Genomic DNA, 57,671 nt, shown 5'->3' on the forward strand with positions numbered 1-57,671 from the left:
GGCGACACGGTAGAGGTCGGCGAAGGTGCCACCGATCTTCACTCTCTGCCCGCGATAATCGCGAATGAGCTTGCCGAACCAGGCCTCCATGTCGCCTTCGCGGCTACGCCCCTGAGCCAACATCTGCTGGCGCTGGTCGAGCAGGGCAGGGTCGAGGCCCAGGTTCATCACCTCACCCTTGTCTTCCGCCGCTTGCAGGCGGCCGGAAAGGGCCATGAGATCGGCTGGAATATGCGTGTCGTAGAGCGTGTGGTAGTGCTCCTCGCCGCCTGCCATCTCGACATTGAACAGGCTCATCATCTTGAGCATCGTCTGATAGCCGCCGCGATAGCCGGGGAAGAACGTCGGCAGCTTGGTCGTCCAGGGGTCCACCCCGCTCGACGCGCGATTGACGCTAAAGAAGTGGTACTTCCATGGGCCGAGTTCATCGTAGGAACGGGGCACGAAAGACAGCTTGCCGGTCGTCCCGCTGGAATAAGTGACGAGCATGCCATAAGCTTCGAGCCTGCGCAGCCACTGCTCGATCGTGGTGACACCCGTGAGGTCCACACGAGTGAGGTCATGCGCGGTCAGCTTGTCGAGCCAACTGGTCAGCTTGGCGAAATCGCGGTTCTCGATGATCTGGATCGGATAGTTCTTGAGGACGCGGTGGTCGAAGCAGACCGGCAAGACGTCTTCCAGCTTATCGATCGCCTCCACGCCCTGGCGGTCGGCCAGCTTCTTGAGGGCCGGGATGCGGTTGCGCAGCTTTGCGAAATTGATCCGGACGGCCTCGAGTTGCAACGTCTCGCGCTCTTCGCGCGGGATCGCGTAAAGATCCTCGAAACGGCGATAAGTCCAGGCTCCCGGATTGTCCGGCAGGAGACTGATAGTCATGACTGCATCCTCTCATCGATCTGTTGTCGGCAAGATAAATGCAGTCATTTCCGCATAGAAGGCGTCATTCCTGTATCGCGGCCATAGGAAAGTCCTATCGCTCGGCTCCTTTCGATATCCGCGACCGTCGCGATTGATCGAAGCTGAAGAAGGAACGATGACGATAGGCCAAGCGGAGAGGAAATCTGCTCTCGTCAAGCTGGCCGGACAGAAACTCTTGCACGGGCGCCAGACCGCTCGATGAGAGTGGAATGATTCGCGTTGGCCGCTCGTTCATGCTCAACAGACGACGACGCGCGTGAACCTTACGATTTCGTCGCCCGCGTTCGTGTAGGAAAACGGCTGCGCGCTGCTGTAGATGGCGAAGTCCTGCGCATCGATGGTGACTGCCCCGTCAGCCTTGTCGATGCGAAGTCGTCCTGCAGATACGAAGATCATCTCGTGCCAGCCTGCCGGATCCGGTTCGGCAACATATCTGTCGCCAATCCCAAGTGACCAGGACCAAAGCTGAGCCGATGCTGCAGCAGGGACGCTGCCGAGGAGCACCGCCCTGCTGGCATCGTCACTTCCCCTCCAGGTCAGTGCTTCAATTCGCTCGGCACTGACCTGCGGATCGGCAACCATCGCCACGAAGTCGACGCCGAGCGCCCAGGCCAGCCTGTCCAGGCTGGACAGGCTGACATTGGTATCGCCTCCCTCCAGATTGACGATCATCCGGCGGCTTACGCCTGACGCCTCCGCGAGCGCCGCCTGGCTAAGGCCTGCCAATCGGCGGAGCCGCTTGAGATTATCCGAGACGTGGGAAAGCACATCCGAACGATCGGATTGACTGCGCAATATATTGCTCATAGATGCGCAGTATGTTGCACAAATCCACCGCGTACAAACCCTTTTTCAGCCGCGAGGAGGCTGCACTTATCGGGATCACCCTGATGTGGGGGGCGACGTTTCTGATCGTGCATCTGGCTGTTGGACACTCCGGCCCGTTGTTCTTCGTCGGTCTCCGCTTTGTCGTGGCAGGCTTGCTTACAATGGTCGCGTTCCGCCGCGCGCTCCGCGGCATCACGAAGAAGGAGCTGGTGGCCGGGTCGGCCGTCGGCGTAACCATCTTCCTGGGCTACGGATTGCAGACATATGGTTTGCAATCGATCAGCAGCAGCACATCGGCTTTCCTGACGGCGCTCTATGTGCCGACGGTGCCACTCATCCAATGGCTGGTGGTGCGTCGACCGCCGCGCGCGCTGACATGGGCCGGTATCGCACTTGCATTCTTCGGTCTGGTCTTTCTGGCAGGCCCGGATGCATGGCAGCTCGGCCTCGGACGCGGCGAAATCGCCACGCTCCTCAGCGCCGCAGCGATCGCGGCTGAGATACTCCTGATTGGGCGGTTCGCGTCGGAAGTGGTCAGTTCCAGGATCACCGTCGTGCAGCTGTTCGTGGGCGGACTGCTCTCCTTCGCGACGATGCCCATTGCGGGCGAGGGCGTTCCGGCGTTCTCCTGGGTCTGGCTGGTTGCCGGTATCGGCTTGGGCATCGCAAGTGCTCTGATCCAGCTGACGATGAATTGAGCACAGAAGTCCGTATCGCCCACGCGCGCCACGATCATCTACGCCAGCGAGCCTGTCTGGGCCGGCGTCATCGGCCGGATCGGGGGCGACAGGCTCGTCCCGCTGGCGATCCTCGGCGCCGCCTTCATCATTGCCGGTGTGATCGTCAGCGAACTCAAGCCGCGCCGAAGGAGCAATGGCGAACTGTCGGTCGAGTAAGAAGGGCGGAGAGTACTCAGCCGATCATGTTCAGCAAAGGCGGGACTCGCAGGTACGGCCATGGACATCAGCGCCGATAAACATAGCAACCAAGGCATAGTCGACGACATCTGCCCGGTTAGGTAGCCCATACGGCACGGGGGAGAAGCTGTTCCATTCCGCATCGCCCCAATTGGCGTCGCAGTGCATTTCCGCATATTCCTAACTGAAGGTGTTTGCGCTGATTAAGCCGCGCTGCGATGAATTTATGAGCGGAGTTTCGGTCGAAAATCGATACGCGGCCACACGCCCGGATCCGACCTGCTATCTTGCAAGATTTTAACCTATAGGCACTCGACGGCAGATGTTCGCGAAAAAGCCGTGTATTCCGGTAATCTTATTTTGCTGGCGCGACTATCCATTTGGACTCAGCTTGCCATCAATGCTCCGTTTCTCCACTCTAAATCATCATATTCGATGGTGAGGTGATGTGGCTGTGTTCGTACTTGCTTTGGCCGCTGCAATCCAGGCTGAGACGTCTGATCCGTCTGGGTCGGCGCTTCAGTATGCGTCGGGAAGTTTGCAAGGCAAGGAGCAATGCGTAGACTTTAGCTGGGTGTCCGACGACATAAGCACGCCGAAAGCCGCAATCAGTATACCTGTAATGGTCAACGGCAAAAGCGTTCCGCTTCAACTTGACACTGCTTCCGATGCTACGATCATATACGGGCATGAAGCTGTTAGCGCAGGTTGGGCAATTTCCGGGGAGAAATATTTTCGCGCTACGTCATTTTCTATCGGATCGACTGCCGTGGATCGACCAGCTGTTTATCTCGACGAGAATATGGAGCCGGACGTAAGGCTTATTGGAACGCTCGGTTTGCCTGAGCTGATGGGACGCATCGCCGTTATCGACTATCACCAGCAGCGTTTCTGCCTGTTTTCCGAGGCGGATCTCCCCGCCCAGCTAGAGAGCGCCATTTTTGTCCGAGCAGAGTTACGCAACTCAAAGTTCTTTGTACCGATCTCGGTTGATGCGTTTCACAGCGACGCTGTGATTTTTGACACTGGGTCTAGTCTGATGCCGCTAAGCGTTGATCTGTCTACCTGGAAAAAGCTAACGGGTCTGACGGCTGTTGCGCAAGCACCAACTGCCATCAATGGGACTGCGTGGGGTAAGTCAGTGACGCTATCTGGCGCTCCGGCCGCAGAATCGATGATGTTGGGGAAACTGGATCTAGGACGGCCGATAGTATTCACAGACGGTAGCCAGCCTTCACCGTATGCCAGTTGGGGCTTCCGAGCAGACGGGACGCTGGGTAACGCGTCGCTTTGGGATGGTATGGTCATTCTCGACCTGACGGCAAAGGTCCGCTTTGGTTTTGTCCGCTGAGTTTTTTCTCCCACCGTATGTAAGGATTTACTCTGAAAGCCGTCCAGCGGGAAATACCCGCATTGCGGACATCACGGCAAATGGCCCGCTTTGCCGAGAACGGCCGCCTTCAGCCGAACCGACCCGAGACTAGAAAAGTTAGATCCCAGAAAATTGTGCCCTTGGCAGTCCGGCGCTCGTCATCAATTCGCTGTGCGAGTGAATCCAGATCAAACTCGTCTTCGCTGGTTAGGCCTTGTTCGATCATGCGTGGCAGCATGACCCGCGCTAGTGTCGGTAGAAAGGACTCCTCCCACGGCTGGATTAGCACGCCCTCGCTCCGCGCATGATCGATCGCGAATCCGGAGGCGCGCATCAGGTCGGCCAAACGATACCCGAGAGTAGTGTCGCCGCCCTCGGCCGTGACTGTATCCCACACCATACGGTAGCACTGCCGGTGTACTGGGAGATCGTTTGCGCCTGCCGGCAGATCAGCGCGCGAATGTTCTTGGAACGCCAGGATCGTGCCAGCTTTTGCCAGTCGTGCAAGCTGCGTCAGCGTTGCAGCGGCATCGGGGAGGTACATCAGCACCCGCCGGCCAACGATGGCGTCGAATTGGCCTAGATCGGGTAACTCGCTGCTTAGATCGGCAGTCTGATAGCGGACCTGAGCGCTTTTCGAAGTGGGCTGAACGGCGCGCGCCATGGCTAGGGCTTCTTCGCTGCTATCGATGCCAATGACTTCGCCTTCCAAGCCTACAAGCGAGGCCATTACACGGCTGAGGTCACCGTTGCCGCAACCCACATCCAGCACGCGCATCCCTGCTTCGATACCGATGTGGGGGAAAAACGACCGCTGGGGGCATTGGCGGGATTAGCTGGGGCAAGTTTTTGATGAGACATTATCACATCATATGGCGCAACATGCTGGAGAACAAGACATCAGTCGGTACTGGACTTCTTCTCGATCGGTTCGGATAAATGCCTTGATGAGAGCTAAGGTCAATGCAAATTGTCGCTATTGCGATCTCCTCTCCCAGAATTGGACGGGCAGGTTTTTTGCGCGTTCAGAACATTGATCGTCGTAAGGCCGGACGCCAGCAGTAAAACGACCATATTTCAAAGATTTAACTTTAAATAGGTGTTGATATTTAACCATGCAAATTGAAATACCGATTTAATACTAATATTAAAATAATAAGAAATGCAATTAATTCATAAATAGTTCAGTATATCAATGTGAGATTTTGGAGGAGGATACTGGGTGCGTTCGATGACGATACTGGCTTTGGTTTTATGCGGCGCACCTGCCGTCGGCGCGGCCAGCGAGAAGGCGTTGGGAACGGGTCGGTCGAGTAGCGCCGAGATGACCGTTGTTTTTGAGGCGGACCAAACGTCGCGAAAAGACCCTAAAATCGATTGGGTTAAAGTCCATGAGGACGACCAAAAAAGGCGGCTTCAAACCCAAGCTTTGCTAGATGATGGCAAATTGAGCAGCGGTGATGATTTCTATCATGCCGCATTCGTCTTTCAGCATGGCGATCTACCAGAAGATTGTTTGAAAGCTCACGCACTTGCAGTCATAGCGGCAGCGCGCGGCAAATCCGAGGCCGCATGGATCGCGGCTGCGACACTTGGCCGCTACCTTGTGCGTATCGGGCAACCCCAAATTTACGGCACACAGTATCAACGGCACGATGGGAATAAGTGGACTCAGGAACCCTATCGCAGCGATTTGCTTTCTGATGCGCTTCGTGAGGCCAGTGGAGTACCGTCGATCCACCAACAACAGGCGAAGCTTAAAGAGATGGCAAGTAAATCGCGATGAACGTTGGAGCGAACCGGCGCTACTGGCGATGTTTCGTCTATAGCGAGGAAGGCCCCTGACTAGACGCTGCGCGCCATCTGCACCGCACTCCCAATCATCCAGCCATCGAAGGGCGACCAACGACGAGCGCGGTTTCATTCCGGAGCGGGATGACGCTTCTCGATCAGGCCGAGCACGTCGCCTATGATCGTACGCATGGCGATACGCGCCGCGTGGGAGTCTCGTGCAATGATGGCGTCCAGCACTTTTGCGTGCTCGTCGACATCGGCGGTGCGGCCTTTGATCCGGTTGGTGAAACGGATTGAAGTGCGCAAAGCCGTGCTGACGATGTCTCGAAGCTGGATATAAAACGGGTTCTTCGAGGCACGCAGGATCGCCACATGGAACGCGATGTCGGCTTCCAGAGGGTCGTCCAGCCCGTTCTCCGCAGCGCGCATCCGCAGAAGACCCGCCCTGATCCGCGCAATGTCTTCCTCTCCCGCGACTTGCGCCGCCAGAGCGGCACCCTCAGGCTCGACCGCGACACGCAACTCATTGAACTGGCGAAGCAATTCGACCGAAAGCTGGCGTTCAAGCATCCAGCGCAGGACATCGGTATCGAACAGGTTCCAGGACGACGTCGGCTGCACGATGGTACCCTGGCGCGGGCGGGCACTGACCAGCCCCTTGGCGGTCAGCATCTTGACCGCCTCGCGCGTTACCGAGCGACTGACGCCGTGCTGCTTGGCAAGCTCGGCTTCGGTGGGAAAAACCTTGTTATCGAATTGCCCGGTAACGATGGCACGGCCCATGCTGTCGAGCAGGCCATATGTCAGATTGCGGCCGAGCTGAGCGACGGGCTCATCGACGATGAGGGGGGAGGAGCCTGTCACTAAGCCGTCCTTGTGTTGTCATCCCGCTCGCACGGGTCGATCCTGTCACCCGCCCAACCTACTGGACATCGCGGGCGACGCAAGAACCTTTAATATGATAAGTCCGTTCATATGATAGCCGTGAAGTGGATGTGATAGCGCCTATTGCCAGTCGCGATTTACTTGTCGTTGGGGAAAGCCTTCACAAGCCTATCATACTGTATCTTGGTGATTTCTATCATTGAACCATGGCGCAAGCCGGCGGGCATCTCGTAACGGTTCCATTCAGGAACGCCTGAGTTGCCTGAAACCTGGAACCACGGGCCCGTAAGACGCGGTGCCTTGGACAGGCCGTAGCTGGTTCCCGCGTACTGCTCATAATACATCAGCCAGTCCTCGCCGCCCGGCGCGCGGATGACCGTGGGCGCTTCGCGGAAGTTGGGACTGATAGAGGGGCCGGGCAGCGGGTAGGGGCCCAACAGGTCCTTGGCGCAGGAGACACGCACGGTCTTGCCGGTCGTCCAGTTATAGCTGGGGTATCGTTCGTCCTTGATCACCGCGCAGTAGCCGCTGCCATCGGCTTCGGGCTGGATGAAGGTGTCGATAGTCGCCATGTCCCAGTCGAACAGGCGTTTGGGCGCCTTGTCGAAGGATTTGATGTCGCTCGAAAGCGCGTAGAGGGTCCGCTGGCTCGCCCAATAGCGCTCCGGATCCTCGGGCACGCCGGGAACGGTGGCGGTGTGCCAGGTCAGCAGGAATTTGCCCGAGGGCTTGTCGAAGAAGAGCTTGGGCGCGCCGATCCGCTGCAGGGCATGCGGCAGGCCGGGAACGTGCAGCACATCCGGCTTGTAGGTGCCATATGGCTTCCAGGCGACGAGATCGTCGGACACCCAGAAGCGGATGTAGGGATCCTCGTCACTCTTGTTGCCGACGAGGTAATAGCGCCCGTCCGCCCCGCGCGCGATCGAGGGATGGCCGTGATAGTCTTCGGATACCGGCCTGCCGCTGTTGATCTGGGTCCAGTGAAGTCCGTCCCTGCTGACGGTGTAGTACAGTACGCCGTAGCGCTCCTTGGTCATGTGGGCGAAGAGGTAGGCCTTGTCGGGATCGACATAAGGCGTCTCTGGCGCCCCCGGAACGACCTCCGTTCGCGCCGGCCTGGCGGGCGATTGGGCTGTGGCGGTCGTTTGTGCTGCCATGCCCATGATCGCTGCGATGGCCATGCCTGCGGCTTTGCGCGAATTGCCCCGTGCCAATTTTCGTCTCCCGAAGTGTTCTGTGCTTGAGCGTCAAAAAGCCGTGCCAGCGCGCCATTGTCAAGATTCATCTTATAAATACGGTTTTAGACGTTATTCAGGGCCGGGACGGGTCGGCGGCCTGATTCGAGAGGTTTCGGATCGGCAGCCGGACAGGCCCGGAAAAATGGCCCGGAACGGCAGGGAGACGAGATGGAGCAGGCAGCCGCCAATAGCGGGGATGAGGCAAACGCGCCTTTCATTGCCGTGACTGGGGCACGACCAATCGCCGGGCCTCCTTCGTTGCCGGCATCAGGCGCATCAGGAACCATATGTCATGATTGATTTCGCTTCCGCTCTGGCCGGCCTGCCGCTGGTCGCCATCCTGCGCGGTATCGCCCCCGATGAGGTGGAGGCTGCCGGAGACGTTCTTGTCGAGGCAGGGTTCACATTGATCGAGGTGCCTTTGAATTCGCCCGAACCGCTCGTTAGTATCGAGCGCCTCGTCAAACGGGTCGGTGACCGCGCGGTCGTGGGGGCGGGTACGGTCCTGACGGCCGCACAAGTGGCACAAGTCGAGGACGCGGGCGGCGCCATGATCGTCTCTCCCAACACCGACCTTGCCGTGATTTCGGAAACCGCCCGGCGCGGCATGGTCTCGCTCCCGGGCTATTTCACGCCCACCGAGGCTTTCGCCGCCCTGGCGGCAGGCGCCACCGGCCTCAAGCTGTTCCCTGCAGAGGCCGCGACGCCCTCGGTCGTCAAGGCTCAGCGGGCCGTGCTGCCCAAGGATGTTCCGCTCTTCGCGGTCGGCGGCATTACGCCCGATAACATGGAGCCTTGGCGCGAGGCCGGAGCCGACGGTTTCGGCCTAGGCTCGTCGCTCTATAGGGCTGGCGCCACCACCCAGGAAATAGCTGCCAATGCCCGCGCCTTCGCGGCGGCCTGGGCCAAGATGGAGACCCCCGCATGATCCGATCCCTCGCCCCCGCCGCGCTCGCAGTGCTGGCCCTTGGTGCTTGCGCATCCACCGGCACCACGCCGGCGGCCATCAGCGCGACCCTCACCAATCCATTGCTCGCGAGCGGTCCCGACCCCTGGATCGTTCACCAGGGTTCGACCTTTTATTTCATGGGCACCAAGGGAGACCGTCTGGCCATCCGCCAGACCGACGACCTTTCGAAACTGGCCGAAGCGCCCGAGCATGTCATATGGACGCCGCCCGCCAGCGGCCCGAACGCGATCTCGATCTGGGCGCCGGAACTGCACCGCATCGACGGCAAGTGGTACGTCTATTACACCGCTGCCGCCGCAGGGCATGACGACGATGCACATCGCGGCATCTTCGTGTTGGAAAATGCCAGCGCCGATCCGCTCAAGGGCGAATGGGTAGACCGGGGCCGCATCGTCACCGGCATGACCGGTATCGACGGCACCGTTTTCGAGACCGGCGGCAAGCGCTATTTCATCTACTCCGCCTACGATGGTCCCGACAGCGTCCTTGCCATCGCACCGATGACGAACCCCTGGACGCTTGGTCCGGGTGAGACGGTCATCGCGAAGCCCGACCTCGACTTCGAACGCCAGGGCGGGCGCCAGATCCTGGAGGGGCCGGAGTTTCTGGCCGGCCCCAAGGGCGATCTCTTCCTGGCCTATTCGGCCAGCGCCTGCTGGTCGGACGATTATGCTCTCGGTCTGCTCCACGCCGCGGCAGGCAGCGATCCGCTGAAGGCCGAGAGCTGGGTCAAGTCGCCGAAGCCGGTGCTTGCCAAGGCGCCGCAGAACAACGTCTACGCCACGGGGCACAATGGCTTCTTCACCACCGATGGCGGGAAGCAGACCTGGATCGTCTACCACGCCAATACCGGCCCGGACCAGAAATGCACCGCTGCCCGCTCGCCGCGCGTGCAGCGCATGGAATGGACCAAGGACGGCATGCCGATCTTCCCGGTGCCGTCCCGCGCTGGTGACAAGGTCCCCGCGCCGCAGCCTTGAACGGAACGAACTGCCCCCTCTTCCCGCAAGGGAGGGGGCAGGCAGCGTTACCTGGCCGAAGTCAGCATTCGCAGATCGACGGCATCGCCCATCGCGCGCAAGCCAGCGTCGTTGGGATGGAGATGGTCACCGGGATCGAATTCCGGCCGCAGATCCGAAGGCATGGCCGGATTTCGAACGGCGGCGTCGAAATCGACGATGCCGTCAAAAATATTGCCGCTGCGGATCGCCGAATTTACGGCAAGGCGGGTCTTTTCCTTCATGGGTGACATGTAGCCGGCGTGCAGGGCCGGCGTCATGGTGCCGCCGATCACTTTGATGCCCAGCGCATGGGCGCGGGCGACGAACTGGCGATAGCCATGGATCAGCTCTTCCGGTTTGACGGCGTCGGCACCTTCGTTGCCGCCCGCGCCGATGTCATTGATGCCTTCGAGGAAGATGACATGCGTGACGTTCGGCACGCTCGCCACGTCGCGCCAGAAGCGGTCCAGCGCGGATACGCCTCGGCCTTCGCGCAGGACGCGGTTGCCGCTGATGCCCATGTTGACCACGCTGCAGCGGCGGCTTGACGGGAGCGCGGCCATGCGTTCGGCAAGGCGTCCCGGCCAGCCGCGCGTCTCGGCGGAGAGGCTGTCGAATCCGTCGGTGATGGAATCACCGAAAGCGACCACCGTGCAAGGCGCCTGCACCGTGCGGACCGACAGCAGCGAAAGCCAGGAGCGGGCCTGTATCGGCTGGAACACGGAAGCAGAAGAGGCCGGAGAGAACGCCATCTCGATACCGAGATTGGTCCGCGGCGCGCGCGTTGGCGTGGAGAACGTGACGCTTACGATCACGTCCTGGCCATTTGCTAGCGGGATCGTCAGCGGATCGCTCATCAGCGCCTGGCCCTTCGGTAGAGCAGCGCCGGGCTTGCCGGAGAAGGTGAGGGGATGAATGCTCTGCGGCGCGATTTCGGTGCCGTGGTTTGCAAGCGGGCTGGCGATGGTGGCCGCAGTCAGGGCCAGCGGGGCATCGCCCTCGGCATTGCTGAAAGTCGCCTGGACCGCGCTGCCCCCCTGCGTCAGGCGGACACGGTAGCGATAGGTCCCCGGGGGCAGCAATGCCTCGGTGGGACCGGCATCGGCCGAGGCATAGCCCCAGGCTCCCACCCAGGTCGGAGCGCCGGAAGCGGCATGGACCGGCCCGCTCGCAAGAGCGAGACCGAAGGCGGCGGCAAGCACTGAGGTGATACGCATGCCGCTTCCTTCCGGGCCGGTCCTGAAATGTCCAGAACTACTTCGTCTTCTTCGCAGTGGGCACGACGCCCTTGGGGGCTGCGGAAAGGCTGCGGATCAGGTCTACTTCGGCCTGGCGGTAGGGGGTGCCGTCCGTGCGGAACACTTCATGGAACCAGATCGTGGGTTCCTCCTGGGTATATGGCTTCTTCCAGGAATCCCAGGGCAGGCGGGTCTGGGTCTTGCCGTCGACGAAGCCCCAGTTGATCATCGCCACGTTCTCGCGCTTGCCGATCGGCAGCGAGCCGTCGAACGTGGAGCCGTTGCCGCGCGCCATGTACTCGGTGCAGAGGATCGGGCGACCGTAGACCTTCAGCTGGTCGACGCGTTCCTGGAACTTCTCCGGCCAGTTGTAGTCGTGGAACGAAATCACGTCCGATTGGGTCAGCTGGAGCTGTTCCATCGGGGTGAGGGCGCCGGGGGTCTTCCAGTCGTCATGCTGCCAAACGCCCGAGGTTAGCGGCTGCGAGGGATCCGCCTCGCGTGCCCAGCCGTACACCTTGGTGAGCAGGGCGAGCACCATCGGCTGCTTGCCTTCCTGACCCTTGTACTGGTCGGCACCGTTGTCGGGCTCGTTCCACAGGTCCCAGCCGAGAACGCGATCGTCCTTGCCGAAAGCGCCGATCACGCCTTGCACATAAGTCTTCAGGCGGCCTTCCTGGGAGGGATCGCGCATCGCGGGGAGACCCGGACCCTGGACCCAACCGGAGTTGTGGACGCCCGGGATAGGCGGATGCTGCGGACCCAGCACGGGGTTCGGATCCCAGCAGCTGTCGAACAGCACGAAAAGGGGCTTGATCTTGTGTTTCGCTGCGATGGTCAGGAATTCATCGATGCGCTTCTTGAAACCCTCGGGGTCTTGCTGCCAGAGCTGGTCGTGCAGGAATACGCGCATGGTGTTCATGCCAATGCCCTGGGCCAGACCCAGTTCGTAATCGATCCGCTGGGGGTCCCAGGTTGCTGCCTGCCACATCTCGAGTTGATTGATCGAAGTGGCAGGCGCGAAGTTCGAGCCGACCAGCCACGGCTGCTTGCCATACCACGCCTTTGCCTCTGCGGGCGTCCACTGAGGGCGGGCTTCGGCGGATGTGAAAGGCGCCTGGACGATCAGGGCGGCGGCAGTTGCGAGCAGGGAGGTTGCGAGTGCTTTCACGTTGGGATCCTCTGTTATTCTGCAGTGACGAAGAACTTGTAGGTCATGACGTTCCGATAGGTCTGGCCTGGAGCGAGGCGGACCGAGGGGAACTGCGGCTGGTTGGGGCTGTCCGGGAAAAGCTGCGGTTCGAACACCAGGGCATCGCCCTCTCGGTAGATCTGGCCGGACTTGCCGGTAAGGGTACCATCCATGAAGTTGCCTGAGTAGAATTGCAGGCCTGGCTGGTTCGACCACAGTTCGAAGCCGCGACCCGAGGTGGGCTCCACCACGCGCGCCATCATGTGTTCGTCCTTGGTAACACCCTGGCCGACGACCCAGTTGTGGTCGTAGCCGCGTCCGTAGACCATCTGCTTGTCATCACCGCTGCGCACCCGCGCGCCCACCGGCGTGGGTTTACGGAAATCGAAAACGGTACCTTCGACCGCACGGTGCTCGCCGAGCGGAATCGAGGTTTCGTCCGTCGGCGTGAACCGGTCGGCGGGAATGGTGAGCAGGTGATCCATCGCGGTCCGGCCCGGTCCGGCAAGGTTCCAGTAGGCGTGGTTCGAAATGTTGACCACGGTCGGCTTGTCGGTGGTGGCGGTGTAAGTGATCCTCAGCCTGTTCTGTTCGTCCAGGCTGTAAGTCGCATCAGTGGTCAGCGTGCCGGGGTAGCCCATGTCGCCATCGGGGCTGGTGTAGCGCATGGTGACGCTGGCTTCGGCCCCGTTCTTCACCGAGCGCACGGTCCAGACGACTTTGTCGAACCCCTTGGTGCCTCCGTGGAGCGAGTTGACGCCATTGTTGACCGGTACAGTATAAGCCTTGCCGTCGAGTGAGAACTTGCCCCTGGCAATGCGGTTGGCGACGCGCCCAACGGTGGCACCGAAGAATTCGGGTGCCTTGATATAGCCATCGAGGCTGTCGTAGCCAATCGCGACATCCACGGCTTTGCCGCTGCGATCGGGAAGCATGACTGACTGGATCGACGCGCCCAGCGTCATTACGCGGACCGCCATGCCCTTGCCGTTCGTGAGCGTCACTGCCTCGACGGTTCGCCCGTCCGGCAGTTTCCCGAAGTTCTCCCGCTTGGCTTCGGCTGCCAGCGCGGGGGTGATGGCCGTGGCGGCGACGGTCGCTAGCAGCGCGGCGTTCGCGATAACCTTCAGCATGCTCTCTCCTTATTGTGTTTGGCGCCGGTGATCCTGCCCGACCTGTCGCGATCAGCCGACAGGTATATGGGCGCGCTGGGAAGGCGCGTTGCGAAGCCAAGCAAACTGGCTGCTCTGTCGATCGATGAAACGCCGGCCTCCCTCAACTTCGCTCGTTTCCGTCCATGCCGATTTTGGCGGCAAACCTCGCGGGAGCGTTGTTTGAGCGGCTACCACCGGCCATTTTGCGTGGCAACTTATTTATCAGACAAATATGCCTTGTCGGACAAGAAACAGAAATGTATGAGCCCAGGCAAGGCCCGTCAAAGGGGCCGATTGTTCCTGGAGGGAGGTCCCATGAATCGCATTGCTCATTCGCTCGTCCTGTCGTCTTCGGCCCTGGCCTTGACGATCTGGTCGCCAGTCCATGCACAGGAAGTCCAGGATGCGGCCGCCGCCGACGTCGCTGGCAACGAGATCGTCGTAACGGGCCAGCGCGCCAGCCTTGAGGCCGCCCGCAACATCAAGAAGAATTCCGATCTCGTCGTCGATTCGATCGTGGCAGAGGACATCGGCAAGCTTCCCGACACGTCGGTCGCCTCCGCCCTCCAGCGCGTCGCCGGCGTCCAGGTGGTCAATGGCTTCAACAATGAAATCCAGAGCCCGATCGTGCGCGGTCTGGGCGATATCCTGACGACACTGGACGGCCGTGAAATCTTCACTGGCGTTGGCCGTGGCTTCTCGTTCCAGGATCTTCCGGCCGAGGCGATCGGCGGTATCGACGTCTACAAGTCGAACTCGGCGAACCTTACCGAGGGCGGCGTCGCCGGCGTTATCGATATGAAGCTCCAGAAGCCCTTCAACTTCGACAAGGGCCTCACCATTGCCGCGAACGGCCGCGTCTACAATGGCCGCGTCTCCGACGAGACCAGCTACACGGCCGGCCTGCTCGTCTCCAACACCTGGGATGTGGGCGACGGCCGTCTGGGCGCGCTGATCGACGTCTCTTACGCGCGCAACAATTTCAGCCGCCCGGTTTCCTTCAACTGCGACCCGCGCTCGACCAACCACGGTCCTGCCGGCGCACCTGACCTTGTCCTGCCCACTTGTGTGGGCGGTACCACCGACACCGGCCACAACACGCGCCCGCAGGTCAATGCAGCGCTGCAGTGGGAAGTGACCCCCGAGCTGGAACTCTACCTCGACGGCCTGTACACCGGATATCGCTCGACTTTCGCGACCAATTTCATCTTCGCCGATCTGTTCGCGGGGAACAGCATCACCAACGCCACCGCAAGCAGCGACTGCTTCACCGCTCCCGTCGACAATGCGGGTTTCCTCGGTGGCAACAATGTCGAGAACTTGTGCATCGGTCAGTCGGCGACCTTCAACGGCGTCGATGCACTCACCAGCACCCAGGCCAAGAAGCAAAGCACCGACCAATATGTGCTGGGCGGCGGGGCCAAATGGAACACCGACACGATCCATGTCGTGCTCGACGCCAGCTACATTCAGTCGAAGAACGCGAACCGCGCCATCATCGTCGACGTGGCCAAGCGCAACCAGTCGGTGGACATCCTGGTCAACGACAACGGTCACGGCACGACCCAGATGGTAGGCGATCCGCTGTCCACTCCGGACGGCTTCGTCTTCGCCAACACGCTTTTCCAGGACCTCAACAAGTCCAACAGCCGTCAGTATGCCTTCAAGCTGGACTCCGCGTTCGACGTGGACAGCAGCTTCCTGCGCCAGGTCCAGGTCGGTGCACGCTACAGCGATCGCCAGGGCACGTTCCGGGCCGTGGCAGGCGGTCCTTCGTTCCCCGGGCCGAACCGCGGTACGCTGGTCGATTCCGTTGGCCTGCCGTCGGACTTCATGGTGCGCTCGCCCGATTCCATCCCCTACATCAATGGCGGATCGCACTGGTATACGCCCAACGCGGACTACCTGCTCAACAACACCGATGATCTGCGTGCGCTTTACGGCGCGCCCGCCGGCGATCCGGACTGGGATCCGACCCGTAACTACGATGCGGCGGAGAAGACCTTCGCGGCATACATGCAGGGCAAGTACCAGCTCGATATCGGCGATGTCTCGATGATCGACGGCCTTGTCGGCCTGCGCGTAGTGCGGACCAACCGCACGATCGACGGCACCTCGCGCGTGATCGGCGGGGCAACGGACGGCAGCGACCTGTTCGTACCCGTCAACCGCGACACCTCGGACGTCTACGTCCTGCCCAACGCCAGCATCCGCTTCAAGGCGAACGACCAACTTCAGTTCCGCGGTACTTATGCCAAGACGATGTCGCGGCCGACGTTCGGCGACCTCAACCCCGGCCTGTCGCTGGCAGCGCCGGGCGGCAACCCGAACGTCATCCTGGCAGGTTCCGGCGGCAATCCCGATCTCAAGGCGCAGCAGTCCCACAACTTCGACGTGACTGCGGAATACTACTTCGGCCGTTCCAGCTATGTCTCGCTGGCGGGCTACTACCGCAAGCTCAAGGATCGCGTGGCACCGGACACCACGATCCAGGTGATCGACGGACAGACCTACCAGATCACCCAGCCGCGCAACCTTGGTTCCTCGAACCTCAAGGGCATCGAGGCGGCCGGCCAGTTCTTCCTCGATTTCCTGCCCGAAGGCTTCGACGGCTTCGGTCTCATGGGTACCTTCACTTATGCGGACAGCAAGGTGACGACCAAGGGCGATCTTCTGGAAGGCCAGCAGCTGCTCGGCGTTTCAAAGTACAGCTACACCGCGGGCGCGCTTTACGAGAAGTACGGCATCACCGCGCGCGTGGTCTACACCTGGCGCTCGGGCTACAACGAGACGGCATTCGGAGCGGGTACGCTGACCGGCTCGACAGACTCGGTGCAGTTCAACAAGGTGAAGTCCAACGGCCGTCTCGACTTCTCGATCGGCTATGACGTGACACCGAATATCACCGTCACGTTCGACGGCGTCAATGTGAACGGCGGCAAGTATTACAGCTACTTCGATACGCCAGCCTTCCCGCACGACATCCGTATCGACGACAAGTTCTACGGTGCAAGCATTCGTTTGAAGTACTAAGCTCGGACGACCGCCAGGGGATCCTTTCCGAAAGAGCCGAAACAAGGGCGGGGCGCTGTGATGGCGCCCCGCCTTTTCCTTGCGACCACTTTGGTTGCTCCAGTGATGCTCGTGAAGTGGCCCCGCAAATCCCGGTTGGTCGTCAAGCTCGCTGTAGCGGACATAGGCATTGGCTTGCAGGATGGGTTGACCAAACCGCCAGGCACGGCCTTGGATTGTTTACCGCGCCGATCGCGTGACAATGGGACAGCGCCGCCAGTGGATTGGGCCGGCAAACGGTCGATCCTCGCGAACATCGATCCACCACGTCGCCGTATCGGTCTTCACCTTAGCCTTAACGGACACGTTGATATCGTTGCCAAGGAATCGCCCGGCTGCAAGCGCGTGGGCCGCGACGAGCGAGAGACATCACGCTAAAGCAGCAGCAGCGATCTAATCAGCTAACGGTGAGGCGCTGAGATATAGTCCTTCGCCGGCCAGGCCGACTCGGGGCTCGCCGCGACTTTACCGATCTGAACAAATCACGGCACCCGACGTAAAAGCATTCGCCGGCGTCATGAAAATCTACAAATTTCTCGGAAAAATTTCTAGCCCGAGGTCCACGATAGTCCATGAAAAACTCTTCCAAGCGAAGTGTCTATCATGGTCCCTATCGTGGACCCGGGCTGAAACTTAGGCCCACGAAGCGCAGAAAACTGCGCCGCTGTGGCGGAGACGGAGGGATTCGAACCCTCGGTACCCCCTTAAGGGTACGACGGTTTAGCAAACCGCTGGTTTCAGCCACTCACCCACGTCTCCGTAGCGGCCTAGGAGGCGCCGTATAACGAGGGGTGTTTGTGTCGGCAAGAGGGTCTTGTCGTAGTTTTTTACGCCTGTGGAAATGTTTGTCGAGGCATGGGGTTTCGCGGGGATTCGATCTGCCGCAAAACCGAGTCGTCCTGTCGACCGTTCATTGCGGGGTCATGCGCTCTGGATTCTTTAGTGGCATGTCGCAGTGTGCGCTCGGGAGCGTACCTGTCGTATGGAATTCGGGATCGCCATTGGAGGGCCACCAGATGTCATTCACCACGCAAATCGCCGCCAGGGGGGCGACGGTTCGCCTGTCTCGGAGGGTCGGCGGCGCCGTTGCGGCCATGCTGGTCCTGCTCGCTCCGATAGGGTCCGCCACCGCACAAGTGACCACGGTCGATCCCGATGCGGCGATCGACAGCGATCTCAACGGCGGAAACGCCTCAGGCAACACGTATGCGCCCCCGGCCGAAGCGCCGCCGGTGGACGCGCCTTCGCCTTATCCGGGCAACGGAACGCCGGTCGATTCGTCGGCTAACGGTTCGACCTACCAGCCTGCGCCCAGCCCCTCGCAGACCACGCCTTCGCAAACCACGCCGCCTGCCGACGGATCGACGACCTATCGCCAGGACGACCTGATCGGCGCCGCCGAGGGCGTCTTCGGCAAGGGCGCCAAGGGGCTCGCCGGCGTGATCGAGGATCTGCTCAAGAAGCAGGGCGAGCCGAACGGTTACATCATCGGCCGTGAAGGCGGCGGCGCGATCGCCGTGGGCCTGCGCTATGGTTCGGGCACCCTCTATCACAAGGTGGAGGGCGAGCAGCCGGTCTACTGGACCGGCCCTTCGATCGGCTTCGATGCCGGTGCCAACGCGGGCAACGCCTTCGTGCTGGTCTACAACCTCTACGACACCGAAGACCTCTACCACCGATTCGGTGCGGGCGAGGGGCAGGCCTATCTCGTGGGCGGCTTCAACATCAGTTATCTGCGGCGCGGCAACGTCGTGCTTATTCCGGTTCGCGCCGGTGCGGGCCTGCGTCTCGGGGCCAACATCGGTTACATGAAGTTCACCCACAAGCAGAGCTGGATGCCTTTCTAAGGCGCGTTCAGCTCCCCGGTTTTGGATCTATGCGGCGTCGACTCCCGGTCGGCGCCGCCTGGCTTTGCATCTTTCGTTCCATTCAAACAAAATTTCGCCTTGATGGGCATCCGGCATCGCCGGGCGCGATAAATTTGCAGTTCTCGGCAATTGTCGGTCGATCCGGCATTGCGCGCTGTCCCTGCTCGGTCTAATGCCCCGCGCGCCATGCTTACGAACCTTCAGCAACAGCCCGCCGATGCGCTTCTCGCGCTCATCAAGCTCCACAACGCGGATCCGCGCGCAGACAAGATCGACCTCGGCGTCGGCGTCTACCGCACGGGCGAGGGGGATACCCCGGTGTTCCGCTCGATCAAGGCGGCCGAGGCGAAACTCGTCACTGAGCAGGACTCGAAAGCCTATCTCGGTCCCGAGGGCGACATGGGCTTCGTCGAAGCGCTCATGCCCTATGTCTTCGGCAAGGACAGCCCCGACATGGGCGGCCGCATCGAAGGCATGCAGACCCCCGGCGGCACCGGTTCGCTGCGCCTCGCACTCGCGATGGTGAAGCGCGCCGGCTATCAGCGGATCATCGTCGGCACGCCGAGCTGGCCGAACCATGCGCAGATCTGCGCCGACCTCGACCTGGGCGTCGTCGAATTCAACCACGCACTGCCCTCGGGCCACCCCGACATGGACGCCGTGCGCGCCGCGATCACCGGTGCCCAGGAAGGCGATGCCATCCTGCTGCACGGCTGCTGCCACAACCCCACCGGCATCGACTACACGAACGAGCAGTGGGACGAGATTGCCCAGCTCATCGCCGACGCCAAGATCCTGCCGATCCTCGACCTTGCCTACCAAGGCCTGGGAATGGGCATGGAAGAAGACGCCTATGGCCTGCGCCGCGTGCTCGTGGCCGTGCCGGAAGCCCTGATCTGCTATTCGTGCGACAAGAACTTCGGCCTCTATCGCGACCGCGTCGGCGCTCTCTATGCGATGGTCTCCGATCCGGCCGACCTCGCCAAGGTCATGTCGAACGGCCACAACCTGGCGCGCGCCAACTGGTCGCAGCCGCCAGATCACGGCGGTGCCGCGGTTCGCCTGATCCTTGAGGATGAAGCGCTGACCGCGCAGTGGCTCGCTGAACTCGACGAGATGCGCGACCGCATGCGCCAGGTTCGCGCCAAGCTTGCCGCTTCCGGAACTGCCGGTGCGGTGGACCTGACGCCGATGGGCGGCCAGAACGGCCTGTTCTCGATCGTGCCGCTCAGCAAGGACCAGGTCCTTGAAATGCGCGAGAAGCACGGGATCTACATGGCCGGTTCGGGCCGTATCAACGTGGCGGGCCTGACGATGGGCAACATCGACAAGTTCATCGCCGCAGTGGCGGACGTGACGGCCTGAATGGATCGCCAGCCGGTCCTTGAAGGGGACCGGCTGGTCCTTCGTCCGCTTCGTGCCGACGATTGGGACGCGCTGTTTGCCGTGGCTTCCGATCGCGAGATCTGGGCGGGCCATCCCGCTCACGATCGCTGGCAGGAGCCGGTGTTCCGGCGCTTCTTTGCCGAGGCAATGGCCAGCGGCGGGGCTCTCGCGGTTGTCGACAGGCAAAGCGGGGCGCTGATCGGCTCCAGCCGTTACGGCCAGCCTGATGGCGACGAGATCGAGATCGGTTGGACTTTCCTGGCGCGCGCGTATTGGGGCCGCGGCTGCAATGCCGAGATGAAGCGCCTGATGCTTGCCCACGCGCTGGTCCATTTCGCGCGGGTGACCTTCATGGTCGGCGCAAACAACGTGATCTCACGCAAGGCCATGGGCCATATCGGCGGCGTTCTGACGGATCGCGCTTTCGAACGCGAACTATGCGGCGTGATCGTTCCGCATGTGCTTTTCGAAATCACCCGCGAGAGCTTTGCCCATGGGCCTTTGGCGGGTTGAGGATTGTTGGCTGGAGGCCTTGAAAGGGTCTCCGAGCGACCCTTCCGCGGCTTCGATTTTCCTCAGTTCCGCAGCGACTGCATCCGCTGCAGGTAGCGGGCAAGCACGTCGATCTCCAGGTTCACGCTGTCTCCTGCCTTGAACGCGCCGATCGTGGTAACTTCGGAGGTGTGGGGAATGATGTTGAGTGTAAAATGGCAGCTACCGTCCGCCTGGTCGGTCACGTCGTTCACCGTCAGCGATACGCCGTCGACGGTGATCGAGCCCTTGGGGGCGAGATAGGGCGCCAGTTCCTTCGGGGCGGCAATCACGAAGCGCTTCGAATCGCCTTCCGGCGTTACGCTGACGATGGTGCCGACGCCGTCGACATGGCCTGTCACGATGTGCCCGCCCAGTTCGTCACCCAGCTTGAGGGCAGGTTCGAGATTGAGGCTGGTGCCCTGGGTCCAGCGGTCCGGCACGGTGCGGGAAACCGATTCCGCCGAGATGTCCACTGCGAACCAGGCGTCGCCGGCCACGCCGCCCTTGTCCACCACGGTCAGGCACACGCCCGAGCACGAGATCGAAGCGCCCATGGCGATGCCGGCCGGATCGAAGGGGCAAGTGATGACCGCGCGCAAGTCGCCCGTCTGGCGGGCTTCGCGGATCTGGCCGATGGCGGTGACGATTCCGGTGAACATGGCTACCTTTCGAGCGGGTGTTCTGATGAATGTGCGGTTTCGTAGACTTCCAGCGTGTCGCTGCCAAGCCGCCGCCGTTCGGCGAGGCGCCAGCGGCCATGGGCTTCGGAAAGGCTTGCAAGCCCGAAGTCCGAAAGAGCGGGGCGTCCTCCGATGAGGATCGGTGCGCGATAGATCAGCAGTCGATCGACCAGGCCGGCGCGCAGGAAGGCAGTCGCAGCGCCGGCGCCGCCCTCGACGAAGAGGTGCTGAATGCCCGCCATGCCGGTCAAGTCCTCGGGCCTTGCCAGCGCCTTCCAGCCTTCGGGAACGCTGCCGCGTGTCAGCACCCAGCGCTCAGGGCTGCGCGCTTCGAGCCCCGGCAGACGGACATCGAGGCGAGGGCGGTCGGCGCGCAGCGTTCCGCCGCCAACGAGGATGGCATCGGCCCTGGCCCGCATGGCATGGGTATGGGCACGGGCCTCGGCTCCGGTGATCCACTGGCTCTCGCCGCTGGCAAGGGCGATGCAGCCGTCGAGCGACAGCGCCAGTTTGAGCGTCACTTCGGGACGGGCGAGGCGCTTGGAGATCAGGTAGCCGGAAAGGCTTCGCTGGCAGGCTATTGAAGGCAGATAAATCGCTTCGATTCCGGCTGCGATCAGGCGCGCAAGGCCGGCGCCGGAGGTGCGGGGATCGGGGTCCATGCAGCCGATGACCACGCGGGCCAGTCCGGCGGCGCAGACGAGATCGGCGCAGGCGGGGCCGCGCGCCGACTGGTGGGCGCAAGGCTCCAATGTGACGTAGAGCGTGCCGCCTCGCGCAGCTTTGCCCGCGAGCGCAAGACACATCGCTTCGGCGTGCGGGCGACCGCCGGGCTGGGTCCAGCCACGGGCGACGACCTTACCGTCCTTCACGAGGATCGCGCCGACGCCGGGGTTTGGCCTGCTGGAAGGCCGCGCGCGCGCGGCAATCGCGGCGGCCGCGGCCAACCAGCGCGCGTCGTGACCGGCGGCAGTCTTCACACTATCCGCAGTTATCACATTCCCAGCAGTCTTCACTGGGCAGGCTGGGTCGGAACCTGATCGACCTGCGGCAGCGTGCGTCCTTCGGGCAGGCGGGGCTTGCCGATGCGGTCCATCTCGGCCTTCTTGCGCGCGGCTTCCTCGGCGTCGGCCTCACGCGCGATCTTGTCCACGTCCATCCCGGAGTAGCGACCGATCGTCTTGTAGATCTCGCGAACGTCCTTCTCGCGCCGGGCCTGCTCGGCCGCCCAGGCTTCCTTGCGCTTCTGGTTCTCGATGTTCGAGGCGAGGATCTGTTCCTCGGTGCGATGGGCCGGAAGCACCGAGATATAGACGACCTTGGGCGGCGGATGCGGGCCGCGCCCTTCCTGGGTCGACATGAGATAGAAGACCGAGAACGTGCATGCTGCCGAAACCGCGGCGATGCGCCAGCGGTTGCTGCCCGCCTGCTTCCACACCGCGCGGAAGTCTGCGATCATGCCGACCGGGCTGACGTCTTTCCAGTAACCAGAACGCTTGAACAGTGCCATGCCGGGCTATGTAGTCGCTAAAAGGGCGGAACGCTACCCGAACGGCACATAGAGCGAGCGGCCATTTTCCTTGAGCCACCGGTTGGCCGAAGGCACGCTGCCTTCGAAGATTTGTCCCAGAAAATCATGGAATGCGGGCGAATGGTCGAAGTGCACCAGATGCGCCACTTCGTGCGCCACTACCGAGCGGCGCACGGGGTCCGGCGCCATGATGAGCCGCCAGTTGATGCGAATCGATCCATCCGCCGCGCAGCTGCCCCAGCGCCGCCGTGCGCCCGACAGCGCCAGCGCCGGTGTCGCTTGTGCGGCGCGGTCGCAGTATTCCGCCAGATCCTGCGCGAGCACGTCGCGCGCTTCGCCTTCGAGCCAGCGCTTCAGCCGCGCGGCCAGCGAGCCTTCCGGGCCGCCGACCAAGAGCAATCCGTCATCCGGCACGGGGCGGCGCGGCAGGGCGGCATCGTGGCGGATCGTGAAGCGGTGGCCCCGAAAGTCGAGAAGGGCGCCGTTGCCCAGCGGCTGCGCCTTGGGCAGGGCCTCGATCTGGATCGCCAGCCAGGACTGTTTGGAGCGGGCGAAGGCCACGGCGTCTTCGGTGCGCGTCCATCGCGGGACGGAAATGCGGATTTCGCTGCCGTCGGGGGCGAGCCGCATGGTCATCCGCCGGGACTGCGCCAGCCTGCGGATCACAACGGGAACCTGACGGCCGGCGATTTCGAGCACCGGCTCTTCGCGAGGGTCACGGCGAAGCCAGTCGAGCACGGGCTATTTGCTCTCCCAGGGCGCGGGGCCTTCGGGTTCCAGATATTCCTCCGGGTCCTCATCGTCGCCATAGGGCCAGACGATGTGGTTTTCGAGCGGCCCGGCCACGGTCTCGCTGATGACCTTGCCCGCAACGGAGATCCCCGCCGCGTGGACCGCCTCGCGGTCGCCGCAGACGAGATAGTGCCATTCCGGCAGGGGCTCACCGTCCGCGCGCAGGCGATAGGCGCAGCTGGGCGGCAACCAGGCCAGGTTGCCCGCCGTCTTGGGCGTCAGCTTCAGGCAGTCCGGCACGAACTTGTGCCGCCGGGGATAGTCGCTGCACTGCGCCGTCTTGAGATTGAGCAGCTTGCAGGCGACGTTCGTGTGGTAGATTTCCCCGGTATCGGCATCCTCGACCTTGTGCAGGCAGCACTGGCCGCAACCGTCGCAGAGGGCTTCCCACTCCTCGCGGTTGAGCGTGTCGATCGGGCGTTCCCAGAAAGGCTTGGCTGCGTTCACTTCACCCACTTCGCCAGTTCGGCCGAGACGGCTTCCGGTCCCTTGTCCACCGGCAGCATGGCGATCGGCTTGCCGTCCGGGTCCATCAGGAATGCCGTGCGGCTGTGATCCATGAGATAGCCTCCGGGCGTCGATTCGCCTTTCTTGTAATAGACCGCAAAAGCGTCGGCCGCCTGTTTGATCTGCGCGGGGCTGCCGGTGAGGCCATAGAGGCGCGGTCCGAAGGCGGCGGTCCACTGGCCCACGACTTCGGGCGTGTCGCGCGCGGGATCGATGGTCACGAAGATCGGCTGCACTTTGGCGGCCTGCGCGGCATGGGCCTTCTCGTAGAAAGAGAAGCCGCGCATCATCGCCTGGACATCCATCGGGCAGGCATCCGGGCAGAAGGTGTAGCCGAAGTAGACGATCCGCCATTTGCCCTTGAAGCTCTCCCAGGTAACGGTCTTGCCGTCCTTGTCCGTCAGCGTGAAGGGCCCGCCGATCTGCGCGCCTTCCAGCGGCGGCGCCTCGGTGGCGGACTGCTGGCAGGCAGCGAGCGACAGGCCCAGCGAAAGGGCCAGGGCGAGGGGGGCGATACGGCGCAGCAGGTATGTCATGGCGCCGCGCTTCATGCTCTGCTAGAGCCTCTGGCGCAAGGGTGCGATGCCGGAAGGGAAGGCCGGTTTTCAGGGCGCCCTTGTCTGTCTGGAGGTAATGAAGGTGTCGAAGACCATGTCCGGGAACGTGTCCCAGCGCTCGCGTGGAATCCTCAGAGCGCGTCCTGTCAGGGCATTCCTGGCCGCACTGGCCGCAGGCCTGATGTTCGCTTCCCCAGCTCACGCCGATTTCTCCGAGGGGTACAAGTTCCTCGAATCGGTGAAGAAAAAGGAAGGCGAGAAAGTCGAGCAGGCGCTTGCCGACAATGGCCAGATCGTCAACGCCAAGGACGTGACGACGGGCGAGACGGCGCTGCTGATCGTCACGAACCGCCGGGACATCACCTGGTTGAGCTACCTCATCGGCAAGGGCGCCAACGTCAACGCTTCCGACGACCGTGGCCGGACCCCGCTTTCGGTTGCGGTCAGCCTGGGCTGGCGCGACGGCGTTTCGGTGCTGCTCGATCACAAGGCCAACCCGAGCACGTCGAACGATGCCGGCGAAACTCCGCTGATCTTCGCGGTGCACCGCAAGGATACCGACATGGTGAAGGCGCTGCTCGAAGCCGGTGCCGATCCCAGCCGGTCCGACAATTCCGGCCGGAGCGCGCGCGACTATGCCGCGCAGGAAGCGCGTGGCAGCACGCTGGCAACCTTGCTTGACGACTATGCCAAGAAGAATTCGGGCAAGGGCAAGGCCGTCTACGGCCCGACGTTCTGAGCGCGATGATGCAAGAGCCAGAAACACTCGAAGGTCTGCGCCGCCAGCTTGCGCCGGCCATTGCCGATGCCGCCGTGTTCGACGGTTGGACGATGGACGCCGTGCGACAGGCGGCGCGTCTGGCCGGCATCGACGCGGCGCTGGCGGAATTCGCATTCCGCGAAGGCCCGATGGCGATGATCTCGGCCTGGGTGAGCCATGTCGACCAGCAGATGGAGCGCTCCACCCCGGCCTCGTCGCTGCAGGGCGTCTCCATTCGCGAGCGTATTCGCCGTCTGGTCATGGCCCGTCTCGATGCCGTGGCGGGCCGCGAGGAAGCCTTGAACCGGGCGCTGACGATCATGGCCATGCCGCAGAACCTGCGTACTTCGCTGCGTCTGGGGTGGAACAGCGCGGACGCGATGTGGCGGCTCGCGGGCGATACCGCGACCGATTACAACCACTATACCAAACGCACGATCCTGGGCGGGATCTATGCGGCGACTCTGCGGGTCTTCGCTTCGGACAAGAGCGCCGACAAGGCGGAAACCCGTGCTTTCCTGGATCGCCGGATCGAGGGTATCATTCGCTTCGAGAAGACGAAGGCTCAGTTCCTGCGCGCGCCGGAAGAACGCATCAGCCTGGTGCGCCTGCTCGGGCGGCTGCGTTATCCGGCCCGCTGACCGGCCGGCCGGGGCGGGTTGTTGAAGCCTTCCCTGGGGGCTTAGGGACTGATGAAACGCGCTTCGGAATCGGGAGAGGGTGTCGGCAATCGGATCAAGGCTTGTTAGTTATTGCGAACAAGTTGCAATCGCTGCGCTGATCTGGCAGCGGAGCGGCATGACTTTGGATCTTCTCCCCATTGACCAGCGCGCTCGAATCGTCGCGGTGGATTGGAATGCACTGGTTCCCGAAGAGGCGCGCCGCCTTCGCGCGCTCGGGCTGGAGGAAGGCGCGACGGTTTCCGTTGCGCACCGGGGCGTCGCCGGCGGGCGCGACCCGATCGCCATCACCATCGGGCGCATGACGATTGCCGTGCGCCGTGCCCACGCCTTCGCCATGGAAGTTTCGCCGTTATGAGCCGCCAGCGCAAGATCGCCCTCGTCGGCAACCCGAATGCGGGCAAGAGCGCGCTTTTCAACGCGCTTACCGGCGCGAGACAGAAGATCGCGAACTATCCCGGCGTGACCGTGGAGCGAAAGTCCGGCCGCATGGTCCTGCCGACGGGCGAGCCGGTGGAGATGACCGACCTTCCGGGCGCCTACGGCCTCGACGCCACCAGCCCCGACGAGGAAGTGACCTCCAAGGTCATCGCCGGCAAGTTCGCAGGCGAGGCGGAGCCGGACGTCCTGGTTATCGTGCTCGATGCCTCCAACCTCGAACAGCACCTGGTCTTTGCGCAGGAACTGTTGGCGCTGGGCAAGCCTTCCGTCGTCGCGCTCAACATGGTGGACCTTGCCGAACGCGACGGGCTCGTGCTCGACGCGGCCGTGTTGCAGGAAGAACTGGGCGTTCGCGTGGTGCCGACTGTGGCCGTGCGCCGCCGCGGGCTCGCCGAACTGGGCGAGGCGATCGCCTCGGCCGAAACGCGCCACGCCGGACCAGGCCTGACCGACCTCGGGCCGACGGAGCGCCGCGTCGCCGCCCATGCGATGGCCAATGCCGCGATCCTGTCGGAATCGAAGCAGCACCGGCTTCACGCGCGGCTGGACCAGGTCCTGCTGAACCCCTGGCTGGGGCCGCTCATTCTCTTCGCGTTCCTGTTCGTGGTATTCCAGGCCGTGTTCGCCTGGGCCGCGCCGCTGATGGACGGGTTGGACGCGGGCGCAGGCTGGCTTCACGATACGGTAAAGGCCTCCATGCCGCCCGGCCTGGTGCGAGACCTGCTGACTGACGGCGTCATTTCCGGCGTCGGCTCGGTGGTCGTCTTCCTGCCGCAGATCATCATCCTCTTCGCCTTCATCCTGGCGATGGAAGCCTCCGGCTACATGGCCCGCGCGGCGTTCCTGATGGATCGACTGATGGCCTATGTCGGGCTTTCGGGACGCAGCTTCATTCCGCTGCTCTCCAGCTTCGCCTGCGCCATTCCCGGGATCATGGCGACGCGCTCGATCACGGATCCCAAGGACCGCCTGACGACGATCCTGATCGCCCCGCTGATGACGTGCTCGGCGCGCCTTCCGGTCTATGCCGTGATCATCGGCGCCTTCATCCCGAACACCAACCTCGGTTGGGGCATCGGCCTTCAGGGCGTGGTGCTCTTCGCGCTCTATGTGGCGGGCATTGTCGGGGCCATGGTCGTCGCGCTGCTGCTGCGCAGCTCGATCACCAAGGGCGCCGCTTCCGGCTTCATCATGGAAATGCCGAAGTACCAGATGCCCCGCCTCAAGGACATGGCGATCGGCCTGTGGCAGCGCGCGTGGATCTTCCTGCGCCGCGCCGGTACGATCATCTTCACGGTCACCGTGGTGCTCTGGATCCTGCTGAACTTCCCGCAGGCCAAGCCCGGCGAGAGCCAGGTCGATGCCTCCATCGCGGGCAAGCTGGCGAACGGCCTGGCCGTGGTGGTCGAACCGATCGGCTTCAACCGCGACATGGCGCTGGCGCTGATCCCCGCCATGGCTGCGCGCGAAGTGGCGGTATCCTCGCTGGCGACGACTTATGCGGTGGACGCGGGCGACGACGAGGACCAGCAGGCCGTCGAACTGGGCGACCGTCTCAAGGGGCGCTGGACCCTGCCGATGGCGCTGGCCTTCCTGGCCTGGTTCGTTTTCGCCCCGCAGTGCATGTCCACCATCGCCGTGACCCGGCGTGAGACCAATGGCTGGAAATGGCCGACGTTCATGCTGGTATACCTTTTCGGCCTGGCCTACCTGGCGGCGGGGGTGACCTACTGGATCGCGGTGGGCGCGGGATTGTAGAAAACCCGGGGCGGCAGACTCGCGCAGGGCCGCTCCATTCGCTAACCCGTTCGCCGAGATTCAGAAGAAAGCGATTCCATCATGGCAGGCAGTGTCAACAAGGTCATTCTGATCGGCAACCTCGGAGCCGATCCCGAAGTGAAGTCGTTCCAGAACGGCGGGCGCATCGCCAACCTGCGCATCGCCACCTCGGAAAACTGGAAGGACCGCGCCACCGGAGAGCGCAAGGAGCGTACCGAGTGGCACTCCGTGGTGATCCAGAGCGAAGGCCTGGTCGGTGTGGTCGAGCGGTTCCTGCGCAAGGGTTCCAAGATCTACATCGAAGGCCAGCTGCGCACCCGCAAGTGGCAGGACCAGAACGGCAATGATCGCTACACCACCGAAGTGTCGGTAGGCGGCATCGGCGGCGTGCTGACCATGCTCGACGGTGCCCAGGGTGGTAGCGGCGGCGCCGGTGGTGGCGGCGCTCGTGGCGGCGGTGGCTGGGGCGAAGGCGGCTCCTCGGGCGGCGGTTCGCGATCGGGCGGCGGTTCGCGCGGCGGTGACGAATGGGGCAGCACGGGTGGCTCGTCTTCCGGCGGCTCGTCCTCGGGCGGTGCTTCCGGCGGCAGCGAATGGGGCCGGACCGGCAGCAGCGGCGGCTTCGGCGACGATCTGGACGACGACATTCCGTTCTGATCGTTCCGGCCTCTGCCGGACGACATGAAAATCGAAAACCCCGGGAGCCTGTCGCTCTCGGGGTTTTTCGTTAGTGCCAAACAGGGTATATGCGGCGCGGGACCTTATGTCAGGAAGGGTGCCAGAACTCGTGTACCGATGAAGCCGCAGCCCGTCCCGGCCAGTCCCGCCGCCAGGAACAGAAGCTCCTCGCGCATGTCGAGCAGCCCGGCAAAGCGCAGGCGCACCCATTTCATCACCAAAGCGGGCGCTTCCATGAGGCCGACGGCCAGGACCAGGCCGAGCTGTCCCCATAGGAGATAGCCGGCAAATCCAGCGCCGGACAGCCACACCAGCTTGACCACGCTCGCTTCCAGGGTGGCGCGGATCCGGCCGGTGGCTGTCAGCGCCTCGTTCGCGGCGTTGGACGGCAGTGCGAGGAGCGAGGACAGGCACAGGATCTGCAGATAGCCCGCCGCGTCGGCATAGCGGTCGTCATAGAGCACGCCCACGATCAGCGGCGCGCTGCCGATGATGCCGCCGGTGGCGAAGCCATAGAGCAGGGCGGGCAGCCGGCGCTTTTCATAGAACTGGCGGCGCAGGTCCTGCGCGCCGTCTCGCCAGAGCTGGGCATATGTCGGATAGAGGACCCGGCTCGCATAATTGGCGGCGAAGCCGAGCGGTGCGGAGGCGAGGTTACCGGCCAGGATGTAGAAGCCGAACCGATCCAGCGGCATGAGCTTTGCCAGCACGAACTTGTCGCATTGCGAGATCAGCAGGAAAATGATGCTCGATCCGGTGACATAGCGGGAGAAGGCCCAGAGCGCCTTGAGCGTCTGGGGATCGAGACGGAGCCGGCGCCGGGAATCAGCGAAGAGGGTGTAGCTGAACAGGACTTTCAGCAGCCCGCTGACGAAAAGCCCGCCCAGGATCGCCCAATACGACCCCCAGGCCCAGGCCAGCGTGGCACTGGCGGCGATCTGCGCCACCATCGCCGCCAGTTCCAGAGCCGAGAGGCGCAGGATCTGCCGATGGCGCAGGGCGGTGAGCAGGCTCGTGGAGGTCAGCCCCTCGATCACGAACGTCAGCCCCGAAGCCGCGATCAACGGCGCCAGGTCGGGCTTTCCGAAGGCGTGGGACAAAGGCAGCGCCAGCACGACCAGCGTCAACGCGAGCAACAGGGAACGGATCAGCGAAACCGTCCAGACCGTATCGAGGAAGCGCTTGTCCTCGCCGTTTTCCTGACGGACCACGAAAGCCTGAAAGCCGAGGTCGGTGGCCAGTGCGACCGTGAACTGAACGGAGGCGATGACGCCCGAAATGCCGAAGACTTCCGGCACCAGCAGCCGCGTCAGCACCATGCCGGAAACGGCGCGCAGCAGATTGTTCAGGATGACCGAAACTATGACGACATTGGTGTCGCGCGCCGCCAGTTCGCGCAGGCGGCTCCAGAGCCCGCGCGGCGCGGCGAACGATTGCCAGCCCGGGCTGGCGGCATGCTCGTTCATGGCCGGCACTCTGTGGCGCCGATCGTGCGGGCATAGCAGTCGAGCAGCTTGTCTCCCACGACTTCGAGCGAAAACTCCGCTGCGCAGCGATCGCGGGCAACCTGGCCCATTGCCGCGGCGCGCTGGGGATCTCCCAGAAGACGGTCCAGCGCCAGGGCAAGCGGTGCGGGATCGGCCACCGGCGAGAGCAGGCCGCTTCGGCCGTCGAGGACGATCTCGTCGGCGCCCGGCCAGTCGGTAGAAACCAGCGGGCTTCCGGCGGCCATCGCTTCCAGCAGGATGTAGGGGAAGTTCTCCCAGCGCGAACTGATAACGGTGGCCATCGCGCTCATCCGCAGCGGCAGGATCTCGGCAGGCTTCAGCAGGCCGCGATAGGTGATCCGGGCCCGGACCTCCGGCGAAAGCCGGGCTTGGGCGAATTGTTCGAAGCTCAGCCGTTCTCCCGGCCTGGTCTCCAATCCTTCGTCCGGGCCGACCATCGTCAGTCGGGCATGGGGCCGAAGACGGAGCAGATGCTCGAAGCCGAGCAGCATCGTATCGGCGCCTTTCCAGAAGTCGAACCGGCCGACCATCAGCACATGGTCGGGATCGGCCCCCTCCAGGCTCCATCGCGGCGTATTGGCGCGCAGGCGGATAGGGTTGGCGATCACTGCCGAAGTTTGCGCCGGATCGCGTCCGTAGCTGCGGCAGGCGCCGGCCATGATGGCCTGCGTGGGCGCGGTGACGACCGGAGCGCTGCGCACGGCGCGCGCCTCCGCCGCGCAGCGATCGCGATCGTCGCGCAGTTCATCATCGGTCAGATGGCGCGGGGGCTTCAGGGCCTGTGGCCCGTGGAGCCGCGTCACGACCGGCGCGGCGATGGCGCGGCCGGCACGTTCGGACCAGCCGAAACTCTCTTCCATCTCGACGATGTCGAAAGGCCGGATCTGGTGGGCCGCGGCAATCTGGCGCGCGACGTTACGGCCGACTTCGGGCAAGGCCCCTTTCGCATCCTCGCGCAGGCGGGCGAACTTCTCTCCTATCGACGCCATGATCCTGCCCGCGCCGCGTGCCGCCAGCGGGACGGCGCTGCCGTCGCTCGCGTAGAGCCGCTCCTGCGAGATGACCGATACGTCGTGCCCGCGGGCGATGAAATGGTCGCGCACGGCGGCAACGTAACTGACGATGCCATTGGCCCCCAGCGAAGGCGGCCAATGGGGAGAGCATAGCCCGATGTGCACGCAGATACCTCCCGCTGCGGGTTCTTGGAAAGCCTACGGAGCAGACCGAAAGCTGTCGATCATGAGAACTTCCAAGGGAGTTTCCTGCCTGCCGGGCGCGGGTGTGCGCGGTTATCCTCGATCGGCGGGCTCCGATGGGGCGCGGCGGCGCGGAAAGGGGTGTAATGGCGTTTCTGGAGATGACCGACCTTGGCGGCTACAAGTGCTTCGACCATGAGGCGTGCAAGGCCGCCGGCATGGCGAAGGCGGCCGAATATCGCGGAAACCAGCCCTTTCCACATGTCATGCTCGACGATTTTCTGGCGCCGGAAGTCTTGCGCAAGGTCTGCGAGGAATTCCCGGACAGCGAGGGGCGTGACTTCTTCGACCGGGACCAGGAGCGCCTGAAGTTCCAGTTCCGACCCGACCAGTGCAGCGGGCCGGTTACGCGCATGCTTTTCGCGGAGCTGAACTCGCGGGCTTTCCTGGCGTTTCTCTCGGCCTTGACCGGGATCCGGGGGCTGATCGCCGATCCCTATCATGCGGGCGCCGGACTGCACGAGACCCGGCGCGGGGGGCATCTGGGGATCCATGCCGACTTTCCGCACCACGGCGGCATGAAAGTGGAGCGGCGGCTCAACCTGCTGATCTACCTCAACGAGGAATGGATGCCGGGCTACGGCGGGGCGCTGGAACTCTGGGACCGGGGCATGACCCGCGCCGAGCGCAGCATCCAGCCCGAATTCGGCCGCGCGGTGATCTTCAGCACCGACCGCGACACTTACCACGGCCATCCCGATCCGCTGGCCTGTCCCGCGGGCCGCTCCCGCCGTTCGATCGCCACTTATTATTATACAGCGATCGGCGCGAGCCTGCCGGCGATCGAACGGACCACGGATTTTCGCGCGCGCCCCGGCAGCGGCGACAAGGCCGACTGGAGAGTTCGGCTTCACAATCTCAAATCGGACTGGCTTCCACCGATCCTCCAGCGCCGCAACCGTGAGCCGCTCGAAACGGTGCCAATCGACCCCGCCACGGCGGCGTCCTGATGATCGAGGCGGGCATCTGGGCGGTGACGCTGGGGATCTCGGTTCCCGCCGCCATGCTCGCCATCGAATGCGCGCTGGGCCTGTTGCCGCCTCGGCACGGGCAGGACATGACCGCGGCGCCGCCGCCTTTCATCGTGCTCATGCCTGCCCATGACGAAGCATCGGGGATCGCGCGGGTCGTCGCGGCTGTCATGGCTCAGCTGCGGGCCTGCGACGCGCTCGTCGTGGTGGCCGACAACTGCACCGACGGCACGGCCGCCATCGCCCGCGGCCTCGGCGCTGTCGTGGTGGAGCGGACCGATCCGGCGGAGCGCGGAAAAGGCCATGCGCTCGAATTCGGGCGGGACTACCTGGCCTCGGCACCACCGCTCCTGGGACCGCGCGTGGTCATCGTGCTGGATGCGGACTGCGTTCCCGAAAGCGGCGCTCTGGCGGCGCTGGCCTCCCTATCGCAAGCGCGCCGCGCCGTCGTTCAGGGCGCCTATCTCATGGAGCCGCCGCCGGGCGCAGATGCCATGGTGCGGGTGTCCTGCTTCGCTTTTCTCGTGAAGAACCTCGTCCGCCAGTCCGGGCTCCAGCGTCTGGCGGGCATGACGCTGCTGCAAGGTTCGGGCATGGCGTTTCCGCGGGCGACGTTCGAGCGGATGCACTGGACATCCTCGCTGGTCGAAGATCTCGACATGGGCCTCGATCTGCTCCTGGCCGGGCGCCGGGTCGTCTTTGCCGAAACGGCTCGCTTCACCAGTGCGGCCAGCTCGCGTCAGGCGACCGCGGGCCAGCGTCGGCGCTGGGAGCACGGCATGATGCAGACGGCCTATCGATATGCGCCGCGGCTGCTTGCGGCCGCGCTGCGCCGCGGGCGCGGGGGGCTGGCGCTGGTCGCGCTGGACCTGCTGGTGCCACCGACCGTGCTGCTTCTGCTTCTGCTGGTGCTCACCACGATCCTGGTGACGGCTGCAAGTGGCTTTGGCCTGCCGTTGCAGGTTCTGTTGGGCGTGGAGGCCTGTCTGGGATCGGCATTGCTCGCCGCATGGCGGTATCATGCACGCGCGATGCTGCCGCTGGCGAGCCTGTTGCGAATACCTGGCTATGTCATCTGGAAGATGCCGCTTCTCGCGCAGTTCGTCACGCGGCGCGAGCGGGTCTGGCTGCGAACGGAGCGTGATCCATGAGCGTCGTCGGCTTCGTCATCATCGGCCGCAACGAAGGGGCGCGGCTCGGCCTGTCCATAGACAGCGTGCTGCGCCAGTCATCGCTGGCGGTCTATGTCGACTCCGGTTCCACCGATGACAGCGTGGCGCTGGCCGGAGCGCGCGGGCTGCCGGTGGTCGAACTCGATCCCACCGTGCCTTTCACCGCGGCGCGCGCGAGAAACGCCGGCTTCGCCTGGCTGACGAGCCGCCATCCCGAACTGGAGCTGGTGCATTTCATCGATGGCGACTGCGAACTTGTCAGGGGCTGGCTGGACCGGGCCCTGGCCGCGATCCGCTCAGACGCGGGGCTCGCCGTCGTCTGTGGGCGTCGGCGCGAGCGGGCACCGGGTGCCAGCCCCTACAACCGCCTCTGCGATCACGAGTGGAACACGCCGGTAGGTCTGCGCGAGACATGCGGCGGCGATGCCCTGTTTCGCGTTACGCCCTTTCGCGGCGTCGGTGGCTTTCGCGAGGACCTGATCGCCGGTGAGGAACCGGACTTGTGCCACCGGATCCGCAGGCAAGGCTGGCTTATCCGCCGGGTCGATGCGGAAATGACGGTCCACGATGCGGCGATGACGCGCTTCGCCCAATGGTGGCAGCGCAACCGCCGCAGCGGCTATGCAACGGCCGAGGCGTTCGCCTTGCGCGGGGAGGGCAATGTCCGCTTACGCCATGCCGTGGCGAGCAACGTCATATGGGCGATGCCGCCGATGTGGCTGCTCTGGCCCGTGCTCTGGGCGCGGATATGTCGGCGCGGCGGGCCGCTGGTGGCGAGCTTCATCACCCTCGGGAAGATCCCGCATTGTCAGGGGCAATTGCAATATTGGTGGCGATCGATGCGCCGAAAGGCTCCGACTGGAGAGACGCGTCTGATCGAATACAAGTAAAACGCCGGGACGAGATTACCGAACTTTCCACCACAATTTCCAGCACCATGAATTTCCGCACCGAGTTGACGAAATGGCTTCGCTGCCGGCGAGCCGTTACGCTCGGAACCTAAGGAGAATACCCATGGATGCGACATTCGATCCGGTGGTGGCGGGCACTATCGTCGACATCTCGGCGCCAGGCGCGGGCGGCGTTGACACCGGATATCGCTCCGTGCTGATCGGCGAGGAAACTCTGCTGGTCGAATGCGGCGAATTGCTGCGGGCACGGGGGCACGAGATCGTGGCCGTGGTGGCTGCCGAAGGATCGCCCGCCGCGGCCTGGGCGCGTCGCAGCCGCATTCGGGTGCTGACCCGCGCGCGCGACCTGCTGGCCAAGGGGAACGCTCCGCTCGACTGGATCTTCAGCATTTCCAACCTTGCTATCCTGCCCGGCGAAGTCCTGTCGCTTGCGGCGCGCGGAGCGATCAATTTCCACGACGGCCCGCTGCCCGCGCGGGGCGGCCTCAACACGCCGGTCTGGGCGCTTCTCGAAGGCGAGCGGGACCACGGCGTCACCTGGCATCTCATGACGGGCGCCGTCGATGAAGGCGCGGTGCTGGCTGCCGAGCCCATCACCGTGAGTGACGGCGAAACCGCCTTTTCGCTTAACACGCGTTGCTTCGAAGCGGGGCTGCGTAGTTTCTCGCGTATCGTCGACGACCTGGACGGCGCGGTTGTCGCTGCCGCGCCGCAGCCCCATGCTCCGGTCCGCATGTTCGGGCGCGCGCATAGACCATCGGCGGCCGGGACGATCGACTGGACCCGTTCCGCGGAGGAAATCGCCCGGCTCGTGTCGGCGCTGGACTTCGGACCCTATGCCAACCCCATGGGCCTGCCCAAGGCGGTGCTGGCGCAAGGCCTGGTGCTCGTTCAGCAGGTCACCGTGCTGGCCGGCCGTTCCGGACGAGCGCCGGGTACGCTGTTATCCGGCGGCGAGCGGCCGGTGGTGGCGACCGGCGACCGGGACTTGCGGATCGATCGCATGACGGCGCTCGACGGATCGGCCTTGTCGGGGTTGGACGGCTACGCTGCCGGTGCATTCCAGTCGCTCGATGCATCCCGCCGGGCTCGTCTCGACTTGCTCGATGCGGCGGCCGGGCGTCACGAAGCGTGGTGGCGCCGCCGGCTGCGGCAGCGCGACAGCCTGCAATTGCCTTCGTTTCGCCCGCTCGGCGAAGGCGAGCCATCGCGATGGAACCGGCTGGACGCTACGGTCCCGATCGGACGCGCTGCCGACGCGCTCGCAGTCGTCATCGGCTGGCTGGCGCGCATGGCGGACCGGGACAGCGTGGAAATCGGCTTTGCCGATGCGGTCAGCCAGGCACGGCTTGAAGACGTGTCGAACTGGTTCGCGCACGAACTGCCGTTCAAGGTCGCGGTCGATTTCGGCGCGCCGCTGGCCTTGCTGGTCGAGCGTGTCGAGCAGGAGATCGCCGCGCTGCACCGCCATGTCGGCTATTCGGCGGACCTTCTGGCCCGCTGCCCCGAATTGCGCGGCAAGGCGAGCATCGAACACCCGATCGCGGTGCGTCTGGTAGACAGGTTCGACGAAGCGGTACCGTTCGGGGAGACCGTGCTCGAACTGGCGATCTGCACTTCGGACGGCGCCTGCCGCTGGACATACGACGCGGCGCGGCTGCCGGAAACAGAGGCCGAAGATTTGCTGACCGCGTTCGAGATATTCCAGGCGGCCTTCCGTGCGGCGCCGGACACCGATCTGGGACGGCTGTCGCTGCTATCGGATGCGGAGCGTGCGTGCGTGCTCGAAGTGTGGAACGAGCGGCCCGCCCCGCTGGCCGATAGGGCGACATGGTACAGCGCCTTCGCCGATCAGGCCGCATCGACGCCCGACCGCGTGGCAGTGACCGCAGGCGCTACCTCGCTCACTTATGGTCAGTTGGAAGCACTGTCCAACCGGATGGCACGGCTCCTGACGGCACGCGGCGTAGGGCCGGAAACCCTGGTGGGCCTGCACCTCTCCCGCTCGGTGGAAATGCTCGCCTGCCTGATCGCCGTGCACAAGGCGGGCGGCGGCTACGTCCCGCTGGACCCGGCCTACCCGAAAGACCGCCTTGCGCACATGGTTGCGGATTCCGGAATGGCCCTGATCGTCAGTGAAACGTCGCTGAAGGACGCCCTGCCGCACGGCGAAGCGCAAGTGCTCTGCATGGAAGATTTGCGCCGCGAAAGCGCGTCCTTCTCGCCCGAAGTCTTCGAGAGCGGTGTGGGCGGGGAAAGTCTCGCCTATATGATCTATACCTCGGGATCGACCGGGCTGCCCAAGGGCGTCGTCGTCGAGCATCGCAACCTGCTCAACTTCTTCGCCGGAATGGATGGCCATATCGAGCCGGAGGGGACATGGCTGGCGGTCACCAGTCTCAGCTTCGACATCTCGGTGCTCGAACTGCTCTGGCCGCTGATGCACGGATATCATGTCGTCATCGCGTCCGAGCGGCAGGTGAGGGGCGATGTTTCCCTTGCCCAGCCGACGCGCCACACCGGCTTCAGCCTGTTCTACTTCGCCAGTTCGAGCGCGGGCAGCGCCGCCGAGAACTACCGGCTCCTGCTGGAGGGCGCGCGGTTTGCCGACGAGCACGGGTTCGAGGCCGTGTGGACGCCCGAGCGCCACTTCCACGCGTTCGGCGGGCCCTATCCCAACCCCTCGGTAGCTTCCGCTGCGATCGCCGCCGTCACCTCTCGCGTGGGCATCCGGGCGGGCAGCGTCGTCGGCACGCTCCACCATCCCCTGCGGATTGCGGAGGAATGGGCCCTGGTGGACAATCTCTCGGGAGGACGCGTCGGACTGGCATTCGCTTCCGGCTGGCAGCCGAACGATTTCGTGCTCAACCCTTCAGCCTTCGCCGACCGGCCCGGTACGCTCAAGGCCTGCATGGAAGACGTGCGTGCCCTCTGGCGCGGGGAAGCGCGACGTTTCCCCGGGCCGCTGGGGAGCGACGTTGAAGTGCTCACGTATCCGCGTCCGGTGCAGGCCGAACTGCCATGCTGGATCACTTCGGCCGGAAACATCGAGACTTTCATCGAAGCCGGACGGGTGGGCGCCTACGTCCTCACTCACCTGCTCGGACAGTCGATCGAGGAAGTGGCCGAGAAGATAGCCGCCTATCGCCAGGCCTGGCGCGAGGCCGGACATGCCGGCGAGGGCCACGCCACCCTGATGCTCCACACGTTCCTGGGCGAAGACGAAGCACAAGTGCGCGACGCCGTGCGCGGGCCTTTGATCGAATACCTGCGCACTTCCACCGCGCTGCTGCACCAGCATGCCTGGGCTTTCCCCGCGTTCCGGCGTCCCGGCGGGGTTGCCGCCGATACCCAGGTCGATCTCGGTGCCCTTAGCGAAGAAGAGACCGAGGCGCTGCTCGAACATGCTTTCGAGCGCTACTTCGAAACGAGCGGCCTGTTCGGCACGCCGGAGGACAACCTGCCGCTGGTCCGGCGTCTTGGAGAACTGGGCGTCGACGAGATCGGCTGCCTGATCGACTTCGGCATCGAGACCGAACGCGTCCTTGCGCATCTTCCGGCCATCGACCGGCTTCGGGGGCTGGTACAGGCGGAGGTATCGAGCGGGACCGGCGAACCGGCGCTGCACGCCCTCATGGCTCGTCACGGCGTAACCCATCTCCAGTGCACCCCGTCGCTGCTCCAGACCCTGGCGAGCGACCCGGCGGCGCGTCCTGCCCTGGCCGGTCTCAGGCGGCTCATGGTGGGGGGCGAGGCGTTCCCGCCCCACCTCGCGCAGGACATGCGCGGGCTTGTGCGCGGCTCCGTGATGAACATGTACGGGCCGACGGAAACGACAGTCTGGTCTGCCGTCCATGACGTGACCGCGCAGGACAACGCGCCGCCGCTCGGCCGTCCGCTGGCCAACCAACAGATCTACATTCTCGACCGCAGGCTGGAACCGGTCAGGCCCGGGGCGCCGGGCGAACTCGTGATCGGCGGCGCGGGGGTCGTGCGCGGCTATCATCGCCGGCCCGAACTGACCGCCGAGCGCTTCGTGGCTCATCCGTTCGTCACCGGCGCGCGCGCCTATCGCACCGGGGACCTGGCACGGCAGCGGGCCGACGGAACGCTGGAATTCCTCGGTCGGCTCGACCACCAGGTGAAGATACGAGGGTACCGGATCGAGTTGGGTGAGATCGAGGCCGCCCTGGCCGCGCATCACGAAGTTGCGGAGGCCGTGGTCGTGGCCCGCAGCGAAGGCGCGGCCACGCGTCTGATCGGCTATGTCGCCGGTACCAGCGCCGCGGCTCCATTCGATGCGCTGCGGGACCGGTTGCGTGAGCACCTGCGGCGCCAACTGCCCGAATTCATGGTGCCGGGAAGCCTCATCCTGCTGGGCGCGCTGCCGCGCACGCCAAACGGCAAGATCGACCGCAAGGCTCTGCCGGAGCCGGGCGCCGTTCGAGAGAGCGAACCTCGGCGCGATCCGGTGGAAACGCCGGCGAGTCCGATCGAGGCGCAGATCCGAGAAGTCTGGTGTGATCTGCTGCATGTGCCGCATGTCGGGCGCGAGGAGAACTTCTTCGACATCGGCGGGCATTCCTTGCTGGCGATCCAGGTTCACCGCCGCCTGGCCGCCGCGGCGTCGCGCCCCGTGGTCCTGACGGACATCTTCCGCTTCCCGACCATCGCGGCGCTGGGGGCCCATCTCTCGGGCGAGGCCGAAGACGCGGCCGCGACGCGCGAGGGCCAGGATCGGGCGATGGCCCGCCGTGCCGCCCTGGCACGCCGGGGCGCCGTTCGCACCGTGGCAAGGACCTGAACGATGGACCAGGCATTCGGTTCTTTCGAAGACCGCGACGGCGCGCCTGACGCCAGCTCCATCGCCATCGTCGGCATGGCCTGCCGATTTGCGGGCGCACGAAGCCCGGACGCGTTCTGGGACATGCTGCGTCAGGGGCGCGAGGGGATCGAGACCTTCAGCGAGGACGAACTGATCGCGGCCGGTGTCAGTCCCGCACGCCTGCGCAATCCCCACTATGTCCGGCGCGGGGCCCCGCTGGAAGACATGGAATGCTTCGACGCCGCGCTGTTCGGTCTCAGCCAGCGCGACGCCGCGATCATGGACCCGCAGCACCGGCATTTCCTCGAATGCTCGTGGGAGGCGCTGGAAGATGCCGGGCACACGCCCCAGGGCTTCGGCGGGGTGATCGGCGTCTTCGCGGGGTCGGGGCACAACGCCTACATGCCGTACAACCTGCTCGGCAACCGGCGGTTGGTGCGGGACACCGGCCTGTTCCTGCTGCGCCACACCGGGAACGACAAGGACTTCCTGACGACCCGCGCCTCCTATCTGCTCGACCTCAAGGGGCCGAGCATCAATGTCCAGACCGCGTGCTCGACTTCGCTGGTGGCGATCCACATGGCCGCGCAGAGCCTGCTCGCCGGCGAATGCGACATGGCGCTGGCGGGCGGGGTCTCGATCGAACTGCCGCACCGCCAGGGCTATCTCTATGAGCCCGGGGAAATTCTCTCACCCGACGGAAAGTGCCGGCCTTTCGATGCCGGCTCGCAAGGGACAGTGTTCGGCAGCGGCGTCGCCATACTGGCCCTGCGCCGCCTGGCCGACGCCATCGAAAGCGGCGACCATATCCACGCGGTGCTGCGCGGATCGGCGATCAACAACGACGGAAGCGGCAAAGTGGGCTATCTCGCGCCGGGCGTCGAAGGTCAGGCCGCTGTGATTGCGGAGGCGCTGGCGGTCTCCGGTGTCGATCCCTCCGAGGTCGACTACGTGGAAGCTCATGGCACCGGCACGCCTATTGGCGATCCCATCGAAGTGGCCGCGCTCACGCAAGTCTTCCGGCAATCCGCCCCCCGAACAAGGCCCTGTGGGCTCGGCTCGGTCAAGGCCAATATCGGTCATACCGACACGGCAGCGGGTGCTGCCGGGGTCATCAAGGTGGCGCTGGCGATGCGTCACGAGGAACTTCCCGCAGTGCCTCATTTCGAGGCGCCCAATCCTGACTGCGCATTCGCTACGAGCCCGCTGCGCATCCAGGATTCGCGGGAAGCCTGGCCCCGGCGCGATAACAGCCCCCGTCGCGCCGGGGTCAGTTCACTCGGCGTGGGCGGGACCAACGCTCATGTCGTGATGGAAGAAGCGCCGCTGCGCAGGGAAGGCACGCCGGGCCGCCGCCACCAGTTGCTGATATCCTCGGGCCAGAGCGAAGCGGCGCTGGCCGCGAACCTCACGGCGCTGGCCGGGCATGTCACCGCAAGGCCGGATATTTCTCTGGCCGACGCGGCGTTTACTCTGAGCACCGGACGGCGTGAGCTGCCCATGCGCGGTTTCGCCGTGGCCGCCGGTGAGGCGCCCGAGGCTATGGCGGCGGCGCTGACCGCAGCGGCCGAGTCCAAGAGCCAGGGGGCCGCAATTCCCGGCCGGAGCGTGGCCTTCCTGTTCTGCGGCGGCGGCCCCCAGCATGTCGACATGGCGCGCGGACTCTACGAAAGCGAGCCGCTATTTCGCGCTCAGGTCGAGCGCGGCCTGGACCTGCTGGACCGGATCGGCCCGAACGCGCTGCGCCGCTGGCTCTTCCCCAGCGAGGCCGACCGCGCGAATGCCGCCGCCGAGCTGGAGCGGCCCTCGCTCGCCTTGCCCGCGCTGTTCATCGTCCAGACCGCACTCGCCCGGCTCTGGATCTCGCTGGGCGTCGAGCCGGCCGCGATGATCGGCCACAGCTGCGGCGAGTACGCGGCGGCGCACATTTCCGGGGTGATCGACCTCGAAAGCGGACTGCGCATCGTCCAGGCGCGCGGCATGCTGTTCGAGCAGACCGGCGCTGGAGCCATGCTCGGCGTCGCGATGGCGGAAGAGGAACTGGCGCCGCTCTTGCCGCCCGACTTGTCGATCGCGACGATCAACGGTCCGCGCCTATGCGTCGTCTCCGGCGCGGCACCGGCGATCGCGCAGTTTCGCGAGACGCTGGCCGCGCGCGAAATCGAAGCCCAGCCAATCCCGATCACGGTCGCCGCGCATTCGCCCATGCTCGATCCGATCCTGCCCGCGTTCCGCACTATGCTGGCGGCGATCACCTTCCACGCGCCGCGCATTCCCTTCGCCTCCAATCTCACCGGCGACTGGGTGCAGGCGGCCGAAGCGACCGATCCCGGGTACTGGGTCCGCCACTTGCGCGAACCGGTGCGCTTCACTGACGGTCTGCAATGCCTGCTGAGCGATCCCCAGCGGGTTCTTCTGGAAGTCGGCCCCGGCCGGTCGATCACGAGCCTGGCGCGGCAGCATCCGGGACGCGGAGCCTTGCAGCCGGTCGTCAATTCGATGCGTCACCCCGACCAGGACATCCCTGACGACGCCCGCTTCCTGCAGGCGTTGGGCGAGTTGTGGTCGCTGGGCGTCGCGGTGGACTGGACCGCCTTCTGGAGCGGGGAGCGCCGCTTGCGCCTGCCGCTGCCGACATACCGCTTCGACCGGCAGCGCCACTGGATCGAGCCGTCCGCTGCTATGGGCAGCGCCGGGGCTCACGATCTGGCCGAGGCCGATCCCGATACGCGGATGGAGCTTGCGGACTGGATCTACGAGCCGGTCTGGGCGCGGGAGGACGCTCCCTACCGCGAACCTGCGAAACAGCCGGCAATGGTGCTTTGCGACGATCGCGGCCTGTCCGACCGTCTGGTCGCGCGGCTGCGCGGCGCGGGCGTCGATGTCGTGACCGTGCGCGCCGGTCGGCGCCGGGCGGAACGCGATGTCGAGGATTTCGTCGTTCGTCCTTCACACCGCGAGGACTGGAACTGGCTGTTCGCGGCCCTTGCGGAACGCAGCCTGCTGCCCGGCCGGATCTATCACGCCTGGCTGGTGACCGGGGAGACCGGCGACCCCCACGATGCACTGCTGGATCACGGTCTTTTCGCGCTCGCGGCGATGGCGCCGGAGCTTGCCGCGGCTTGCGACGGCGCCGACGTGGAAATCCTGCTGATCACCGATCACGCACAGCGCATCGCCGGAGACCGCGATGTCGCGCCGATCAAGGCCACGGCGCTCGGCGCGCGCAGAAGCCTCGCCACCGAGTATCCCGGCTTGTTGTTCCGCGCCGTGGATATCGAGCCCGCAACGCAGCACGCCCTGGCGCTGGAAGGAACTGTCGACGCGCTGATCCGCGAGCCGGTGTCGGCAGAGGGCCGGGACGTAGCCTTTCGAGCGGGCGAGCGGTGGGTGCTGGGCCATCGCGCCGCTTCTTCCGACGCGTCCACAGGGGGCGCCGGCTGCTGGCTCGCGCAAGGCGGAACCTATCTCATTACCGGTGGTCTCGGCGGCATCGGCCTGACCATCGCGCACCACCTCGCGCGGACTTGCACGCCGAACATCGCGTTGCTCTCCCGCACCGCCTTGCCCGAACGCGCGCGCTGGAGCGCCTTGCTGGAGGCGGGTGATCTGCCACTGGCCGTGGAAGACAAGCTGCGGCAGATCGTGGCCCTTGAGGCGGCAGGCGCGCAAGTCGAACTCGTGGTTGCCGATGTCGCCGATCTGCGGGCTCTGCGCCGTGCCGTCCGCCGCGTCGAAGCCCGGTTCGGCAGGATATCCGGCGTCTTTCACACGGCGGGCGCGCTGGATGACGAACTGGTCGAGACGCGCAGCCGCTCGGCCATGGAGGCCGTGCTGCGGCCGAAGATCGCGGGCACTCTGGCCCTCGAGCAGGCCATGGCGGGGCGGCCTCCCGAATTCCTGATGCTGTTCTCGTCGATCAGTGCCTTTGCCGGGCTGCCGGGGCAGACCGATTATGCCGCGGCCAATGCTTTCCTCGATGCCTATGCCCAGTCGCGGCGGCACGATCCGGTCACGCGCGTGGTATCTGCCGGTTGGAGCCAATGGGCCGAAGTGGGCATGGCGGCCGCGCAGGGCGGACGGCAGGGGCCGGGGCAGGGCGTCGGAACCGCGCTCGCAGGCGATCTCGGCAAGGGTCGTCCTTTCGCGCACCCCTTCCTGACGCGGGCGCATTCCCTCTCGCACGGCGAGTTCGTGCTGGCCGGAACGCTCTCGCCCGAACAACACTGGGTGCTGGATGAGCACCGGATGATCCGCGAGCAGCAATCGGCAGGCGCCTTGCTGCCGGGCACGGCTTACCTGGAGCTGTCCCGTGCCGCGGTGGCCATGGTCGAGCCGGGGCCGCTGGAGCTGAGCGATTTCACGTTTCTCGAACCTTTCTCCGTTGCCGACGGCGAAGCGCGCGATCTCAGGGTTCATGTGCGCAAGGAGGATGGCCCCACGGGTGAGGAGGGCTGGCGGGTCGCCGTGCTCGGTCGCTCTGCTGGGGATCGCGGGGCGTGGACGGAGCATGCCCGGGGGACCGTCAGCAGTCATGCAGCAGCACCGCTCCGCGCCACGCTGGACCTCGATGCCATCGCGGCTCGGTGTCGGCCGGGCCGGGGCGGCAGCGAAGACCAGCCCCGTCTCCGCTTCGGGCCGCGCTGGCAGAACCTTTCGAAGACGTTGATCGGACACGGCGAAGCGCTGCTCCATATCGACTTGCCGGCCGCCTTCGAAGGCGAGCTGGAACAGATCCTGCTGCACCCCGCCATGCTCGACTTCGCGACGGCGGGCGCGCAGTCGCTGATTCCCGGACGCGACCCCGAGCGCGATTTCCTTGCGCCTTTCACTTATCGCCGACTGGTGCTCCATGCACCGCTGCCGGCGCGGATCGTCAGCCATGTGCGCCATCGTCCGAACGCGAACGACGGCGGCCAGACGGCCGTGTTCGATGTCACGATCACCGATCCCGATGGAAGGGTGCTGGCGGAGGCCAGCGACTTCACGATGATCCGCACGGCGATGAACCTTTCCGCTGCGCCGTCTTCGTCAGGCTCCGTCGATGCGGCAGGTGTTCCCGAGCCCGGACCGCGAATGGGCATCCGTCCCGAAGAAGGCGCGGAAATCGTCTCGCGCCTGCTGTCGGGGACAGGGCGGCCGCATCTGGTGATTTCGCCCTACGATCTCCACGCAGTGCTCGCGGCCCTGCGGCAGCCGCCGAAGCCCGCCGCACCCGGGGTGGCCTGCGATCCCGCCGACGCTCCGCGAACCGAAACCGAGCGGGTCATCGCGGACTTGTGGTGCGATCTTCTGGGCGTGCCCGCGATCGGGCGAAACGACAACTTCTTCGACATGGGCGGCCATTCGCTGCTGGCCGTCCAGTTCACCAATCGCCTGCGCAAGCGCACCGGCAAGACGCTGCCCCTGGCGGCGATGCTGGGACAGCCGACCGTCGCCAATCTGGCGGCGATCGTCGATCCGGGCAGCCTGGCAGATCGACCGGCCGAGGCGGCGAATGCCGATCAGGCGTCGGTCGGCCTCGTCACCATCCGCAAGGGCGGCGCGCGCACTCCGCTGTTCTTCGTTCATGACGGGCTGGGCGAGACTTTGCTCTATCGCGGACTGGCGCTCAGACTGGACAGGAGCCGTGACGTCGTGGGCATGGAGCCGCTACGGCGCAGTGACGGCTCCTATGCCCATACCCGGATCGACGAGATGGCGGCATATTACGTGGCCAGGCTGCGCACGGTGCAGCCCGCCGGGCCCTATCTTCTCGCCGGGCTCTGCGCGGGCGGTGTCATTGCCTTCGAAATGGCCCGTCAGCTCCAGGATAGCGGGGAGCAGGTGGCCTTCGTGGGCATTATCGATGCCGCCGACGTGGAAGCGCGCAAGTTCCGGTTCCTCACCACCCGGTTGCGTCTTGCCCGCCTGCGCGGCCTCGTGACGCGGACGGGAGCCCTGGGCGTGCTGCCGGACGTCGGACGGCGGGCCTGGAACGCTGCGCGCTGGGAGGTCGGCTCCCGCCTGCGGCAGGCCGAGGATCGCCGCACGGTGCGGACGATGCGTGCGCACACGGCGGGAGCGAGCGAGCCGGGCGGACCGGCATCGATCCCCTTCCTCAAGCTCTATGAAGTCGCTCATAAGGAGCATCGTCCTGCCGGGATCTTCGAGGGCGGCACCGTGGCCCTGTTCAAGGCCGGCGACGATACCGGACTGGTCGACGACACGCCCTACAGCCTGACATACCGCGACTATGCGCTCGGTTGGGGCAAGCGCGTACGCGATGAAATCGTGATCGTCGACATTCCGGGCGGACACAGCAGCAACCTCCAGGAACCTTACGTCGAGCGCCTTGCTCCCTTGTTCCAGGACGCGCTCGATGCCGCGCTGGCCTCTTTCGAACCAATGGCCCAGGACCTCATCGGGGTCGCGGCCGAATGAGCGACTACCCGCCGTTCCACGCCATCGACGTGGTCATCGTGAACTACCGGACGGCGCAACTGGTCGTCTCGTGCCTGGAAAGCCTGGCGGCCGAAGCGGGAGAAGGGCTGCAGCTGAGGGCCTTCGTGATCGACAACGATTCCCGCGACGGATCGGCCGACGCGATAGAGGCCGCCCTCCTGCAGCAGGACTGGAATTGGGCGCGCGTCGTCCGCTCCCCGGTCAATGGCGGCTTCGGGGCGGGCAACAACCAGGGGATCGACCTTGCCCTGGCGCAGGAAAGACCGGCGGATCTGGTCTGGCTGCTCAATCCCGACACCCGCGTCATGCCCGGCGCGGCGCGCGCGCTGGCGCGTTTCATGGCGAGCACGCCGGCGGCCGGGCTGGTCGGAACGGCGCTGCTCGAAGCCGATGGAAGTCCCTGGCCTTTTGCCTTCCGGTTTCCCTCGATCCTGGGCGAGATCGAGCGGGGGCTACGATGGAAGGCCAGTTCCCGTCTGCTGGCGCGCCACGCCCTGCTGCGAAGGATGGGGGACCGGCCGGAACGCGCGGATTGGGTCAGCGGCGCCAGCCTCGCCATCCGGCCCGCCCTGCTGTGGGAGGGCCTGCGCTTCGACGAGGGTTATTTTCTCTACTACGAGGAAACGGACTTGTGCCGCACGGTCCGCGGGCAAGGGTGGGAGTGCTGGTATCTGCCGGAGGCCTGCGTGCTTCACATCTCCGGCCAGAGCACCGGGATTACCGACCCGCAGGCAAAGCCGCGGCGGCTGCCGGCATATTGGTTCGAATCCCGTCGCCGCTATTTTCGCAAGAACCACGGCGGCATCTATGCGCTCCTCGCCGATCTCGCCTGGATGGCATCCCATTCGGTGTTTCTGGCCAAACAGGCCTTGCGCCGGGAGCAGAGCCTGGACCCGCCGCGACTCCTGGCCGATTTCGCGCGGCACAGTGCCTTCTTCCCGCGCCGCAGATGAACGGAACTGGCTGGGAAAGAGATGCGCGTTCGCTGGGGCTTGCGGCCGTGAGGCTTTCAGCGCCATTCGGCCTCTGGCGGATCACGGTTCCGGCCCGCGTCGATCCTCGGCTCGCAGCCTGCCTCTCCGACGAGGAACAGGCCCGTGCAGCACGGTTCCGCTTTCCCGAACTCGCCAACCGCTACCGTGTCGCGCATGGAGCCTTGCGCTTGCTGGGCCAATATTGGACCGGCATCCCGGCCGGGCGCCAGTCTTACGAAGCCAATGCTCATGGCAAGCCGCTGCTGACGAATACCCCGGAGGCAAAGTGCAGTCTCAGCTACAGCGGCGAAAGTATCGTTGTGGGCTGGTCGTGGAACCATGACATCGGCGTCGATGCGGAGCGCCTGCGGCCGATTGCGGAAGCGGCCGAACTGGCCGATCTCCATTGCACCGCGCGCGAGCGGCAGCGGCTTTCCGATAAGGACGCGTCCAGCTACAGCCGCGCGTTCCTGACGGTGTGGGTACGCAAGGAAGCCTGCGTGAAGGCGCTGGGACGCGGTCTTGCCATAGCACCTTCGTCATTCGATTGCGACGTTGACCCGGGGTCAGCTCTCGTTGAAATCGACGGCTCTCCTGTGGAAAGTCACGTCTACGACCTGAAGGACGACCTGCTGGTCGCCTGGGCCCGATGCATCCGGATGAGCCGGTCTGATCGGAACCATCGGCTTGTTCCTGCAGGCTCCGTTATTGGTGGAGCTGCAGGAGCCCTTCGCGGATGACATGAGCGATCATATGCGCACGATTACGTGTTCTGGTCTTGAGGCGCACGTTTTCGACATGCCGTTCGACCGTGCAGGGCGCAATGTTAAGCTCGATCGCCGTTTCCTTTGCAGACCGTCCCATGGCCACAAAGCGTAAGACATCCAATTCACGAGCGGTAAGTTGCACAGCTTCATTGTCAAATCTGTACATGAATTTCCCCCTACATTTCGATGATGATTATCGAACCCCCCTACCTTCCATTGAGACTTTTACCGAGCCTCAATGGCAAATGTTGCATTGGCGAAGATTCGAGTCACGCTATATTTTGGCGACGGGGGGCGGCCGTTTGGATTTAAACCGGGTCCAGGGACGATCGCATGAGCGTGGGGACTATCCCGATTCGACCGGATACTCATTCGTATAATCCGGGAGAGTTATGTTCACGATTGCACATAGCAAGCGATCGCGTGCCGGGATCACGACTGCAGGATGTCGCGCCGCGTGCTTTCGCCGTTGAGGTGGTGGGGAAGGCCGGGCAGGGCGCTGGCGATCTGGCGGCCGCAGATCATCCGGGCACGCCCCTGGTTGGCCAGTTCGCGCGCCAGCACGGCAGCCTGCGTCCGGTTGCTCACGGAAAGCTTTTTAAGCAAGGACTTGACCGTCGCCTTTACGGCCGATTCACTGATGCCGATATCGCGCGAGATCGTCTTGTTGGGCAGCCCGCGCTCCAGGGCGCCCAGCACGTCCCATTCCCGGTCGCTGAGATCGTACCCTTGCGCGGTGCGTTGCTGCGCGGGAAATTCCGTGATGAGCAGCAGGTTGTCGAGCAGGGCGATAATCTCCGGCGGGGCCACCCTCTGGCCGACGGCCACCATCTGCATCATCGCCACGAGCGATTGATAGGGCACTTGGTCGAGGAAATAAGCGTAAGCTCCGGCGGCGTAGATTGCGGCCATTTCGTTGAAATCGAAAGAGGAGACGAGCGCGACCACGCGCGCGTTCGGGAAATGGTGGAGGACATCGGCGATGACGGCAGCGCCCTCGTCGCCCAGCAGGGAGCCGCCTACCACGATCACATGCGCGGCTTCTGTTTCGCTGCGCGGCGACAAGCGCTCCAGAGCGTCGACCGACTCCGCCAGATCGAACCCGGAGTCCGAAAGAATTCGCCGAACCCCTTCCCGTATCAGCGAATTCCTGATGGCCACCGAGACCACCACCGATGTACCCGTCGTCATGATCGTTCGCAGGCCTCTCGTCTTGGTCGCATCCTGGGAAGATGCTTGAGGTCCGAGAAGATCCGTTCCGCCCAACAGAACCCGGAAAATACGAGTGCTAAGCCTCGTTCGCTAATTCTTAGATGAACCTAGTGCGAACAGGCCGATTTTGACAGTTCCTCCTTTTGGGGAGGGTAATTCTCACCATGCGCTGACGCCCGGCTCATCTCGCCAGAGCCGGCGTTGCCGGACGCGCTTCGAGACGCCGGATCATGCGGCGCAGCGGGCTTTCGAACCCCCGGTGCAACACCCAGGCGAGCGCGATCACCATGGCGCAGGCCGTGAGCGAGGCGATCCAGTCGCTGGCATCGGCGCTCAGGCCCCGGTGCAGCGCGGCAGTCCGCAGACGCTCCACAAGGCCGATGGACGGGAAATGCAGGAGGTAGATGCCGAAGGACACTTTACCCAGCAGCATGAACGGCGGCGAGGCGAAGAGCCGTTTCATCACGCCGCGGTCCTGCGCCAGGGTCGCAATCAACGCGATCAATGCCAGATAGGCGGGAAAGTCCGAGAGCGCCTGCGCCATCGTCGCCAGTACCATCAGCAGGACCGCGCACTGGATGAGATTGCCTGACAGCACCTGATTGAGAACGCCGTTGCGGTAGAGCCGGTGGAGCAATTGCCCGATGGTGAAACCGGCCAGGCACCGCACAAGGGTGTAAGGCGAGAAGAACAAGTCGAGTTCGCCTTTCGCGACAGGTGCGCCGATATAGTGCCGGCTTGCGGCGAATGTCATCGCCAGCACGGCCAGCAAGGCGGCGGCGCCCGTGATGAGCGCGGTCCGGCGGCTCGACCGCAAGCAGGCCATCGCGATCACGGGGAACAGAAGGTAGGCCACCATCTCGGTGCTCACCGACCATGCGGGCGGGTCCATGCTGGGCCAGTTGCCGAGCGCTTGCAGCATCACGAGATTGGCGGCCAGCGCGGACAGCGGCGCGCCCGGACTGCCGCTGCGACCCAGCGCCAGAACCAGGCATGTCAGCGTGGCCAGGAGATAGAGCGGATAGACCCGCGCCAGGCGGTGGAGGAGAAAGCTGCGCTGGCGAAATGTCCCGGCTTCCAGCGCCTGGCCATAGACATGGGCCATGACGAAGCCGCTCAGGATGAAGAACAGGTCCACCGCCAGATAGCCATGCAGCAGCATGGTCGAAAGCGGTCCGGTGGCGATCATCTTGAGGTGGAAATGATAGAGCATCACGAACAGCGCGGCGGCGCCGCGTATGCCCGTCATCGGCCTGATTTCCGCTGCTGGCGTCATCATTGCATCCGCTACCCGGTTATTCGCACTGCCTTTCGGCATTGTCCTATCGGATAGCCGCGCGGGTAATCCGGGCTATCGCCCCCTGAGTTCTTGCCACGTTCGTGCCACGTTCTCGCCGCTGCGCGCGGGAGTTTGTGGTTGTCGGGCCAAGTCGCTGCGGTAAACATCGCCGAATGCGGACTCGTTTCCTTATTGCTGCCGGACTGGCCCTGACGACACCGATCGTGCCTGCCGGAGCGCAGGATCGGAATGTCCCGGAAGCCGAAGCGCCGACTTCCAGGGCTGACGAAAGCGGCAGGATCGGGGCAGGCGTCGATACGGACTTCGCCGGGCATTACTATCTGTCGGGCGTCATGGAGACAGGGTCCGAAATGCTCCTGCGCCGCAACGGTACGTTCGAATGGTACATCTCGGTTGGCGCGCTGGACCAGTTCGCGCACGGGACCTGGCGCCGGGATGGCGCCGAAATCGTCCTGTCAGCCGACCGGCCGGTGCGGGATCGGCCGCTGTTCGCCTATCTGGACACCCAGCCCTGGTCGGCGCTGGCCGAGCAGGAGCGACTGGCGCGCGACCGCGCTACGGCAGAAGATGCGGTGGAGGCGCGCTGCCCTTTCCTGGTCGATTCCATCGCCGCCGCCGAGCCGGTCGTCGAAACGGTCGAAGCGCCGGGCAGTCAGGTGCAGGTGCCGCAGTCAGAGCGCGATGCGGCAGCGGATGCCGCGTTGACTGCGGCAGAGGAGGCCCGGGCGCGCATGGAGGAAGCGGCAAGCCGTATCCTGTCGGCCGGCACGCCTGTCGCCGACGATGCGGCGCAGGATGCGCGGCAGGTAACGCTGGCCTGGCAGGAGGCGCGCGACAGGGCCGAACGCACGGCGAGCGCCGCCGGAAGGTCCCGCCCGGATCTCCCCGACCCGGTGCTGCCCGATATGTGCCGAATGCCCGAGCCGGTTGCCGTCGATGAGCAGTCGCCCGACCAATGGCAGGGCGGCCTGGCCGTCTTGGTGATCGACCCCAAGTCCGGTAACGATGCGCGCGGTGTGCGGGTGGCGCTCCGGTTCGCGGACGGCCGGGAGAGCGAAGTGACCACCGCCGGGGAAGGCCTGACCCTGGTGCCTGAGGGGCCGTCCGCAGACCTCGTCTCCGCCACCCTGAGCGCACCCTACGTTCCGGGCCGAGACATCGACGTGCCTGTTCCGCCGGTCCGCTCGGGCGTGGTGCGGTTTTCCATCGATATCGAACAGATCATGGACCCACCCTTCGAACGGATGACGCTTCGTATCGACGGGGACGCGCTGCTGCCGGACGAACTGGGACGCGGACGCTACACCCGCTGATCAATCGTCACCCGGCCGGAAGCGCGCGGGAACAAGCGCCCGCAGCGGACGATTTGCACGGCAGTCGTCTATAAGGGCTGTTATGAAATTTCGCGCTCTCCTGTTCGTTGCCCTGATGGCCGCCCCGACGATGGCCGCCGCTCAGGGCCGTGACTATTGCCCCGATCGCCCCGGCATCGGCACCCCGGCTTGCACCATGGACGCGGGCCGCTTCTCGCTGGAAACCGGCCTTGGCGACTGGACGCTCAACCGTGATTCCACGCAGCGCGAGGATGTGTTCGTGGTCGGCGATTTCCTGCTGCGCATGGGCATTGCCGATCATGCGGAGGTCCAGGTCGGCTGGACCAGCCTGGGCTTTTCGCGCAGCCGCGACCGGACGACGGGCGAGGTCGAACATCGCAGCGGCACCGGCGACCTGACGCTCGCCCTGCGGCGCAATCTTGCCAATCCTGACGGGTCAGGCTTCTCGGCCGCCGTCATGCCTTTCGTGTCGCTGCCCACGGGGCGCGAGCCGATCGGCGCGGGTGACTGGGGCGCTGGATTGCGCATCCCGCTCTCTTACGAAGTGACGTCCGCAATTTCGCTGGAGATGGTTCCCGAATTCGACGCCGACGTGAACGAGGACGGGCATGGCCGCCACTTCGCATTCGGAGACGTCGTCGGTGTGGCGGCCAAGCTGAGCGATGCTCTGACCGCCACGGCCGAGTATCAGTACCGCACCGTCCGGGAGCCGGGCGAGCATCACTCCGAGCATCTCTCGGGCCTGTCGCTGGGATGGCAGACTTCCGATCGCTTTCAGATCGACCTTGGCGCCAACGCGGGCCTGGACCGCGATGCCGACGATCTCGAAATCTACATGGGCATCTCCCGCAGGTTCTGACGAGCGGCAGCGCTCCATGCTGCACTGCGAAACAGGGGCTTGCAGCCGCCGGGTCCTTACGGCAAGATAACGGTCAAATCGGAGTGAGACCCGCAAAGGCGCGGGGTTCTCTCCAGCAGTCCGCAAGGGCTGGCTAACAAGGCAACGACGCCATCGGTCGAACCCCGAACAGGGTTCCGGCCGGTGGCGTTTTTTCGTTTGGGGAAGACGTGGCTAGCAGCAAGGTCAAGAGCGCATGCCCCTACTGCGGCGTCGGTTGCGGCATCGTGATGGAAGTGGCGGATGGGCGCATCGTCAAGGTGTCGGGCGACAAGAGCCATCCGACCAATTTCGGCCGGCTCTGCACCAAGGGCAGCAGTTGCCACGTCCCGGTAACCGCCCCCGGCAGGGCGGAAACCGCCTATGCCCGCATCGAGGGCAGCCGCGACCAGGGCGCGATCCCGATGGCAGAGGCGATCACGCGAACGGCGCAGGGCCTGCGCGCGATCATCGATCGTGACGGGCCGGATGCGGTCTCTTTCTACGTCTCCGGCCAGATGTCGCTGGAGGCGCAATATCTTGCCAACAAGCTCTGCAAGGGCTTCATCGGCACCAACAACATCGAAAGCAATTCGCGCCTCTGCATGGCGAGCGCGGCCAGCGGCTACAAGCTTTCCATCGGCGCGGACGGGCCTCCCGGATCCTATGAGGACTTCGACAAGGCGGACCTGTTCTTCGTGATCGGGGCCAACATGGCAGACTGCCACCCGATCCTGTTCCTGCGGATGATGGACCGGGTGAAGGCCGGGGCAAAGCTGATCGTCGTCGATCCGCGCCGGAATGCCACGGCGGACAAAGCCGATCTGTTCCTGCAGGTGCGACCGGGCACCGATCTCGCCTTGCTGAACGGGCTGCTCCATCTGATCGCCGAGCAGGGTCACATCGACCCGGCGTTCATCGCCGCGCATACCGAGGGCTGGGACGCCATGGCGGCGTTCCTCTCCGATTATCCCCCTGCGACGGTTGCAGCGCTGACGGGGATTGCCGAAGCGGACTTGCGCCAGGCCGCGCAGTGGATCGGGACAGCGGGAGCATGGATGTCCTGCTGGACCATGGGCCTCAACCAGAGCACTCACGGCACCTGGAACACCAATGCGATCTGCAATTTGCACCTGGCGACCGGCGCAATCTGCCGCCCGGGCGCCGGGCCGTTCTCGCTGACGGGCCAGCCCAACGCCATGGGCGGTCGCGAGATGGGCTACATGGGGCCCGGTCTTCCGGGCCAGCGCGCCACCCCCAGCGAGGCGGACCGGCATTTCGTGGAGGATGCCTGGGACATTCCGCGCGGCACGCTGCGGGTGGAGGCTGGAGCAGGCACGGTTTCCATGTTCGAGGACATGACCGCCGGCCGGATCAAGGCATGCTGGATCATCTGTACCAATCCCGTGGCCAGCGTGTCGAACCGCAAGACGGTGGTTGCCGGGCTCGAAGCCGCCGAACTCGTGATCGCGCAGGATGTCTTCGTCGATACCGAGACCAACCGCCATGCCGACCTGATCCTGCCCGGTGCGCTCTGGGCCGAGGCAGAAGGGGTGATGATCAATTCGGAGCGCAACCTCACCCTGATGCAGAAAGCCGTCGATCCTCCCGGAGAGGCGATGGCGGATTGGGAGATCATCGCCCGCGTCGCTTGCGAAATGGGCTATGCCCGGGCCTTCACTTATGGCTCGGCTGCCGATGTCTTCGAGGAAATCCGGGCCTTCTGGAACCCACGGACCGGCTATGACATTCGCGGCGCCAGCTACGACCGCCTGCGCGAAACGCCGATGCAGTGGCCTTGTCCGCCCGAAGCAGGGAACGATCGCAATCCGATCCGCTACATCAACGACGGCGTGAGCCAGTCCCCCCGGATCGAGACCGACGGCAGCCGTCCCGCCATCGCTTTTCCGACCGAGAGCGGCAAGGCGCACTTCCTGCCGCGCCCGCACATGGACCCGGCCGAGATGCCGGATGCCGATTTCCCATTGGTGCTTAACACCGGCCGTCTCCAGCACCAGTGGCACACCCTGACCAAGACCGGCAAAGTGCCGACGCTGAACAAGCTCAATCCCGGTCCCTTCCTGGAAATCCACCCCGAAGATGCCGCCGCCCTCGATATCGGCGAGGGGGACAAGGTGGAACTGGCTTCGCGCCGGGGACGGGCCGTGCTGCCCGCCGTGGTGACGGACCGGGTCCGCCCCGGAAACTGCTTCGCGCCCTTCCACTGGAACGACGTTTTCGGCGAGGATCTCTGCGTCAATGCCGTGACCAACGACGCCGTGGACCCGATCTCGCTGCAGCCGGAATTCAAGTTCTCGGCCGTGGCGCTCACCCGGCTGTCGGGGCCGGTCGAGCAGGCTCCCTCGATTGCGGCACCGGAAGACATGACGAAGTCCTATTCCGCGGCCATTCCCGCCGCCCCGCGCCTTCTGCCGTCGCAGGCGGCCGCCATCGATGCTTTCGCGCAGGTCATGGGGCTGTCACCGGGGGTTCCGCCCGTTCTCACGGCGGCAGAGGAAGGCTATCTGAGCGGCTTCATGACCGGCCTTCGCGCAAGCGAACCGGCTCATGCCATGCCCCTTCTTCCCCCCGGAGCGCCGCTCGAAGGCGGCAAGCTGCACTACGTCAATGGCCTGCTAGCGGGCCTGTTCGCACGGGTGCCGCTGGCCGGTGACGAGATTGCCGGTTCCCCGGGGCTCGTTTCCGACACGGCGGGCGCGATGCCGGCCTCGCACGTCATGGTGCTCTGGGCCTCGCAGACCGGGACTGCGGAAGGGTTCGCGGAACAATGCGCCCGGAAGCTGGAGGCCAGATCGTGCCGGGTGCGCCTGGCCTCGCTCGACAGCGTGAAACCCGCCGAACTGGCCGAGGCGGGAAGGGCGCTCATCATCGCCAGCACGTTCGGAGACGGAGATGCGCCCGACAACGGCGGCACCTTCTGGTCGGCGCTGGAAGCCGGGGCGCCGGCCGGGCTGGACGCGCTGCGCTACTCGGTCCTGGCCTTCGGGGACTCGAGCTACGACCAGTTCTGCGGGTTTGGCCGTAAGCTGGATGCGAAACTGGAGGAACTGGGCGCGCAGCGGATCGCCGCCCGTGCGGACTGCGAGCCGGACTACGAGGAAGTGGCCGGCCAGTGGCTGGAAACGGTCATCGGCGCCATGCTTGCGGATGTCCCGTCTGTACCATCACCCGCCGTTCCTGCAGCAGCGCCCATAGTGAGCGGACCCGGCGCTCCCTATAGCCGGAAAGCACCCCTGCGCACCTGCATGGTGCGCAACTCCGTGCTGAGCGGCCTTGGCGCGGCGAAGGAAGTACGCCAGTTCGGGTTCGACCTGACGGGCCATGACTTCGCCTACAAAGCCGGGGACGCGCTGGGCGTGTGGCCTGTCAATTGTCCCGCTCTGGCTACGGAAATTCTGGATTTACTAGAACTTGCGCCCGATAGCTTGGTAACTGTCAAGGATGTTGGGGACGTGCCGCTCTACGAAGCGCTCCTGCGGCACTGGGACATCGCCAAGCCCACGCGTAACATTCTGGAACTCGTTGCCGAGCGCTTGCCCGAAGCGGCTTTCGTGCCGCTGCTCGATCCCGAGAGGAAGCCCGAATACGATCGCTTCCTTCGCGAACACCAGATCGCCGACGTGCTGCATGAGACCGGCGCGCGCCTGACGCTCAGCGATCTCATGAAAGTCATGCGGCCGATCCAGCCGCGGTTCTATTCCATCGCCTCCAGCCCTCATGCCCAGCCCGATGAAGTGCAGTTGACCGTTTCCGTGCTGCGCTACGCCAACAAGGGGCGGCGGCGCGGCGGGGTTTGCTCGGCGTTCATGGCGGACCGGGCGGAAGAGCTGGGGGCGGGCCTGTTCCTGCAATCCTCGGCGCACTTCCGGCCGCCTGCCGATCCCTCGCGCGCCGCCATCATGGTCGGTCCGGGCACAGGGATCGCGCCTTTCCGGGGTTTCCTGCATGACCGTCTGGCAACCGGTGCGACCGGCAGCAACTGGCTGTTCTTCGGAGAGCAGCACGAAGCGACCGATTTCTACTACCGGGAGGAGATCGACGCCTGGCGCCGCTCTGGCCATCTCGACCGGCTGAGCCTGGCGTTCTCCCGCGACCAGGCCGAGAAGATCTACGTGCAGGATCGCATGGTGGAAGAAGGTGCGGAGCTGTGGCGCTGGATAGAGGGCGGCGCCAACTTCTATGTCTGCGGCGATGCGGGGCGCATGGCCAAGGACGTCGACCTCGCGCTTCGTCGCATCGTTGCCACGCATGGCGGAATGAAGCCCGACGCGGCCGAGGACTATGTCGCCCAGATGCGCGAGGATCGGCGGTACCTCCGCGATGTCTACTGAGCGCTATTGAAAGGTGGCCGCCCGGAGGCGGAAACCTCTGCCGGACCCCGCGCGTTGCCTTGGCAAGCGTGTGGAGAGCAGTGATGACAGCAAGGGAATTCCGACCGCGGCTTGACGAGGCATCTCCGGATATCCCGCCATCGGAACTCGTCGTGCTCTGCGCCGGGGAAACCCTCATTCCCGAGCCGGTCAGCGAAAAGGCGCGGGCCTTCCTCGTGTGGATGCTCTCCCGCCGCGATGCCCGCCGTGGCCACTTGGCAGTGGACTGGCCCGAACTCGCTTCCTGAGCCTGCTGGAACCAGCGAGCGAATGGCGAGTTCGGTGGTTCTCTCGACAAGGAGTGCATCATGCCGATTGCGAAGTTTGAAACCCCCGACGGTGACGAGATCGAGGTCGATCCGGCCGACGTGGTCAACATTTCCGAAGGCCGCGAGGACGAGACGACCATCATCGAACTGGACGATGGCGACGAAGTCGTTGTTGTGGCGACGCGGCTGGAAGTGGCCGCGGAACTCGGCCTTGACCCGCTCGATTTCGTGGATCCCGACGAAGACGACGAGCCCGCCGAGGAGTACGATGACGACGACGAAAGCGACTCCGAATAACAGCCGGCGATAACAGCGACTGACTAAGGGGAAGCGCCCTATGGCGCTTCCCGCGAACTCTGGAGATGATATGCTCGAACATGTTCCCCGCTGGCTCGGCGCGCTGATGACCAACGTGCGGGCAGGCCATTCCAAGCTCGCCATCGTCCAGGAGGAAGTAACGCGCGGCGCCGGGTTCATCGACCTGTCCAGCCCGGCCTTCGCCAACGGCACACGGCTTCCCCTGCGTTTCACCGCCGATGGCGAAGGGGTTTCTCCCCCGCTGGTCTGGGGGGATGTTCCGGAGGGAACGGTCAGCCTGGTGCTGCTGGTCGAGGATCCGGACGCCCCGGCGGCCAATCCGCTGGTCCACGCGCTGGTTTGGAACCTCCCGCCCACGGAACGCCGTCTG

General features: G+C 64.7%; 46 protein-coding genes and 1 tRNA gene (2 of these 47 running past the window's edge). 27 read left to right on the forward strand and 20 right to left on the reverse strand.

Annotation, left to right across the window (positions count from 1 at the left end):
* A protein-coding gene (locus AC1VV3_RS17440) for a hypothetical protein (RefSeq protein ID WP_482963072.1) crosses the window boundary here: on the reverse strand, positions 1 to 876 show its 5' portion. Its footprint begins 513 nt before the window's first position; the window shows 876 of its 1,389 coding nt (coding positions 1-876); the start codon lies at positions 874 to 876; its stop codon lies off the left edge, out of view.
* A 279-nt stretch (positions 877 to 1,155) separates the two neighbouring features.
* Positions 1,156 to 1,713: a helix-turn-helix domain-containing protein gene (locus AC1VV3_RS17445; protein ID WP_482963073.1), complete on the reverse strand. Its 558-nt coding sequence runs from the start codon at positions 1,711 to 1,713 to the stop codon at positions 1,156 to 1,158.
* A gap of 23 nt (positions 1,714 to 1,736) precedes the next feature.
* Between AC1VV3_RS17445 and AC1VV3_RS17450 the strand changes: the two genes are divergently transcribed.
* Both AC1VV3_RS17450 and AC1VV3_RS17455 read left to right on the forward strand, forming a co-directional pair.
* On the forward strand, positions 1,737 to 2,444 hold the full coding sequence (locus tag AC1VV3_RS17450; RefSeq protein ID WP_482963074.1) for a DMT family transporter: 708 nt from the start codon (positions 1,737 to 1,739) through the stop codon (positions 2,442 to 2,444).
* Positions 2,445 to 3,237: 793 nt separating this feature from the next.
* On the forward strand, positions 3,238 to 4,014 hold the full coding sequence (locus tag AC1VV3_RS17455) for a hypothetical protein (RefSeq protein ID WP_482963075.1): 777 nt from the start codon (positions 3,238 to 3,240) through the stop codon (positions 4,012 to 4,014).
* A gap of 109 nt (positions 4,015 to 4,123) precedes the next feature.
* Here AC1VV3_RS17455 and AC1VV3_RS17460 read toward each other — a convergent pair whose 3' ends face one another.
* Positions 4,124 to 4,831 carry a methyltransferase domain-containing protein gene (locus AC1VV3_RS17460; RefSeq protein WP_482963155.1) on the reverse strand — a complete coding sequence of 236 codons (708 nt, stop codon included), beginning with the start codon at positions 4,829 to 4,831 and terminating at the stop codon, positions 4,124 to 4,126.
* A 435-nt stretch (positions 4,832 to 5,266) separates the two neighbouring features.
* On the opposite strand from AC1VV3_RS17460, the gene AC1VV3_RS17465 reads away from it, so the two are divergent.
* Complete coding sequence (locus tag AC1VV3_RS17465; RefSeq protein WP_482963156.1) at positions 5,267 to 5,821, forward strand: hypothetical protein; 555 nt, start codon at positions 5,267 to 5,269, stop codon at positions 5,819 to 5,821.
* A gap of 134 nt (positions 5,822 to 5,955) precedes the next feature.
* Here AC1VV3_RS17465 and AC1VV3_RS17470 read toward each other — a convergent pair whose 3' ends face one another.
* Positions 5,956 to 6,612, reverse strand: coding sequence for a FadR/GntR family transcriptional regulator (locus tag AC1VV3_RS17470; RefSeq protein WP_482963076.1), 657 nt, complete (start codon positions 6,610 to 6,612; stop codon positions 5,956 to 5,958).
* Between the two features lie 239 nt (positions 6,613 to 6,851).
* On the reverse strand, positions 6,852 to 7,877 hold the full coding sequence (locus tag AC1VV3_RS17475) for a family 43 glycosylhydrolase (RefSeq protein WP_482963157.1): 1,026 nt from the start codon (positions 7,875 to 7,877) through the stop codon (positions 6,852 to 6,854).
* Positions 7,878 to 8,244: 367 nt separating this feature from the next.
* On the opposite strand from AC1VV3_RS17475, the gene AC1VV3_RS17480 reads away from it, so the two are divergent.
* Positions 8,245 to 8,880, forward strand: a complete 636-nt coding sequence (locus AC1VV3_RS17480) for a 2-dehydro-3-deoxy-6-phosphogalactonate aldolase (RefSeq protein ID WP_482963077.1) — start codon at positions 8,245 to 8,247, stop codon at positions 8,878 to 8,880.
* The gene (locus AC1VV3_RS17485; protein WP_482963078.1) at positions 8,877 to 9,902 is read left to right on the forward strand and encodes a glycoside hydrolase family 43 protein; all 1,026 of its coding nucleotides are present in this window, start codon (positions 8,877 to 8,879) and stop codon (positions 9,900 to 9,902) included. The genes AC1VV3_RS17480 and AC1VV3_RS17485 overlap by 4 nt, the downstream gene beginning before the upstream one ends.
* A gap of 47 nt (positions 9,903 to 9,949) precedes the next feature.
* Here the strand turns inward: AC1VV3_RS17485 and AC1VV3_RS17490 are convergent, their stop codons facing one another.
* Genes AC1VV3_RS17490 through AC1VV3_RS17500 form a run of 3 tightly spaced genes read right to left on the reverse strand, consistent with a single transcriptional unit; the run spans position 9,950 to position 13,486 of the window.
* Positions 9,950 to 11,140: an SGNH/GDSL hydrolase family protein gene (locus tag AC1VV3_RS17490; protein WP_482963079.1), complete on the reverse strand. Its 1,191-nt coding sequence runs from the start codon at positions 11,138 to 11,140 to the stop codon at positions 9,950 to 9,952.
* 37 nt (positions 11,141 to 11,177) lie between these two features.
* A complete protein-coding gene (locus AC1VV3_RS17495; protein ID WP_482963080.1) occupies positions 11,178 to 12,332 on the reverse strand; it encodes a glycoside hydrolase 5 family protein in 1,155 nt (384 codons plus the stop codon).
* A gap of 14 nt (positions 12,333 to 12,346) precedes the next feature.
* A complete protein-coding gene (locus AC1VV3_RS17500; protein WP_482963081.1) occupies positions 12,347 to 13,486 on the reverse strand; it encodes an aldose epimerase family protein in 1,140 nt (379 codons plus the stop codon).
* A 336-nt stretch (positions 13,487 to 13,822) separates the two neighbouring features.
* Between AC1VV3_RS17500 and AC1VV3_RS17505 the strand changes: the two genes are divergently transcribed.
* Positions 13,823 to 16,540, forward strand: coding sequence for a TonB-dependent receptor (locus AC1VV3_RS17505; RefSeq protein WP_482963082.1), 2,718 nt, complete (start codon positions 13,823 to 13,825; stop codon positions 16,538 to 16,540).
* Positions 16,541 to 17,246: 706 nt separating this feature from the next.
* Here AC1VV3_RS17505 and AC1VV3_RS17510 read toward each other — a convergent pair.
* Positions 17,247 to 17,338 (reverse strand) — tRNA-Ser (locus AC1VV3_RS17510).
* 257 nt (positions 17,339 to 17,595) lie between these two features.
* Here AC1VV3_RS17510 and AC1VV3_RS17515 point away from each other — a divergent pair.
* The 3 genes from AC1VV3_RS17515 to AC1VV3_RS17525 all read left to right on the forward strand — a co-directional run bounded on the left by AC1VV3_RS17515 (position 17,596) and on the right by AC1VV3_RS17525 (position 20,346).
* Positions 17,596 to 18,426: a DUF1134 domain-containing protein gene (locus AC1VV3_RS17515; RefSeq protein WP_134095470.1), complete on the forward strand. Its 831-nt coding sequence runs from the start codon at positions 17,596 to 17,598 to the stop codon at positions 18,424 to 18,426.
* Between the two features lie 207 nt (positions 18,427 to 18,633).
* The gene (locus tag AC1VV3_RS17520) at positions 18,634 to 19,812 is read left to right on the forward strand and encodes an amino acid aminotransferase (RefSeq protein WP_482963083.1); all 1,179 of its coding nucleotides are present in this window, start codon (positions 18,634 to 18,636) and stop codon (positions 19,810 to 19,812) included.
* The gene (locus AC1VV3_RS17525) at positions 19,813 to 20,346 is read left to right on the forward strand and encodes a GNAT family N-acetyltransferase (RefSeq protein WP_482963084.1); all 534 of its coding nucleotides are present in this window, start codon (positions 19,813 to 19,815) and stop codon (positions 20,344 to 20,346) included. It begins immediately after the preceding gene.
* Positions 20,347 to 20,408: 62 nt separating this feature from the next.
* Here the strand turns inward: AC1VV3_RS17525 and AC1VV3_RS17530 are convergent, their stop codons facing one another.
* The 6 genes from AC1VV3_RS17530 to AC1VV3_RS17555 are packed head-to-tail and all read right to left on the reverse strand — an operon-like array spanning position 20,409 to position 24,413.
* On the reverse strand, positions 20,409 to 21,026 hold the full coding sequence (locus AC1VV3_RS17530; RefSeq protein ID WP_482963085.1) for a riboflavin synthase: 618 nt from the start codon (positions 21,024 to 21,026) through the stop codon (positions 20,409 to 20,411).
* A 2-nt stretch (positions 21,027 to 21,028) separates the two neighbouring features.
* Positions 21,029 to 22,042 carry a bifunctional diaminohydroxyphosphoribosylaminopyrimidine deaminase/5-amino-6-(5-phosphoribosylamino)uracil reductase RibD gene (gene ribD, locus AC1VV3_RS17535; RefSeq protein WP_482963158.1) on the reverse strand — a complete coding sequence of 338 codons (1,014 nt, stop codon included), beginning with the start codon at positions 22,040 to 22,042 and terminating at the stop codon, positions 21,029 to 21,031.
* A 17-nt stretch (positions 22,043 to 22,059) separates the two neighbouring features.
* On the reverse strand, positions 22,060 to 22,557 hold the full coding sequence (locus AC1VV3_RS17540) for a hypothetical protein (RefSeq protein ID WP_132265589.1): 498 nt from the start codon (positions 22,555 to 22,557) through the stop codon (positions 22,060 to 22,062).
* Between the two features lie 33 nt (positions 22,558 to 22,590).
* Positions 22,591 to 23,316, reverse strand: coding sequence for a M48 family metallopeptidase (locus AC1VV3_RS17545; RefSeq protein ID WP_482963086.1), 726 nt, complete (start codon positions 23,314 to 23,316; stop codon positions 22,591 to 22,593).
* A gap of 3 nt (positions 23,317 to 23,319) precedes the next feature.
* Positions 23,320 to 23,826 carry a YcgN family cysteine cluster protein gene (locus AC1VV3_RS17550; RefSeq protein WP_482963087.1) on the reverse strand — a complete coding sequence of 169 codons (507 nt, stop codon included), beginning with the start codon at positions 23,824 to 23,826 and terminating at the stop codon, positions 23,320 to 23,322.
* Positions 23,814 to 24,413 (reverse strand): SCO family protein, encoded by a 600-nt coding sequence (locus AC1VV3_RS17555; RefSeq protein ID WP_482963088.1) that lies wholly within the window; start codon positions 24,411 to 24,413, stop codon positions 23,814 to 23,816. Before AC1VV3_RS17555 ends, AC1VV3_RS17550 begins: the two co-directional genes overlap by 13 nt.
* Before the next feature lie 202 nt (positions 24,414 to 24,615).
* On the opposite strand from AC1VV3_RS17555, the gene AC1VV3_RS17560 reads away from it, so the two are divergent.
* The 5 genes from AC1VV3_RS17560 to ssb all read left to right on the forward strand — a co-directional run bounded on the left by AC1VV3_RS17560 (position 24,616) and on the right by ssb (position 28,751).
* On the forward strand, positions 24,616 to 25,173 hold the full coding sequence (locus AC1VV3_RS17560; RefSeq protein ID WP_243841158.1) for an ankyrin repeat domain-containing protein: 558 nt from the start codon (positions 24,616 to 24,618) through the stop codon (positions 25,171 to 25,173).
* 8 nt (positions 25,174 to 25,181) lie between these two features.
* Complete coding sequence (locus tag AC1VV3_RS17565; RefSeq protein ID WP_132266196.1) at positions 25,182 to 25,835, forward strand: COQ9 family protein; 654 nt, start codon at positions 25,182 to 25,184, stop codon at positions 25,833 to 25,835.
* A 157-nt stretch (positions 25,836 to 25,992) separates the two neighbouring features.
* On the forward strand, positions 25,993 to 26,232 hold the full coding sequence (locus AC1VV3_RS17570; protein WP_482963089.1) for a FeoA family protein: 240 nt from the start codon (positions 25,993 to 25,995) through the stop codon (positions 26,230 to 26,232).
* Positions 26,229 to 28,073 (forward strand): ferrous iron transporter B, encoded by a 1,845-nt coding sequence (gene feoB, locus AC1VV3_RS17575; protein ID WP_132265598.1) that lies wholly within the window; start codon positions 26,229 to 26,231, stop codon positions 28,071 to 28,073. The genes AC1VV3_RS17570 and feoB overlap by 4 nt, the downstream gene beginning before the upstream one ends.
* Positions 28,074 to 28,154: 81 nt before the next feature.
* A complete protein-coding gene (ssb, locus tag AC1VV3_RS17580; protein ID WP_132265600.1) occupies positions 28,155 to 28,751 on the forward strand; it encodes a single-stranded DNA-binding protein in 597 nt (198 codons plus the stop codon).
* Positions 28,752 to 28,855: 104 nt separating this feature from the next.
* Here the strand turns inward: ssb and AC1VV3_RS17585 are convergent, their stop codons facing one another.
* Together AC1VV3_RS17585 and AC1VV3_RS17590 are read right to left on the reverse strand one after the other, a co-directional pair.
* Positions 28,856 to 30,238 (reverse strand): oligosaccharide flippase family protein, encoded by a 1,383-nt coding sequence (locus tag AC1VV3_RS17585; RefSeq protein WP_482963090.1) that lies wholly within the window; start codon positions 30,236 to 30,238, stop codon positions 28,856 to 28,858.
* Positions 30,235 to 31,458 carry a glycosyltransferase family 4 protein gene (locus AC1VV3_RS17590; protein ID WP_482963091.1) on the reverse strand — a complete coding sequence of 408 codons (1,224 nt, stop codon included), beginning with the start codon at positions 31,456 to 31,458 and terminating at the stop codon, positions 30,235 to 30,237. Before AC1VV3_RS17590 ends, AC1VV3_RS17585 begins: the two co-directional genes overlap by 4 nt.
* Positions 31,459 to 31,622: 164 nt before the next feature.
* On the opposite strand from AC1VV3_RS17590, the gene AC1VV3_RS17595 reads away from it, so the two are divergent.
* The 7 genes from AC1VV3_RS17595 (at position 31,623) to AC1VV3_RS17625 (ending at position 47,573) form a co-directional block, all read left to right on the forward strand.
* The gene (locus AC1VV3_RS17595) at positions 31,623 to 32,486 is read left to right on the forward strand and encodes a 2OG-Fe(II) oxygenase (protein WP_314466319.1); all 864 of its coding nucleotides are present in this window, start codon (positions 31,623 to 31,625) and stop codon (positions 32,484 to 32,486) included.
* Positions 32,486 to 33,658, forward strand: a complete 1,173-nt coding sequence (locus tag AC1VV3_RS17600; protein WP_482963092.1) for a glycosyltransferase family 2 protein — start codon at positions 32,486 to 32,488, stop codon at positions 33,656 to 33,658. The genes AC1VV3_RS17595 and AC1VV3_RS17600 overlap by 1 nt, the downstream gene beginning before the upstream one ends.
* Complete coding sequence (locus tag AC1VV3_RS17605) at positions 33,655 to 34,569, forward strand: glycosyltransferase family 2 protein (RefSeq protein ID WP_482963093.1); 915 nt, start codon at positions 33,655 to 33,657, stop codon at positions 34,567 to 34,569. The genes AC1VV3_RS17600 and AC1VV3_RS17605 overlap by 4 nt, the downstream gene beginning before the upstream one ends.
* A gap of 124 nt (positions 34,570 to 34,693) precedes the next feature.
* Positions 34,694 to 39,394 (forward strand): MupA/Atu3671 family FMN-dependent luciferase-like monooxygenase, encoded by a 4,701-nt coding sequence (locus AC1VV3_RS17610; RefSeq protein WP_482963094.1) that lies wholly within the window; start codon positions 34,694 to 34,696, stop codon positions 39,392 to 39,394.
* Between the two features lie 3 nt (positions 39,395 to 39,397).
* On the forward strand, positions 39,398 to 45,838 hold the full coding sequence (locus AC1VV3_RS17615; RefSeq protein ID WP_482963095.1) for a type I polyketide synthase: 6,441 nt from the start codon (positions 39,398 to 39,400) through the stop codon (positions 45,836 to 45,838).
* Positions 45,835 to 46,812, forward strand: coding sequence for a glycosyltransferase family 2 protein (locus AC1VV3_RS17620; RefSeq protein ID WP_482963096.1), 978 nt, complete (start codon positions 45,835 to 45,837; stop codon positions 46,810 to 46,812). The genes AC1VV3_RS17615 and AC1VV3_RS17620 overlap by 4 nt, the downstream gene beginning before the upstream one ends.
* Complete coding sequence (locus AC1VV3_RS17625) at positions 46,809 to 47,573, forward strand: 4'-phosphopantetheinyl transferase family protein (protein WP_482963097.1); 765 nt, start codon at positions 46,809 to 46,811, stop codon at positions 47,571 to 47,573. The genes AC1VV3_RS17620 and AC1VV3_RS17625 overlap by 4 nt, the downstream gene beginning before the upstream one ends.
* Here the strand turns inward: AC1VV3_RS17625 and AC1VV3_RS17630 are convergent.
* The 3 genes from AC1VV3_RS17630 to AC1VV3_RS17640 all read right to left on the reverse strand — a co-directional run bounded on the left by AC1VV3_RS17630 (position 47,539) and on the right by AC1VV3_RS17640 (position 50,061).
* Entirely contained in the window at positions 47,539 to 47,766 is a 228-nt protein-coding gene (locus AC1VV3_RS17630; RefSeq protein ID WP_031342197.1) for a response regulator transcription factor, read from the reverse strand. The genes AC1VV3_RS17625 and AC1VV3_RS17630 overlap by 35 nt on opposite strands.
* 266 nt (positions 47,767 to 48,032) lie before the next feature.
* Positions 48,033 to 48,773: a LuxR C-terminal-related transcriptional regulator gene (locus tag AC1VV3_RS17635; protein WP_482963098.1), complete on the reverse strand. Its 741-nt coding sequence runs from the start codon at positions 48,771 to 48,773 to the stop codon at positions 48,033 to 48,035.
* A 220-nt stretch (positions 48,774 to 48,993) separates the two neighbouring features.
* A complete protein-coding gene (locus tag AC1VV3_RS17640) occupies positions 48,994 to 50,061 on the reverse strand; it encodes an acyltransferase family protein (protein WP_482963099.1) in 1,068 nt (355 codons plus the stop codon).
* A gap of 203 nt (positions 50,062 to 50,264) precedes the next feature.
* On the opposite strand from AC1VV3_RS17640, the gene AC1VV3_RS17645 reads away from it, so the two are divergent.
* From AC1VV3_RS17645 to AC1VV3_RS17670, 6 genes are all read left to right on the forward strand, one after another.
* The gene (locus AC1VV3_RS17645; RefSeq protein ID WP_482963100.1) at positions 50,265 to 51,425 is read left to right on the forward strand and encodes a hypothetical protein; all 1,161 of its coding nucleotides are present in this window, start codon (positions 50,265 to 50,267) and stop codon (positions 51,423 to 51,425) included.
* Positions 51,426 to 51,507: 82 nt separating this feature from the next.
* Positions 51,508 to 52,305, forward strand: coding sequence for a transporter (locus AC1VV3_RS17650; protein WP_132265625.1), 798 nt, complete (start codon positions 51,508 to 51,510; stop codon positions 52,303 to 52,305).
* Positions 52,306 to 52,514: 209 nt separating this feature from the next.
* Positions 52,515 to 56,675, forward strand: coding sequence for a bifunctional nitrate reductase/sulfite reductase flavoprotein subunit alpha (locus tag AC1VV3_RS17655; protein ID WP_482963101.1), 4,161 nt, complete (start codon positions 52,515 to 52,517; stop codon positions 56,673 to 56,675).
* Positions 56,676 to 56,758: 83 nt separating this feature from the next.
* A complete protein-coding gene (locus AC1VV3_RS17660) occupies positions 56,759 to 56,962 on the forward strand; it encodes a hypothetical protein (RefSeq protein ID WP_482963102.1) in 204 nt (67 codons plus the stop codon).
* 60 nt (positions 56,963 to 57,022) lie between these two features.
* Positions 57,023 to 57,280 (forward strand): hypothetical protein, encoded by a 258-nt coding sequence (locus AC1VV3_RS17665; RefSeq protein ID WP_431568995.1) that lies wholly within the window; start codon positions 57,023 to 57,025, stop codon positions 57,278 to 57,280.
* A gap of 70 nt (positions 57,281 to 57,350) precedes the next feature.
* Positions 57,351 to 57,671, forward strand: partial view of a YbhB/YbcL family Raf kinase inhibitor-like protein gene (locus AC1VV3_RS17670; protein WP_482963103.1) — the beginning only. It continues 327 nt past the right edge of the window; the window shows 321 of its 648 coding nt (coding positions 1-321); it begins with the start codon at positions 57,351 to 57,353; the stop codon falls past the right edge of the window.

Source organism: Novosphingobium sp. BL-S-34, from assembly GCF_056857015.1.

Bases quoted from the DNA above. Each gene is read 5' to 3' on its own strand.
- AC1VV3_RS17450 (WP_482963074.1), top strand. From the start codon at position 1,737: ATGTTGCACAAATCCACCGCGTACAAACCCTTTTTCAGCCGCGAGGAG.
- AC1VV3_RS17465 (WP_482963156.1), top strand. From the start codon at position 5,267: ATGACGATACTGGCTTTGGTTTTATGCGGCGCACCTGCCGTCGGCGCG.
- AC1VV3_RS17470 (WP_482963076.1), bottom strand. From the start codon at position 6,612: ATGGGCCGTGCCATCGTTACCGGGCAATTCGATAACAAGGTTTTTCCC.
- AC1VV3_RS17475 (WP_482963157.1), bottom strand. From the start codon at position 7,877: ATGGGCATGGCAGCACAAACGACCGCCACAGCCCAATCGCCCGCCAGG.
- AC1VV3_RS17480 (WP_482963077.1), top strand. From the start codon at position 8,245: ATGATTGATTTCGCTTCCGCTCTGGCCGGCCTGCCGCTGGTCGCCATC.
- AC1VV3_RS17485 (WP_482963078.1), top strand. From the start codon at position 8,877: ATGATCCGATCCCTCGCCCCCGCCGCGCTCGCAGTGCTGGCCCTTGGT.
- AC1VV3_RS17490 (WP_482963079.1), bottom strand. From the start codon at position 11,140: ATGCGTATCACCTCAGTGCTTGCCGCCGCCTTCGGTCTCGCTCTTGCG.
- AC1VV3_RS17500 (WP_482963081.1), bottom strand. From the start codon at position 13,486: ATGCTGAAGGTTATCGCGAACGCCGCGCTGCTAGCGACCGTCGCCGCC.
- AC1VV3_RS17505 (WP_482963082.1), top strand. From the start codon at position 13,823: ATGAATCGCATTGCTCATTCGCTCGTCCTGTCGTCTTCGGCCCTGGCC.
- AC1VV3_RS17515 (WP_134095470.1), top strand. From the start codon at position 17,596: ATGTCATTCACCACGCAAATCGCCGCCAGGGGGGCGACGGTTCGCCTG.
- AC1VV3_RS17520 (WP_482963083.1), top strand. From the start codon at position 18,634: ATGCTTACGAACCTTCAGCAACAGCCCGCCGATGCGCTTCTCGCGCTC.
- AC1VV3_RS17525 (WP_482963084.1), top strand. From the start codon at position 19,813: ATGGATCGCCAGCCGGTCCTTGAAGGGGACCGGCTGGTCCTTCGTCCG.
- AC1VV3_RS17530 (WP_482963085.1), bottom strand. From the start codon at position 21,026: ATGTTCACCGGAATCGTCACCGCCATCGGCCAGATCCGCGAAGCCCGC.
- AC1VV3_RS17540 (WP_132265589.1), bottom strand. From the start codon at position 22,557: ATGGCACTGTTCAAGCGTTCTGGTTACTGGAAAGACGTCAGCCCGGTC.
- AC1VV3_RS17555 (WP_482963088.1), bottom strand. From the start codon at position 24,413: ATGACATACCTGCTGCGCCGTATCGCCCCCCTCGCCCTGGCCCTTTCG.
- AC1VV3_RS17560 (WP_243841158.1), top strand. From the start codon at position 24,616: ATGTTCGCTTCCCCAGCTCACGCCGATTTCTCCGAGGGGTACAAGTTC.
- AC1VV3_RS17565 (WP_132266196.1), top strand. From the start codon at position 25,182: ATGCAAGAGCCAGAAACACTCGAAGGTCTGCGCCGCCAGCTTGCGCCG.
- AC1VV3_RS17570 (WP_482963089.1), top strand. From the start codon at position 25,993: ATGACTTTGGATCTTCTCCCCATTGACCAGCGCGCTCGAATCGTCGCG.
- feoB (WP_132265598.1), top strand. From the start codon at position 26,229: ATGAGCCGCCAGCGCAAGATCGCCCTCGTCGGCAACCCGAATGCGGGC.
- ssb (WP_132265600.1), top strand. From the start codon at position 28,155: ATGGCAGGCAGTGTCAACAAGGTCATTCTGATCGGCAACCTCGGAGCC.
- AC1VV3_RS17585 (WP_482963090.1), bottom strand. From the start codon at position 30,238: ATGAACGAGCATGCCGCCAGCCCGGGCTGGCAATCGTTCGCCGCGCCG.
- AC1VV3_RS17595 (WP_314466319.1), top strand. From the start codon at position 31,623: ATGGCGTTTCTGGAGATGACCGACCTTGGCGGCTACAAGTGCTTCGAC.
- AC1VV3_RS17600 (WP_482963092.1), top strand. From the start codon at position 32,486: ATGATCGAGGCGGGCATCTGGGCGGTGACGCTGGGGATCTCGGTTCCC.
- AC1VV3_RS17605 (WP_482963093.1), top strand. From the start codon at position 33,655: ATGAGCGTCGTCGGCTTCGTCATCATCGGCCGCAACGAAGGGGCGCGG.
- AC1VV3_RS17610 (WP_482963094.1), top strand. From the start codon at position 34,694: ATGGATGCGACATTCGATCCGGTGGTGGCGGGCACTATCGTCGACATC.
- AC1VV3_RS17615 (WP_482963095.1), top strand. From the start codon at position 39,398: ATGGACCAGGCATTCGGTTCTTTCGAAGACCGCGACGGCGCGCCTGAC.
- AC1VV3_RS17620 (WP_482963096.1), top strand. From the start codon at position 45,835: ATGAGCGACTACCCGCCGTTCCACGCCATCGACGTGGTCATCGTGAAC.
- AC1VV3_RS17625 (WP_482963097.1), top strand. From the start codon at position 46,809: ATGAACGGAACTGGCTGGGAAAGAGATGCGCGTTCGCTGGGGCTTGCG.
- AC1VV3_RS17630 (WP_031342197.1), bottom strand. From the start codon at position 47,766: ATGTACAGATTTGACAATGAAGCTGTGCAACTTACCGCTCGTGAATTG.
- AC1VV3_RS17640 (WP_482963099.1), bottom strand. From the start codon at position 50,061: ATGACGGGCATACGCGGCGCCGCCGCGCTGTTCGTGATGCTCTATCAT.
- AC1VV3_RS17645 (WP_482963100.1), top strand. From the start codon at position 50,265: ATGCGGACTCGTTTCCTTATTGCTGCCGGACTGGCCCTGACGACACCG.
- AC1VV3_RS17650 (WP_132265625.1), top strand. From the start codon at position 51,508: ATGAAATTTCGCGCTCTCCTGTTCGTTGCCCTGATGGCCGCCCCGACG.
- AC1VV3_RS17660 (WP_482963102.1), top strand. From the start codon at position 56,759: ATGACAGCAAGGGAATTCCGACCGCGGCTTGACGAGGCATCTCCGGAT.
- AC1VV3_RS17665 (WP_431568995.1), top strand. From the start codon at position 57,023: ATGCCGATTGCGAAGTTTGAAACCCCCGACGGTGACGAGATCGAGGTC.